Origin of the sequence: Streptomyces sp. NPDC006602 (assembly GCF_042870385.1) — a bacterium.
Lineage (GTDB): Bacteria > Actinomycetota > Actinomycetes > Streptomycetales > Streptomycetaceae > Streptomyces.
Genome location: NZ_JBIAHG010000035.1, coordinates 1 through 56,804, shown reverse-complemented (window position 1 = coordinate 56,804; position 56,804 = coordinate 1). Strand labels below are relative to the sequence as shown.

The following is a 56,804-nucleotide window of genomic DNA, read 5'->3' as shown; positions in this document are numbered from 1 at the left end:
GATCTCGACACCCCGGCTTTCCAGCTTGCTGGCGTCGGTGGTCGGCCGGACCAGGGCGCGGACGTTCTTGCCGCGCTTGAGCAGTTCGTCGACGACCTGGCCCCCGAGGGAGCCGGTCGCGCCGACGACGAGGACGGGCAGGGTGGTGGTCATGGGGGGTCTCACTTTCCATCAGGTCAGTAGTGGGGGGATTGGCTGGGCGGGGCAGGGGCGACCGCGGACGTGGGTGCCGTCGGCCCGGTCGCTCAAGGGGTGGGCTTGTGGTGGGCGGATCCGTCTGCGCGGGTCACCGTCGGGCCTGCAGGACCTTGCCGAAATCGAAGGTGGCCCGGACGCGTGCGATGCGGCCGTCCTCCAGCTGCCTGCACGGGACAGCTCGCGCTTGCATGACGCTGAGGCCCCGCAACCGAACGATCTCCCTGACGTGCAGAAGCCAGCAGTGCCTCCGCCATATCCAAACGACTTGCACCCCATGTCCGCATGCCCATCCATCTGTCATGCAAGGCCCGCCAATATGGGGTGCGGACGGGGAAGTTACTTGGACTCTTCTTGTGGAAGATCGCGGCCGTTGATCGCGTCGGCGATGGCGTAGGCCATGCGGACGAAGGACTCTGTCTGCTGTGCCGACAGGTTCCGCGCGGAGGTCTCCTCCAGGGCCCGCCACATGGCTGCCAGGGGCTCGCGCATGGCACGGCCTTTGTCGGTGAGGTGGACGACCATGACGCGCCGGTCGTGTTCGGCCGGCTCGCGGATGAGCAGGCCGGCGTCCTGCATGCGGCGTAGGGACTTGGAAACGGTGGAGTGGTCCAGGCCGACGCTTTCGAGCAGCTCGGACTGGGTCTGGCCGTCCCGGTCAAGAAGGTGCATCAGCAGCAGTTCCTGTCCGGGATGCAGGTCCATCTCGCGGAGCATGGCGGCGGCGCGGGCGCGGTGGGCGCGGGCGAGCTGGAAGATCGCGTAGCTCATCTGTCCCTCGCTGGCGGTAGAGGGGGCTCGGGGTATGGGCGCGTTCATGGTTCGGTTCCTCGGACGGGGTAAGTGGGGTAGTCGGTGTAGCCGACCGCTCCGCCCGCCGTAGGAGGTCGCCGGGTCGGGGGTGTCCAGCGGCGCGTCAGAGCGTAGCGGCTCGACCAGGTCCGGGTCGGCGAGCGCGAGGGCGCCGACGGAGACGAGGTCGGCCGTGCCGTGGTCGATGTCCTTGGCGCGGGTGGGCAGGTCGGTGCCGACCCGGTTGAGGGCCGGCGTGGTCGGCCACTCGCGTACAGGTGCCCAGAAGGGCGCCGTTGCCCGCGTAGAGGATGCGGAGGCGGTGCGGGACGGAAGTGTCACCGACGGTGGTCGATGTCCAAGGGGAGTTCAGCATGAGGGGGCCTTCGATGCTGTGACGGACCAAGCGGTGATCGGGAAAGCGGGAGAGCGTGGCGGCAGGAGTGGCGGGCGTGATCAGTCGAGGGTGAGGGCGAGCTTGCCCCGGCCATGCCCGGCGTCGCTGACCTGCTGGGCCGTGGCGGCCTGGGCGAGTGGGTAGGCGGTGACGGTGGTGACGAGCTTGCCGGTCGCGGCGTCCTGGGCCAGCTCGGCCAGACGGGCGGCCGAGCGCTCTTGGCCACCGCTGGAGAAGGTGACGCCGAGCTGGTGCGCGCGGAAGTCGGCGATGGTGACGATGCGCTCGGTGCCGCCACGCAGGGCGATGGAGTCCTCCAGGGCCCCCTTTCCGGCCAGGTCGAACACCGCGTCCACGCCGTCGGGGGCGAGCGCCCGGACCCGCTCGACCAGGCCCTCGCCGTAGAGGGTCGCGGTGGCGCCGAGCGCGGTGAGGTAATCCTGGTTGGCGGGGCCGGCGGTGGCGATGACACGCGCTCCGCGGGCCGTGGCGAGCTGGACCGCCAGGGTGCCAACCGCTCCGGCCGCGCCGTGCATCAGTATGGTCTCTCCGGCCACGACGCCGAGCAGGTTCAGGACCCGCTCGGCCGTCTCGCCCGCCACCGGCAACGCGACCGCGTGCTGCCAGTCGAGGCCGGCGGGCTTGGGGGCCACGGTGGTGGCCAGCGCGTACTCGGCGTACGAGCCGGTGTCCGACCAGCCCAGCACCTCATCGCCCACCTTCACGTCCTGCACGCCCTCACCCAGGGCGTCCACCACGCCGGCGAGCTCGGCACCGGGGACGGCGGGGAACGGTGTGGGGAACGCGGCCTGCATCGCCCCGGAGCGGATCTTGCCGTCCAGCGCGTTCAGCCCGGCCGCCCTGACGCGGACGCGGACCTGCCCGGGACCGGGCTGCGGAACCTCGACGTCCGCCTCGTGCAGCACGTCCGTGCCTCCGAAACGGTCGAACCGGATGGCTTTCATGACGACTCCTCTCGTGTCCCCACCCACTTAGGTGGCCGGACACATAATCAACGTAGCAGCAAACATGTGGCTAGCCAAACATCTGCTGCCGCTCGGGCTGCGCCGAGGTCGGTCGCGGTCGCATCGGTCGCCCTTCGAGATGGCGGTTTCGTTTCGCAGGGCCGTCGCGCGAGACGCGGTTGGCCCTGGGGGAGGGGTGCTCGCTGCTCCAGCGAGCGGCGCGGCACTGCACGGCGCGAGCCGGGCAATGCCGCGCAGAGCATGCACGTGACGCTCTCCGCGATTGCCGCGGTTACTGTTCGATCTTCAGGCCGCGCTGGATGACAGTGACCGACTCGGCGTTCATCCGCTCGTTGATCTTCGGTCCGGGGATGGCGTGGGAACCGTGGAAGGTGCCGGGGACGAGGTGGAGTTCGGTGGGTACGCCGGCATCGAGGAGGCGCTGGGCGTAGGCGATGGCTTCGTCGCGCAGCGGGTCGAACTCGCTGACGCAGATGTAGGCGGGCGGGAGGCCGGTCAGGTCCTTGGCGCGGGCCGGTGCGGCGTAGGGGGAGACATCGGGGCCACCCCGACGCCCCGGGCCGCCCAGGTAGAAGTCCCACACGCTCGGCAGGTCGGTCCCCCTGAGGATCGGCGTGTCGGTGAGTTCGGCCATGGACGGGGTGTCGAGGCGGTCGTCGAAGGCCGGGACGCGCAGGAACTGGAAGCACGGCGTCGGCCCGTCCCGGTCGCGGGCCATCAGGCTCACGGCGGCCGAGAGGTTGGCGCCGGCGCTGTCGCCGCCGACCCCGATCCGCTCGGGGTCGATGCCCAGCTCCGCGGCGTTCTCGACCGTCCAGAGGAAGGCCGCGTAGCAGTCCTCGGGCGCGGCCGGGAAGGGGTTCTCGGGGGCCAGGCGGTACTCCACGGACAGCACGACGGCCCCCGACTCGGCGGCCAGAGCGTGCGTGAAGCCGTCATTGCCGGAGACGTCGCCGCCGATCCAGCCGCCGCCATGGATATAGATGAGCGCGCCGGACGCTCCCTGGCCGCTCTTGGGGGTGTAGATCCTTACGGGTACCTCCGGCGCGCCGGCCGGGCCCGGCACCGTCACATCCCGTACCTCCACGGGACCGGCCGTCTCAGGGCGCTGCGGCATGAGCGCGTGGAACTCGGCGACCTGCTGGCGGAAGGTTGCGGGGTCCTGGTATGCGAGGACGGGGAGCATCTCCGCGATCGGGGCGAGCTCTGGATCGAAGGCATGGCGCGTGGGGTCTCCTTGGATGAGGGGTCGTGTGTCGCGACCGGGAACTGCATCAGGCGGCTGGGCAGGTGATCTGTGGCTAGCCAAGTATTTTGGTGGCGAAGGCACGGTCCTGTAGTTCGGCGCGACGGTTCATCCCGACATGCGCACCAGGTTCACAAGCTGCTCGACCACTGGGCGGCGAGTCCATGACATGCACCGGCCGGCCGCAGCACTTCGCCGACTACACCCGCACCGTCGCCGAGGGCAGCTGGAACACTCGACCCGGTAAGGCGGCCTGCCCGAAGCCCCGTGCGGGCAGACCTGTTCTTGTAGCGGGGTGAACGTCGGCGTCCAGCTTCGTCTCGTATGGTCCGGGCTGGATGCCAAGCTCGTGCGTGGAGAACTCGCCGAAGCGGTTGATGTGTGTGGGTCGCCGCGGTAGCGGCGTCACATGTCCGCCGTACACGTGCTCGGCACGACCGGCTCCAACTGGGTGAAGTGGTCGATCGCGCCAGTGGGCCGAAGTCCTGGCCGGAGGAGGACCGGACAGCGCCGACGCCCGCCGTGGCGAGGAAGGCGACGACGGCGTACGCGCGTGGCTGGTAGTCGGCGATCCCGCCGCCGGGCTTGACGCCGAGCTCCGAAGCGCGCCGCGAGCGCCGTCGTTCGCTGTCGCGGTTGGGTCCAGGACCAGTCGGTCCAGCGGCCGTTCTCGTCGATGGCGATGAGGGCGGGACACTCGGGGTCGGCTGCCCGGAAGGCGTGTCCGACATAGTTGAGCTGGGCCGGGGAACCAGGTGGCACCGGGCGGGAGCTGGTCGGTGAGTACGGCGCTGGGCGGAGTTCGCGCACCTGCCGTCACGCTCCTGGTGTTTCTCTAGGGGCCGTGCTCTCGTCGGGAGCGGTTGCACCGGGGGATGCCAGTAGCGCGTCCGTCGTGCGCTGGATGTGTGCGGTGAGTTCCGCCACGGCACGGTCGGCGTCGCCGGCGAGTGCGGCGTCAAGAAGCCGGCGGTGTTCGCCCATGACGTCCCGGCCCGTACCGTCGGTTGCGACGGACGACCAGCAGCGGTAGACCTCGGAGACGGCCCGCAGGGAGTCGGCGAGCCCACGGAGCCGGCCGTTCGGGCACGCCTCGTTGAGCGCCGCGTGGAACCGGGCGTGGGCTTGCAGCCAGCCCTCGTTGATGGCGCCCGACAGGTCGGCCGTCGGTGTGGCGGCCAGGGTGTGATGGACCGCCACGAGACGTGACTGCCACGCGAGGTCGCCCTGCTCGACGGACTGTCGCAGGGCCTGGGTCTCGATGGTGACTCTGAGTTCGGTGAGATGGCGTAGGTCCTCCTCGGACACCGGCATGACACGGAACCCGAACTGTCGTTCCGAAGTCACCAGGCCCTGCTCCACGAGCCTCGGAAGGACCTCCCGGAGCACGCCGGTGCTCACCTGGTACCGCTCGCAGAGCTGGGCGAAGGGGAGCCGTTCCCCGGGACCGAGGCGGCCGTTGAGGATGTCGCTGCGGAGCTCGGCGTAGACCTTCTCCGCCCTCGTCGGCGCTCCGGACCGGCCGGCCTTCGACGGTGCGTCACTGAGCATGTCCTGAAGTAAAGCAGAGCCGGGACCATGTCGGAACCCCGACATAATTTCGAAAACGTATTGACATGCCGAAATGCTCTGGCGGATGTTGATGGCAGACAGTACCGGTCGATGTGGCTCCAGGAGCGAACATGCGCGTGGCATCCGTGGCACAACGTCTCACCGTCCTCACCGCGGACGGCGACGCGGGCGACGTCGCCCGACTCAGTGAGCATCGGTTCTCGTCCGATCCTCAGGCTGTCTACGAACGATGGGACGAGTTCCGCGAGTGGGCCGCGGACGCGGTTCCCGCGGGGGAATCGGCCGACGTCGTCATCGCTCCCGACACCCTCGGTGCTCCCGTTCCGGCACCCCGGCAGGTCTTCGCCATCGGGCTGAACTACAACGATCACGCCAAGGAGTCGGGAGTGGCGCTCCCCGAGGCGCCGCCGACGTTCACCAAGTTTCCCACTTGCATCACCGGCCCGCACGGGGATCTCCTGTTGCCGAGCGGCTCGGTGGACTGGGAGGTGGAGCTCGTCGTGGTCATCGGTCGGCCGGCGCATCACGTCAGGGAGGAGGACGCCTGGGAGTACGTCGCCGGATTGACCGTCGGGCAGGACTTCTCCGAGCGGAAGGTGCAACTCACGGGTCCGGTCCCGCAGTTCTCGCTGGGCAAATCCTTCCCCGGGTTCGGCCCCATCGGTCCGTGGCTGGTCACGCCGGACGAATTCGACAACCCGGACGATCTGGAGCTCAGTTGCACGATCAACGGCGAAGAGGTCCAGAAGGCCCGCACCTCTTCGATGATCTTCCCGGTTCGCGAGCTGATCGCCCGACTGTCCGCAGTAGCTCCGCTGCTCCCCGGCGACCTGATCTTCACCGGTACTCCCAGCGGCGTAGGCATGGCCCGGACCCCTCCCAGGTTCCTCTCGCCCGGCGACGTGGTCGTCAGCCGCATCGAGGGCATCGGGGAGATCCGCCAGCGCTGCTCCGCCTGACCCGGCCGCTCACGCTTCCTCCGCGCCACCTTTCCACTCCATCGCGCCACCTCTCTGCTCAACGACGAGTCCACGAGGAACAGAACATGGCCCTTCACCGTATGGCGTCGGTCACCATCGGGGTGCCCAACGTCGCCGAAACCACCGCCTACTACGCGGAGTTCGGTCTCACCGAGACCGCACCCGGCCGGTTCGCCACCCAGGACGGCGGTGAACAGCTCATCCTGCGACACACACCCACCCGTCAACTCCTCGCCCTCGAAGTGGGCATTGACGACGAGGACGACCTCGGCCGCACGGCGGAGTCCCTGACCAAGCTCGACCTGACCGTTTCCCAGGGCGCGGACACACTCTCGGTCCGGGAGCCCATCGGCGGCTTCGACGTCACCTTGCGGGTCATGCCGCGGCTCGCCCAGCCGGAACAGCCTCCGGTTCCGTACAACGGGCCCGGTCGCGTGGAACGCCCCAACACCCGGGCCCCCGGCATCCTGCGAGAGGGACCGGTCCGGCCCCGCAAGCTCGGGCACATCGTGGTCGGTTCCGTGGACAAGGAGGCCACCCAGCGGTTCTTCACCGAGGGACTCGGCTTCAAGGTCACCGACGAGGCGAAGGGCCTCGCCGCCTTCATGCGCTGCTCGACCGATCACCACAACTTCCTCGTCCAGCAGTCTCCGCTGAACTTCCTGCACCACACCGCGTGGCAGGTCGACGACATCGACGAGGTGGGCCGCGGGGCCACGGCCATGCTGGAGGGCAATCCCGAACGGCACATCTGGGGCTTGGGCCGTCATCACGTCGGGTCGAATTTCTTCTGGTACCTCAAGGACCCGGCGGGCAACTTCTCCGAGTACTACAGCGACCTCGACTGCGTCCTCGATGACCAGCTCTGGAAGCCGGAGGTCTTCGAAGGAGTCGCGGGCCTCTACAACTGGGGGCCGCCTCCTCCGCCGTCGTTCCTCCAGCCGGAGGACCTCGCCGCCCTGATGACGGGCGCCCACAGCGCGCCGTGAGGAAACCGAGACGACCGTTGCCGGGTCCGTCGGCTGAAGCCCCCCGCGGGCCCGTATTCCCATGGATCTTTCGGACTCTGAACACCGTACATACGAGTCACCGTGCGACATGAGGGCCGGACCGCGGTCGGCACGGGCTGCGGCCGGGATTGGCCGTGTCTTTGCCCTCCGGCTGGCTGCCGAGGGTGCCGCCGTGGCGGTGCTGGACCGGGCCGATGGCATCCCGGTAGTGAAGGAGATCCTCGACGCGGGCGGGTGGCCGGGCCATCGCCGTACGGGCCGATCTCACCGATCCCGCCAGTGTGGTGGCCGTTCAGGAGGTGGTGACGGAGCAGTTCGGTAATGTGCCCCTACGGGTTTCGCCAACCCGTAGGCGACCTCGCAACCCATGTCCCTCGCGACCGCTACCGGCAGGGCGCCGATCGAGGCGGGCTGGTCGACGACCACGAGGACGGTGCCGTCCTTGGCGCAGCCCCGCACCGGGGTCGTAGGACTGCCCCGTAGGACGTAGCCACGGCAGAGGACGCCCAGAGTGCCGATAATGGGACAGGCTCGGGTGGAGCACAGCGAGGTGCCGAAAGCAGCGGTGAGTGCCATGAGCGAATCCAGCGACCATGTCGGCAGTGGTTCCTTCGCGCTCGACGCTTTCGATGCCCTCGCCATCGCCGTGCTCGACGAAGACGGCACGGTACGTAGGTGGCCCCCGGAGGCCGCGGAGCTTGTGGGCTACGACGCCGCGGACGTCCGGGGCCGGCCGGTGCGGGACCTGCTCGCCGATGCCTCCGGCGCGTCACCGGTCGCACCCTTGGAGGGCACCCGGTTCCCTGCCAGGGGCCGGACCCTGCTGCGGCACCGCCAGGGCGGCACAGTCGATGTCACCTTCTGTGTGCACCGACTGGAGGGTTCCACCGAGCTGCTGGTTCTGGCCGCTCCCACACAACGAGTGAGCGAACAGGTTCGCGGCGCGTCGCTCCTGCGCGCGCTGTTCTCCCAGGACCGGATCGGCATCAGCATCCATGGCCCGGACCTGGGTCTCCTGCGCACCAATGTGCTCCCCGAGACGTCCGGCGGGCCGCCCGCACCGCCGGGTGTCCGGCTGCGGGACATTCTCCTCGGGGAGGACGGCGACAGCATCGAGGCCTCGCTGCGACAGGTGCTGGAGTCGGGCGTACCGCTCGTCGGCGAGGAGAAGCGCACGCGGTCGCCGCAGGCTCCAGGGTGGGAGCGGAGCCTGGGGATGTCCGCCGTCCGGCTGGAGGACGGGGAGCGACACCCGACCGGCGTCGCCGCCCTGTTCACCGACACGACCGAGGCGCAGCGGGCCCGTCGACATCTGGACCTCCTCCGGGAGGCCGCGATCAGCGTCGGCGGCTCGCTGGACGTCGTGCGCACCGCACAACAACTGACGGGAGGCGGTGGTACCCGGGCTGGGTGAGATGGGGATCGCCGACCTCGCCGAGGCCGTGCTGGAGGGGGACGAGCCCCCGAAGATGTCCGGTGGCGGAGACCTCCACCTGCGCGCGGTGGCCTCTGCGACGGGTGAGTGGCCGGGGCACGTCGGCCCAGGGGAGTCCCTGCCTCCGTTCCGGGACCACCCAGCCCTGCGCAGCATGCAACACGGCGAGACGCTCGTGATGACCCGCGACGAACTCGTCCCGCTACTGAGTGACGCCCGGCTGGTCGAGCTCTTGCCCGAGGACTGGCACTCGGTGGTGATCGCACCGTTGTACGCGCGCGGCCTCGTCCTCGGTGACCTTCAGGTGTGGCGGTTGACGGATCCGGCACCGTTCACCGAGGAGGACGTCGACCTGATCACGGAGATCTCCTCCAGAGGGGCCTTGGCCATCGACAACGCCCGCCGCTACACCCGGGAACAGCGGGTGGCGGCCGCTCTGCAACAGCGTCTGCTGCCACGGGCGACAACCGACACGCCGGCGGCCGAGACGGTCGGAATCTACCGGCCCGCGGCCGGCGGAGCCGAGATCGGTGGCGACTGGTTCGACGCCATACCCCTGCCCTCGCTCCGCCTCGCCCTGGTCGTCGGGGACGTCGCCGGGCACGGACTGCACGCTACGGCCACGATGGGACGCCTGCGCGCAGCCATCCACACCCTCGCCGACCTGGAGCTCGATCCCGGCGAGTTGCTCACCCGCCTCGACGGGCTGGTGCAGCGCCTGGCCGGCGAGATGCCCGCGGAGCACCAGGACACACTGAGTGCCACCTGCCTGTACGCCGTCTACGACCCGGTCAGCCGTCAGTGTGCCATCGTCAGTGCCGGTCACCCACCGCCGGTGGCCGTCCGCCCCGACGGCACCGCACAGGACATCCCGATCTCTCCCGGTCCACCGCTCGGCGTCGGCGGTATGCCGTTCGAGGTCACCACGGTCACCCTGGAGTCCGGCAGCACCCTGGCCCTGTACACCAAGGGGCTGGTGCGCGGCCAGGACCCCGACCTCGACGCCGGTCTACGCCGTCTGACGGACGCGCTCGCCGCGCACTGCCGCTCCGGTGTTCCGCTGGACGAGCTGGGCCGCTCTGTCCTCGCAGGCATCGGTGAACCGCCGGCCCGCGAGGACATCGCGCTGTTGCTGGCTCGTACGCGCGCCGTACAGGGCGAGAACACCGCGAGCTGGACCTTCCCGGCCGCCCCGACCGTCGTGGCTCAAGCGCGGGAGGAGATCACCCGCCAGCTGACCGCGTGGGGCCTCGACGACCTCGCGTTCACCACCGAACTCGTCGTCAGCGAACTGGTCACCAACGCCGTCCGCTACGCCGGTGGCCCGGTCGGGCTGCGTCTTATCCGGGACGGTGTGCTGATCTGTGAGGTCACCGACCCCAGCAACACCCAGCCTCGGCTACGGAGGGCCGACACCACCGACGAGGGTGGCAGGGGCCTGTTTTTGGTGGCACAGCTGACCACGCGCTGGGGCTGTCGCTACGGTCGGACCGGCAAGACCATCTGGGCCGAACAGCCCCTTACCGCGCGGACAGACCTGGCGATGTGGAACACGCAAGTCCTGTTGCCCTGAAACATGCTTTGCCGAGGAAGGACCGGAAGCGCGGCACGGACAGTCAGGGCAGGACAGGTCGCGCCGCGCTTCCGGAGCCGGGGCCGCTCCTCAGGGCGGTAAGTCGCTGCTTAGGTGATTGATCAACCACGCGTTGTTCCCTCTGACCGACTCGCCCGAGGGGCGGCGGGGGTTTCCCCCCGAGGACGGGCGTGGCGCGTTCGTGGTGATCACACCAGCGGGTCGGGAGGCGATCGAAGCGGCCGCTGCGCTTCAGGTCGAGGCGGTACGTTCATTGTTCCTCGACCGTCGAACGGCTGGACCAAGAGCCGTTCTGACCGGGGCGGTGCGCCAGGGGGCAGGCTCACATGGCCAGACCGAGTGTGACGGCGGTCGCCGCGGAGAGCAGTGTGAGGATGAGGGGAGCCATGGCATTTCCGCGCGTGGCGGGATCGGCGTAGTCGCCGGCCTTGGCGTGGAAGCCCACGGCGCCGATCATCGTGATCCCGAAGCCCACGGCGGCCGCGATACCCAGAGGCTGCCAGAAGAGCCCCACGACCAGGCCCACGAACGCGGCGACCTCGGCCAGTCCTATGAAGCGGACCAGTCCGGCGCTCAGGCCCATGTGGGACTGGAGCCCTGCGGACACATCGCCCTTCAGCATTGTCTTCGGCGCGCCGGCGGCCACTGCCACAAGGGCGAGCAGCACGCTGAGGATGGCAGCGGTGATGTACATGCGGGTGGTTCCTTCCAATGTGGCCCGCGCCTCGGCCGGGGTTCGTGGACCATTGGTTGTTTCGTCAATGACGATCGTCACCAAGGAACATAAGGAACCTCCGGTGATGCGTCAACTATGTGTCGGGTAAATGACGTGATCGGGACACGGTTGAGCGCGCTCATGGGGGCCCATGGCGCACTCGCAGGGCGGACGCCTGACGGTCGGTCTCCTGCGGGCCGGTCGACGCCTCGGTCGGTGCGACAGCGGCGCGCGCCGCCCGGATGAAGACCTCGGCGGTCCGCCAGGCGGGTAGAACGGGCGTTCAGCCGGGAACGGCGCAGGCGTTCAGCCGGGAACGCGGATGTCGACCAGCTCTGCGGCGAGGCCGTCGAGCCCGGCCTCGGCGGCGATTATGACCGTGCCTCCTTCGGGGATGCGCACGTCTCCCTGTGTGAGAGGTGCTCTCGGCGACCCGCGCACCCACGTACCCACGTACTCCAGCGCTAGACGGGTCGCTGGGCGGGTCGCGGGGGCAAGCCCCTGTTCGGCCGCTCGTCGAAAGTCACAGTCCGAACAGTAGATGATAATTCAACTATCGCGTACAGTCGTTCTGGTGAACGAACAATCACGATGGCTCTCTCCTGTGGAGCAGCATGCCTGGCGAAGCGTTATGCGGATGTACGAGAGGCTCGAGGGGCGTCTGTCCCGCGGTCTGCAGTCGGAGTCCTGTCTGTCGGGCTCCGACTACGCCGTACTCGTCAACCTGACGGAGGCGCCCGGTGGTCGCATGCGGCATGTGGATCTGGCGAGGTGTCTGGAGTGGGAGAAGAGCAGGATGTCGCATCAAGCCTCCCGCATGGCGAAGCGCGGGCTGGTGGCCCGGCAGGGATGTCCCGAAGGTGGTCGCGGCGCGTTCGTGGTCATCACCCCGGAGGGGCGAGAAATGATCGCCAAAGCCGCGCCCCGTCATGTCGATGAGGTTCGGCGTCTGTTCATCGAGCCCCTGACTCCCGACGAACTCCAGACGTTCGCCCGTGTGGCGGACCGCGTCGTCGAGCGCCTGGAGAAGGAGCAGTGCTGATGATCGGTCCGTGCTCGTGACCTAGGACGGCTGACGGGTGCAGCCGGAATGCGGATGTGCGCGGGCGTCTTGGGAGGTTTCAGTTGATGTATCAACATAAATGAAAGGCTGATCACGATGCAGTTCGGCATCTTCACCGTCGGTGATGTCGTCACGGACCCGGCCACGGGCCGCACGCCCACGGAGCACGAGCGGATCAAGGCGATGGTCGCCATCGCGCAGAAGGCCGAAGAGGTCGGGCTGGACGTCTTCGCGACCGGCGAGCATCACAACCGGCCGTTCGTGCCGTCGTCCCCCACCACGATGCTGGGCTGGATCGCCGCGCGCACGGAGCGGATCATTCTCTCCACGTCCACCACGCTGATCACCACGAACGACCCGGTGAAGATCGCCGAGGACTACGCGATGCTCCAGCACCTGGCCGACGGCCGCGTCGACCTGATGATGGGCCGCGGCAACACCGGCCCCGTCTATCCGTGGTTCGGCAAGGACATCCGCGACGGGATCAGCCTCGCCGTCGAGAACTACGCCCTGCTGCGGCGGCTGTGGCGCGAGGACGTCGTCGACTGGGAGGGGAAGTTCCGCACGCCGCTCCAGGGGTTCACCTCCACACCGCGGCCGTTGGACGGCGTACCGCCGTTCGTCTGGCACGGCTCCATCCGCTCCCCGGAGATCGCCGAGCAGGCCGCGTACTACGGCGACGGCTTCTTCCACAACAACATCTTCTGGCCGAAGGAGCACACAGGGAAGATGATCGATCTGTACCGGGAGCGGTACGCGCACTACGGTCACGGCAGCGCCGAGCAGGCCGTCGTCGGTCTCGGCGGCCACGTCTACATGCGCCGCAACTCCCAGGACGCCATACGCGAGTTCCGCCCGCTCTTCGACCAGTCACAGGTGATGGGCGGCGGGATGCCCATGGAGGAGTACATGGAGCAGACTCCGCTGACGGTCGGTACCCCGGAGCAGGTCATCGAGAAGACGCTCAGTTTCCGCGAGTACGCCGGTGACTACCAGCGTCAGTTGTTCATGGTGGACGGCGGCGGAGTCCCGCTCAAGGCGGCGCTGGAACAGATCGACATGCTCGGTGCGGAGGTGGTTCCGGTGCTGCGCAAGGAGTTCGCCATCGGTCGGCCGGCCGATGCGCCCGACGCCCCCACTCATGTCTCGCTGCTGTCCGCCCGCGGTTCCGGCCTCGGACAGGAGCCGGCAGGACGGGAAGACTGATGACCGGCGACTTCGAGAGCTTCGGCAACCTCAACGACTACCCGGCGCGGGACGGACTCGCGCCCGACCGCTCAGCCAGCGCCCTGCACTTGTGCGACAACGGCGTCGGCGTGCCGCGCGAGGGCAGCGTCCTCGAACGCTGAGAGAGGCCCAACTGGACTACATCAGCGCCGCCCGACTCCTCGCCATCGTCGTCGAGGAGGTCCCGGAGCAGACCGGCTCCCGGACGCTGAACTGCAATTCCTATTTCCCGTAATTGAAATAGCCCGCATGGCCCAGCCACTGCCACTTGATGCACGGGAAAGGCAGGGAAGGGCCCGCTGGCTGCGCCATGCGTCTGCCCGTTACCGCCGTCCTAGCGGTCGAGCCAGCGCCGGATCGCTTCGAGCATGTTCTTAGGACCTGTGGCGAAGCCCAGCCGGATGTCCGGCTGGAGGTCGACGAGCACGTTGACGATCCGTTCGAACAGGACGGTATTCTCCGGAAGCAACCGGACGCCGCTGCCGACGGTCGCCAGCCCGAAGGAGCGCTGGGCGAACCGCTTTCGAATCTCGGCCTCGGCTTCGTCGGGGTCCTTGCTGACGCTGCACAGCTCGCCGACGACGCCCGCGGCCTGGATTGCCGCCCACCCGCGCTCGACCTGGGCGGCCAGCTTCTCCACGGTCAAGTTGAATGGCGCCAGCTCCTCCGCCGTGAACGCCTCGGGGGAGATGCCGATGGCCAGGACGTCGTCGTTGAGCAGAGCCTTCACCTGAGAGCTCTTGTGGGACATGGGGGCACTCCTCCACGGTGGTATCGCCGCCAGGCGTCGAAATGAGCATGGAGCGTTGTGGGGTCCACGCTCATCAGGGAAAAGTCTCGGCAAGGCCCGCCCTGATCGTAGCCGGTCACGGTGAGGCGGTTCACGAGTTGGCTTGTGCCGGTGTTGCATGTGGAATCTCCCTTGAGCGCACAGCCGGGGTGATCGGTTGCCGCTTTTGTCCTGTCCATGGGCTAGCGGCTGCGGTCGCACCGTCTTGGCAGGTGTGATGACCCGCGGACTGTCGGTGGTGGTCCGGCGTCGGCAGGGAGCAGGACGTGTCCGGGAACAACGGACAGGCCTCTCCCCGGGGTCGTATCACGATCGCCGTGCGCATGGATCTCCTCGCGGACGGGTGGGGGCTGCCGTCGGGGAACAGTGTCGTCCCGCCGGCTGGCGCTCGTATCAGCCGGTGCACAGTGCGGACGGCCAGTCATGATCGTTCGGACCGCCGCCGAGCACCTCCGGTCGGCCAACCCGTCCGGACCGTCAGGGGAATGGGCCCATCCCACACACTGCTTCGCATGCCCGCACGCACCGGGTCACAACTCCAGATGGTCATCGATGAGTGGCCGTCGGCACCTTGGCCGTGACCGTCACCGAGGACCGCTGGGCACTGGTCGAGCACCACCCAGCGGCCGGCCGGTCGCATGAGTGCGGTCGGCGCCGGAGAGCGCCCGGCGCCTCCAAACCCACGGCATTGATCCTGGCACTGCCCTCGCCCGAACCTGCACCAGCGGAGAGCGCCGGATCGCCGGAGCCGCCCGACAGGGGCATCGTCATGCTGTTGATTCTCGCGTGAGCCCGGAACCACGGCCGCCAACAGCAAGCGCACGGGGGCCGCTGCCTGGCACCAGAAACGATCACGACTCGATCTCAGACTCAGAGGTTGATGGGTCAACCGATTCGCGGTAGTGTCGTTGACGTATCAACCAGAACCTTTCTTCTGACAAGGACACTGTCATGAGCAACGAGAAGGTCATCGCGGTCGCTGGAGCAACGGGTGCGCAGGGAGGTGGTGCCGCGCGAGCGATCCTGGCCAATCCGGAGTCGGGCTTCACGGTCCGCGCGCTCACCAGGAACCCCGACTCGCCCGCGGCCAGGGAGCTCGCGGCGCTCGGCGCCGAGGTCGTGCGGGCGGACTTCCACGATGAACCGACGGTGCACAAGGCGTTCGAGGGTGCCTATGGTGCTTTCCTCGTCACCAACTTCTGGGCGCACGGTTCGGCGGCCAAGGAGACCGAGGAGATCAACGTCCTGGTCCGCGCCGCCAAGGCCACAGGCCTGCGCCACGTGGTCTGGTCCACCCTGGAGGACACCCGCGAACTGCTGCCGGTGGACGACGACCGCATGCCCGTCCTGCAGGACAAGTACAACGTGCCGCACTTCGATGCCAAGGGTGAGGCCAACGAACTGTTCACGCAGGCCGGAGTGCCGACGACCTTCCTGAACACCACCTTCTTCTTCCAAGGCTTCCTCCAGGGCCTGGGCCCCCAGCGCGCGGAGGACGGTGTGCTGACGCTGAACCTGCCGCTGGAGGAGGGCAAGCTCCTCGCCGGGGTCGACGTGGCGGACATCGGCCGGACGGCGCTCGCCGTCTTCAAGCGCGGGGAGGAATTCATCGGCGCCGCCGTCCACCTGGCCGGCGACCATCTGACGGGTGCGCAGTACGCGGAGAAGCTGGCGGCGGCGCTGGGCGAGCCGGTGCGCTTCCAGTCCGTGCCCTACGACGTCTACCGCGCCCTGGACTTCCCGGGGGCCGAGGAGTTCGGCAACATGTTCCAGTACTACGGCGACTTCGATCAGGAGTTCACCGGCGTCCGTGATCTGAACCGGCTGCGCGAGCTCAATCCGGCTCTGAAGAGCTTCGACGACTGGCTCGCCGAGAATGCCTCGAGGTTCGAGTTGAACTGACGGGCGCGCCCGCTCCCTGGAGCGGACAGCTCGACGGCTCGGAGACCCCGCAGCTCATCGGGTACCGGACGTTCGACCATCATCACGAACCTCAGGTTACGGACCCGGTTTCTGCAGGGACTTGAGCGGTGTGAAGCGGCTTGCCGGCCGACCTGGTGAGCTTGACGCCGAGGCGCGGCCGATTGATGTTGCATCAACTCACTTTTCCGCTGGGGCAGGCAGCACGCTCCGTGCGCCCGCGATGTTGAAGATGGAAGGCGTATGCATCTCATGAAGAAGAGTCTCATCAGCATGATCGCCGCAGGCGGCGCGGCCGCCGCGGCGCTGGCCGTGACCACCGGCCCGGCCCAGGCGGCGAGCCAGCCGCCCCAGTGCCAGGCCGGCGCAGGTGCCGCCTGCGTGGCCGTCACCGACGGAACCAAAGGCCAGGTCCACAGCATCAGCGTGAACGGCCAGTGCGCGTCATTCACCACGGACAGCACGACTATCACGAACCGCTACTTCCCCCAAGTGACCGTCGACCCGTCCCAGGCGTCTCCCACCACACTGACCTACTCGGGCTACCACTGCGAGAGCAGCACTCAGAACGCGCAGCCCGTGGGCTGGTTCACGAGCACGGGTACCGGCAATTACCGCTGGGTGACCATCGGCCGTGTCTGGATGTGACATGTGCGGTGCGGCGGCCACGGCACCGGCTACTCGGCTTGTTGCACGCCGCTACCGGTGAGCGAGACCTGCGGGCCGGCCGGGGTCGCCTTTGAGTTGCGGGGAGCGCGTCCGTAGATCTCCTGGTCCTTCCGATCCTGCAGATTGGTGGGCGAACCCCGAACGCTGGCGGTCGTGTGCCGTTTGGCCGGACTGGGACGACTGTCCCAGTCCGATGATGGCCTGCGTCTGACAGCGGGTCCCGCTCCTCCTTGCACCACGCCGCGCTGGCCGCGGCGAGGAGGACATCGCCGGACTGATCGCACCCGGCTTCCGGACCGATCTCACTGCCTTCACGCACCGGGCGCGTCTGGGCTATGTCCCACCGGGTGCCGACGCGTCATGCGGCGGAACTTCATCGGCCGCACCCACGAGGACATCGTCAAGGCCCGCGAGGAATGGGAGACCTCCTCCGACCGCTTCGGCACCATCGAGGGCTTCCCCGCGGGCCGGCTTCCCGCACCCATCCTCCCCAACGCCACCAGCAGACCGCGCCGCGAAGTTCCTGAAGAGACATGACGAGTTCGCCGACATCACTGATCAGGTGACCCCCGAAGTCTTGCGGTGGCTGGAGGTGCACCTGGGCTGATTTGTCGTCTCCTGGCCCCTACTGGCGTAGCCGCATCCGAGTGCAGTAGAGGCTCGGTGGCCAGTTGCCCCGCCCTTGCAGCCGGAATTCCGCCCTCCGCGACCGACTGGTCAGTGCCCGTCCGCCTCGCCTACGCGCCCGATGGCCACATGCACATCGCGGTCCTGGTCCACGGCCACAAGGATGGCTGCTCCGGATCCGCGAACACGGCGTCACCGGCTACATCCTGGCCGGCGACGACCCCACCGCCATCCAGCAGTTCGGCGAAGAGGTCGCACCCGGCGTACAAGAGCTGGTCGCGAATTCCCGAAGCTGACCGGGCAGTGACGTGACCTTTCAGGCGGCCCCCGAGTTCGGCTGCGGCAGGCATGTCGAGAAGTTCTGCCATCACTACTGGTCACGCCCCCCCCACGCCCGAGAGCTGTGCATGTCATCGGTGGGCAAATTCCGGACAAAGTCATCTCGAAAAGCAGATCATGACCAGCCATATCGATCGACATTGGGCTGTGACGTCCTGCGGACAGCCACTTCGATGGTCGGCCGTCCTTGGCGTCGTCGACTTCGAGCGCCGAACCCCCCTCCCCAACCGAGACGGTTCCCATGACTGCATCAGCCACCTCGCCTCGGGCAGGGACGGAAGCGGACCAGCCTGCACCCCCGCTTCTGAGCCCCCGCGAGCGCACCGTCATCTTCATCACCATCGCCGCGGGCATGCTGCTGGCCTCACTCGACCAGACGATCGTCGGCACGGCCCTGCCGACGATCGTCGCGGACCTGGGCGGTGGTTCGCACATGTCCTGGGTGGTGACCTCCTATCTGCTGGCGCAGACCGTCTCGACCGTGCTCGTCGGCAAGTTCGGTGACATGTACGGCCGCAAGACCGTCTTCGCCGTGTCGACGATCGTCTTCATCACGGGCTCGTTCCTCTGCGGCCTCTCAGGCGGCATGACGATGCTCATCGCCTCCCGGGCGGTGCAGGGAATCGGCGCGGGTGGACTGATGGTCACCGCCACGGCCCTCATCGCGGACGTCATCCCACTGCGCGAGCGCGGCAAGTACCAGGGTGCGATGGGCGCCGTGTTCGGTGTCTCCACCGTGCTCGGCCCGCTGCTCGGCGGCTTCTTCACCGACAACCTCTCCTGGCGCTGGTGCTTCTACGTCAACGTGCCGGTCGCCTTCGTCGTCGTCATCATGACGATGAAGAACATTCCGCAGGTCAAGGCGGTCGTGAAACCGATAGTCGACTACCTGGGGATCGCGTTCGTCGCGCTCGGCGCGAGCGCCCTGATTCTGGCGACCAGTTGGGGCGGCAGCGAGTACGCGTGGTCGTCCCCGCTCATCGTCGGCCTGTTCGCGGGCGGACTGCTGTCGCTGGTGCTGTTCTGCCTGGTGGAGATCAAGGCCGCGGAACCCATGCTTCCCATGCGCCTGTTCAAGAACCCCGTCTTCACGGTCTGCGCCGTCCTGTCCTTCATCGTGGGTTTCGCGATGCTGGGTGCGATGACGTATCTGCCGTCGTTCCTGCAGTACGTGAACGGCGCCGACGCGACGTTTTCCGGGATACGCACGCTGCCCATGGTGATCGGTCTGATGGCTACGTCGCTGTACAGCGGCAATGTCGTGGGCAAGACCGGCCGGTATCGTGTGTTTCCCATCGTGGGCACGCTGGTGACCGCGGTCGGACTGTACTTGCTGTCGCTGATGGACCGGTCGACCTCCACCTGGCTGGAGTCGGTGTTCATGCTGGTCCTCGGTGCCGGTCTCGGCCTGAGCATGCAGATTCTGACGATCGTCGTTCAGAACACCGTCGACTACAAGGACCTCGGCACCGCGACCTCCGGCGTGACCTTCCTGCGCACGCTCGGCAGCGCCTTCGGTACCGCCGTCTTCGGCACCATCTACGCCAACTCCCTCGAGTCGGATCTCGCGCACGGCATCCGGCAGGCGGTCGCGACGGGCGCGGCTCCTGCGGAACAGATCGCCCGAGCGGCCCAGTCCCCGCAGGCCCTGCACCAACTCCCGGACGCCGCCGCCCTTCCCGTCATCGACGCCTACGCCCACTCCATGGGCAGGATCTTCCTGTGGACGGTGCCCGTGGCCCTGCTCGGGTTCGTCGTGGCGCTCTTCCTTCGCCAGGTCACCCTGCGCGACAGTGCCCGGATGGCCTCCACCGACCTCGACGGCGCGTTCGGAGCCCCGGTCGACGGCGTCCGCGTTCCTCTGGAGCGGCAGATCTCCGCCCTGCTACGAAAGGCGGGCCGCATGCCGTACGCGGACGCACTCGCCCTGACCGGCTCCCGGCTGGACCCGGGGCGTGCGTGGACCGTCATGCAGGTCGCCCTCTGGACGAGGTTGGTGGGCTACTCCAAGCTCAGCCTGATCGCTTCCCGCCATCACATGCCCGAACAGGTCCTGCAGCCGGCCTTCGACGCGGCGATCCGCAGTGGGGACGTCAGCCGGGAAGGGAACTTCTACTCGCTCACCGCGCAGGGGGACGAGCAGGCTCATGCCATCGCGCAGGGCTGGGAGAACTGGCTGGCGGACCACCTCGAACGCGACCAGGGCCGCCCTGCCACTCCGGAATTGCGCGCGGCCCTCGACTCGATCGCCAAGCGGTTGCTCGCCGAAGACCTTGCCGAGGGCCCTGCACCGGCACGGATCGGCGGCGACACGACCCGGGAGGCCACGGCGCCAGCCTGATACATGCTCCATTCACCTTGCGGTCCCCCGGCCGGAAGCAACTCGAAGCCACCCGAACACGGAGGTGATCGGGCATCCGGTGGAACAGCCGGCCCGGCATCGGAACAGGCTGCAGTCGGGTTTGCTCAGGCGGTTCGGAGGGGTGCCAGGGCGTTGCTCCAGGCGGCGACCTGGTCGAGCATGGTGGCGACGGCCTGGACGTTGTATTCGCCGGGCTTGAGGACGGTGAAGTTCTCGAACTCGAACGTTCAGGTCGTGTGGGGGAGGCGGGCAGCGGGGATCACACCCAAGCGCCCCGCTTGGTAGTCCTCGAAGGCCTGCTGCACCTCTTCGCGGGTGTTCATCACAAAAGGGCCGTACTGGAAGACGGGTTCGCGGATCGGGAGGCCGCCCAGCACGAAGAGCTCCAGCTTGGGGGAGCGGGACTCCTGGGCGCGGTCGGCGGTCAGGCGCAGCGCGTCACCCGAGCCGAGGACGGCGAGCCGACCCTCCTGGATGGGGCGGGCTTCGGCGCCGACCGTGCCGTGCCCTGCCAGCGCGTAGACCAGTGCGCTGTAAGTCGGGTCCCACGGGAGGTCGACCTGGGCGCCGGGTTCGATGGTGAGGTGGGCGACGGTGACCGGGGTGTGGGTGATGCCGGGGCCGGTGTGTCCGGCGATGTCGCCGGCGATCACGCGGATGAGCGCGCCGCCGTCGGGGGTGGTGATCAGCCCGGTGTGCTTGCCGCGGATGTCCTGGTAGCGCGGGGGGCTCATCTTCTTGGCGCGGGGCAGGTTGACCCACAGCTGCACACCGTGGACCACCCCACCGTTTTGGACCAGCCGCTCCGGAGGCTGCTCGATGTGCAGGATTCCGGAGCCTGCGGTCATCCACTGGGTGTCACCGTCGGTGATGAGGCCGCCGCCTCCGTTGGAGTCCTGGTGCTCCAGGGCTCCGTCGATGAGGTAGGTGACGGTCTCGAAGCCGCGGTGCGGATGCCAGGGGGTGCCCATGGGCTCGCCCGGGGCCTGCTCGACCTTGCCGACGTGGTCCATGTGGATGAACGGGTCGAGCTCGGCCGCCGGCACTCCGGCGAAGGCGCGGCGGACGGGGAAGCCCTCGCCCTCGAAGCCCTGCTCGGCGGTCGTCAGGCGGCGGACGGGCCGGAAGGCGGTGCCGGCCGGGTCAAGTTCTGGCAGGCGCGGCAGGACCAGCACGTCGTCAACGGTGATAGCAGGCATGAGAGTTTCCCTTCTCGGCAGGTCAGAAGGCGTGCGGACCGAAGCGGCCCCAGGCCACGAAGACGGTCAGGGCCAGCAGGACGACGTTGACGACGACCGACTGGGCCTCCCCGCGCCGGCTGTGCGTGATGCCGGCGCCGAACATGGTCAGTGCCAGGCCGGAGGCGGCCAGCGGAACGAGGTCCGGAGCGATGTCCACCGCCGCGGGCAGAATCAGCCCGAGTGCTGCGAGTACCTCCAGGCCGCCTATCGTCTTGATCATCGCCGGGGAGAAGTCCTCGGCCCAGCCCATGGAGGAGGATGCGACGAGCTTCTCCTTGGGCTGGGCGAGCTTGGCAGCACCGGCCCCCAGGAACACCAGGGCGAGCAGGGCCGCGACAGCCCACAGAGCGACGTTCACAGGTACCTCTTGTGATCAGGTGGCGGTTCCGACATTGCGGTTCCGTGCGAGTTGATTGATGTGTCATCTAAGCTAAACGAATCTAGATGACATATCAAGCAGACGGCCGGCGTGACCCCGGAGTGAGTACGGACGACACTGGGCCTGCAGTCCTCTTCCACCGCCTGCTCACCCGGCACCCGCAGGGCGACTGTGCACGCCCGTCCTGTTCTCGGCCGCAAGCAAGTGCCGGTGGCGCAGGCCAACAACGTCTATGTTTTTCCGGCGGTCGGGCTGGCGGTGGCTGCTTGTCGGGCGTCGCGGGTGACTGACCGGATGATGGTGGCGGCGGCGCGGGCTGTGGGGGAGTGCGCGGTGCGGGCGGGTGTGGAGGGGGCGACTCCATTGCTGCCGCCGCTGGTGGGTATGCGGGACGCGGCCCGCGAGATCGCGTTGGCTGTGGCCAGGGCTGCGGTGGAGGATGGTGTGGCGCCCGGGCTACGGAGGCCGAGCTGCGCGAAGCGATCGGTATCTGGGTGATCCGTCAACTCCTTTACACTCGCTTGTATGGATGAAGAGGTGCGGTGGTTGACGGCGGAGGAGCAGCACGCCTGGCGGAGTTTTGTTCGGTTGCATGAGCGGCTGGGGGGTCGTCTGTCGCGTTTGCTGCAGAGTGAGTCGAAGTTGTCGGCTGCGGATTTCGGGGTGCTGGTGAGTCTGACGGATGTGCCGGAGGGGCGGCAGCGTTATCAGGATCTGGCGCGGGCGCTGGAGTGGGAGAAGAGCCGTATGTCTCACCACATCGCGCGGATGGCGGGGCGGGGGCTGGTGATCCGTGAGGAGTGTCCCGAGGATGCGCGGGGAGCGTTCGTGGTGATCACGGATGCCGGGCGGGTGGCGATCGAGGCGGCGGCTCCGTTGCATGTGCAGGCGGTGCGAGAGCTGTTCCTGGATCATGTCACCCCGGCGGAGTTGCGGGCGCTGGCCGACATCTCCGACCGAGTGGTGGCGAAGCTGGACGAGGACCCGGCCTGACCTGCCGATCGCGCAGCACGCGTCGGTCTCGCAGGTGACCTGGCGGCCGGTGCCGGCCGCGACCCGTGCGGCGGCACCGGCCACCTCCGGCCGGAATCCCTTCGTGAAGGAGCCGACGAACAGGACGACATCGGTACCTCCCGCGTCGCCGCCGAAGTCCGCCAGCTCCTTGCCCAGCCTGTGCAAGTAGTGGGAGAAGAACTCGGATTTGTACGTCGCCATGTCGACGCCCGCGGGGAAGTCGAGCGAGCACGCCTTGCACGCCAGGCAAAGGTCGAGAGCCGCGCGGACGTCGTCCATGGGGCCAGTCCCCGTCCGAACGCTACCGAGTGACCTGTATCCCTGCTTTCGGTAGACGCACCAGCCATCAGCCCAGCCCTCGGTCTTCCACCAGTGTCTGCCGCCTTGCACGGATGCCTAGGCTGGAGAGCCAGAGGCCGTGACAACGGAGCGTGATCATGCCGACGCATCTGACCCACTGGGGAGCTTTCGAAGCGGAGACGGACGGACGGTCACTGAGCTCCGTCCGGCCGTGGTCAGGCGATCCTGATCCGCGCGACCTCATCCACAACGTGCCGTCCGCCCAGCACCACCCGACGCGGGTGCTCCGGCCGGCCGTCCGCCTCGGCTGGCTGGAGAACGGCCCCGGCAGCGGCGCGGGCCGCGGCACCGAACCCTTCGTCGAGGTGTCGTGGGAGCGGGCCATCGACCTGGTGAGCGGCGAACTCGGGCGCGTCTATGCCGAGCACGGCCCGTCCGCGGTGTACGGGGGATCGTACGGCTGGGCCAGTGCGGGCCGGTTCCATCACGCCCAGAGTCAGATCCACCGGTTCCTCAACACCCTCGGCGGATACGTCGCCGGATGGAGCGACTACAGCTACGGCGCCTCCGGGATCCTGCTCCCGCACGTGGTGGGCAACGCCGGCGCCATCATGGCGGGTGCCACCTCCTGGGACGTGATCAGCCGGACCACCGACCTGTTCCTCTCCTTCGGCGGCCTGTCCGAGAAGAACAGCGGTATCAGCTCCGGCGGGATCGGCCGGCATCCCGCCAGGGATGCGATCCAGCGGGCGGTGGCCCGAGGATGCCGCTTCGTCGACATCACGCCGATCGCGGACGACACGTATGCCGAGGCCAAGGCCGAGTGGATCGCGCCCCTGCCCGGCAGCGACGCCGCCCTGATGCTGGCCCTCGCGTTCGTGCTGGACGCCGAGGACCTCGCCGACCGTGCCTTCCTCTCCACACACTGCGTCGGGTTCGATCAGTTCCTGCCATACGTACGCGGCACGGTCGACGGCGTCCCGAAGGCCCCTGCCTGGGCGGAGCGCCTGACCGGCGTCCCCGCCGATCGGATCGTGCGCCTCGCCCGCGAAATGGCCGCATCGCGAACGATGATCAACCTCAGCTGGTCCCTTCAGCGCCAGCAGCACGGAGAGCAGCCCATCTGGCTCGGGGTGACCCTGGCGGCGATGCTCGGACAGATCGGGCTGCCGGGCGGTGGTTTCCAGCACGGCTACGGAGCGACGGCCGACGTGGGGCTCCCCAAGCGGGTGGCCAGTGCTCCCTCGCTCCCGCAGGGACGCAATGCCGAGACGTCGGGCATCCCTGTGGCGAGGATCTCGGACATGTTGCTCACGCCGGGCCGCGAGATCGATTTCGACGGGCGGCGCATCACTCTTCCGAAGATCGAGTTGGTCTACTGGGCGGGAGGGAACCCCTTCCACCATCACCAGGACCTGGCCCGCCTGCGCCGGGCGTTCATGAAGCCCGCCACTGTCGTCGTCCACGAGCAGTTCTGGACCAGCACGGCACGGCACGCCGACATCGTGCTCCCGGCGACGATGACGATCGAGCGCGACGACTACGGCGCCGGCCGCAACGACCCGGCCTTCTTCCCGATGCCCGCCCTCACGGAGCCGGCCGGTGAGGCCCGGGACGACTACGCGATCTTCTCCGCCCTCGCGGAGAGGCTCGGCCGGGGGGCGAGCTTCAGCGAAGGCCGAGATGTCATGGGATGGCTTCGCCATCTGTACGACGCGTGGCGGAGCAGGCTCGTGGAGCTTGACATCGAGGTTGTCGACTTCGACACGTTCTGGAGCAGCGAGAACATCTCGATCCCCGTCATCGACAAGGATCAGGTGTTGTTCTCGGAGTTCCGGCGTGACCCCGGCGCGAGTCCGCTGCCCACGGCCAGCGGAAAGATCGAGATCTATTCGTCGACTATCGCCGGGTTCGGCTACGCCGACTGCCCCGGCCACCCCGTCTGGATCGCTCCTGCCGAATGGCTCGGCAGTTCCGGCGCCCACCAGCTGCACCTGATCGCGAACCAGCCCAAGACCCGGTTGCACAGTCAGCTCGACATCGGTGACACGAGTCAGAAGGCGAAGGTCGCGGGGCGGGAGCCGCTCCGGATGCATCCCGAGGACGCGGCAGCTCGCGGCCTGTCGGACGGCGATGTCGTGCTGCTCCACAACGAGCGCGGGAGTTGCCTGGCCGGCCTGGTGGTGTCGGACGCGGTCCGGCGCGGCGTGGTCCAGCTCTCAGCGGGCGCGTGGTACGACCCCGATCCTGACGCCCCGTCCTTCTGCCGCCACGGCAACCCGAACGTACTGACCGCGGACCGGCCGGCGTCGAGCCTGTCCCAGGCCACGACGGCGCAGCACGCGCTCGTGGAAGTCGAGAAGTGGCGGGGTGAGGCCCCGGAGGTGAGCGTGACAACCCGGCCGCCCCGGCTTCTGGACGATCTGTCCCGGTGAACCAACGAGGCTCCCGAGCCGATGAGTTGAGACGTCAACGCCTCAACTCATCGGCTCGGGAGCCTCGTTTGTGTCGTGCCCGTCGGTCCCGTCAGACGACAGGAAGCGTGACGAACGACTGAGCGTCCCCGCCGACTTGGAGAACCTGGGACGCCACGCGCATCTCACCCGTGCGCACACCGTCGGCGGTGTTCAGGTTGCGGTCCCACCGCGGGAAACAACTCGACGTCACCTGAACCCGGATGCGGTGTCCCCTCTTGAACAGCATGCTCGTGGACCACAGGTCGACCTCGACGGTGGACGCTTCGCCGGGGACGGTCGCGACGCGGGTGATGCCGTCGACGACGTTGTAGGAGCGGCCGTCGGGGTGGACGTCGCACAGGCGCACGACCCAGTCGGTCGTGGGGCCGTCGGTCGCCGCCGTCAGGGACGCGGTGATCCGCCCCGTCACCTCGACGTCATCGGTGAGTACGTCGGTGGTGAAGACGAGGACGTCGTCGCGCTCCTCCACGACGCGCTGGTCGAAGGAACCCGACGGCGGATACGGCATGACGGTGGCGCCGCCGACGGTCGGCACGGGGTTCTGCGGGTCGTACGTGAAGGTGAGCGTTCCCGGGGCCGCCTCGCCGTCGGCGGTCAGCCTGCCGTCGGTGCCGAGCTGGAAGAGCGTGTCGACCGCGCGGCTCAGCGGCCACTCGGGCTCGGAACGCCACTCGCCCGCGCCCATGACGTAGATCTTTACGGGCAGGTCGTCGTTCGGGGCCTCGCCCGTGGTCAGACACGCGTGCAGCCAGTCGAAGGTCAGGCCGAGGATGGACGTGGAGAAATCGATGGCGGCACCGTGTCCCGCCACACCGAAGTTGATGTCGCCCTGCATCCCGGTCTGGGCGATGTGGTTCCAGGGCCCGACCACCAGCTTGGCCCCTGTCCGCTGCGCCGCAGCCGTGTAGTTGTCGATCGTGCCCTGGACGAACAGGTCGTACCAGCCGGCCACATGCAGACTGGGCACCGTGACGTTCTCCTGGTGCGGAGGCACATCACCGGCGGCCATGGACGCGCGGTCCGCGAGGTTCGGCAGATCCCATCGGGCGACGACGGGATCCGTGCCGGTGGGAAGTTCGTGATACGTCGGCCCGGGGATGCCGTCGAAGGCGGCGGCGAGCGCGGCCACCTGCTTCATCAGCTCCTCCTCGTTGTCGGCACAGCGACGAACGAGCACGTCGAAGCCCGTCCCCAGCGCCCAGCTGCGCACAAGGCCGAGCTCATACGCGCCACCGCGGAACGCCAGGCCGTTGTCGGTCTCGCGGAAGGTCAGCGAGGGCGCGATCGCTTTGAGCGCCGCGGGCCGCAGACCCGCCGCCTGCCACTGCACGTTGCCCAGATAGCTGATGCCCCACATGCCCACCGCGCCGCTGGAGCCGGGCAGTTGCGCGGCCCACTCGATGGTGTCGGCGCCGTCGGTCGCCTCGTTGACGAGCGGCACGAACTCGCCCTCGGAGGCGAACCGCCCGCGTACGTCCTGGACCACGGCGATGAGTCCGCGCCGCGCGGCCAGTACAGGGTCCAGGAATTGCAGCTCGTAGTTGTCCGTCTTGTCGTACGGCGTCCGGGAGACGATGACAGGCCACGGTCCCGGTCCTTCCGGACGGTAGACGTCCGCCCGCAGAACGACACCGTCGCGCATCGGGACCGGCACGTCGTACTCGATCGTCACGCCTGCCATTGCTCTCCTCCTACTGCTGTGTCTATACGTGGCGATCGGCCGAGGTTGACGCGACGGCGTCGGACTAGTCGACGTCCGTGACCTTCTGGAGATGGTCGAGGGCGTCGACGTACTCGTTGAGCAGCCGCGTGATCTCGGACTTGACGGTGGTGTGGCCCTTCATGTCACCGACCACCTGGCCCACGGCGTATGTCCAGTAGTCGAGATCGCGTGCGTGCTCAGCCCGCTTGTAGGAGTAGCCGTTCAGGATCGACTGCATCGGCCAGGACAGCGGCGCGGGAGCGGTGGGAGCCTGCCAGGCGTCGATGTACTTCGTACGCAGCATCCGCCCCGGCTTGCCGGTCATGACCCGCGCCAGGAGGGCGTCCTCCGACTCGGCGGCGAAGAGCTTCTCCCGCATTTCCAGGCTGAGTTCGCTCTCCGCGGTCCCGAGCCACAGCGACCCGGTCCACACGCCCTGACAGCCCAGGGACAGCGCGGCGAGGATGTGCGAGCCGCGGGACACACCGCCGGCGGCCAGCACCGGCACGCCGGCCGCCGCCTCCACGACCTGCGGCCACAGCACCATCGACGCCACGGTACCGACGCTGCCGCCCGCCTCCGTGCCCTGCGCGACGATGAGGTCGACCCCCGCCTCGCGCTGCTTGACCGCGTGCCGTGCGGTGCCGACGAGCGCACCGACCTGGACGCTTCGGGCGTGCGCCGCCTTCACCACCCAGTCCGGCGTGACACCAAGGGCGCCGACGACCAGGCTCACCGAGCTCCGGGCCAGTGTCACCTCGAGCTGGTCACGGCTCTTCTTGTTGGTCATCGCCATCTTCCTGGCGTTCTCGACCATGTAGGCGTCGCGGTCCTCGGGAGTGAGGTCGTTCAGCCCGCCGTCGTCCAGCATGTCCTTCACGAACGCCAGGTAGCGGTCCGGGATCGAGGCCAGGTACTCCTCGGGAGTCTTCTCGTCGTCCATCGCCGTGCCGGGGAAGACCAGGTCCACGCCGAAGGGCTTGCCGTCGACCTCCCGCTCGAGCCACTCGATCGACATGTCGAGTTCTTCGGGAGTCATCCATGCGGCGCCGAGCACGCCCATGCCTCCGGCCTTCGTGACGGCCGCGACGACGTCACGGCAGTGGGAGAAGGCGAAGAGGGGGAGCTCGATGCCGAGGCTGTCGGTCACATCGGTTTTCATCGGGAGACCTTCTCGTGGCGGTAGAAGTCGACGTGTTCGGGAGCCAGCGGCTCCTTGCCCAGGATCAGGTCCGCGGCCTTCTCGGCGATCATCATGACCGGGGCGTAGAGATTCGCGTTGGGAATGACGGGCATCACCGAGGCGTCCACGACGCGAATCCCGTCCAGACCGTGAACCCGCATGGTCTGCGGATCGACCACGGCCTCGTCATCGGTGCCCATCTTGGCCGTGCCGCAGGGGTGGTACGTCGTCTCGGCGTCGCGGGCCACCCACGCGAGGATCTCCTCGTCGGTCCTGACGTCGGGTCCTGGTGAGAGCTCGCCGCCGTTGAACGGCGCGAACGCGGGCTGGTTCAGCAGATCCCGCGTGACGCGGACACCGTCGATCCAGTCCCGGCGGTCCTGCTCGGTCGACAGATAGTTGAAGGTGAGGACCGGTGCCTGGAGGGGATCGTTCGCGCGCAGCTTCACATGCCCCTTCGACTGGGGCGTCTGCGGACCGAGGTTGATCTGGTAGGCGTGCTCCGTCGGCGCGGGCGTACCGTCGTTGCGCACTCCCAGGGCGAGCATCGTCAGCATCTGGTTCGGCATCGGCACGTCGTCGTTCGAGCGGACGAACCCGCCGGCCTCGAAGTGATTGGTGGCGGCCGGACCCTCACGCTTCAGCAGCCACTTGGCCCCGATGCCCGGCCATGACTTCATCTTGAGGATGCCGGCCATCGAGACCGGCTGCGTACAGGCGTACATGACGAACGCTTCGAGGTGGTCCTGCATGTTCTCGCCGACCCCGGGCAGGTCCTCGATCACCTCGATGCCGAGTCGGCTCAGCTCCTTGCCGTTGCCCACACCGGAAAGTTGAAGGAGCTGGGGCGAGTTGAACGCTCCGCCGCAGAGGATGATCTCCTTGCCGTGGACGACCGTCCTGCCGTCCCGCCGCGAGGCGAGTTCGACGCCGACCGCGCGCTTGCCTTTGAACACGACACGGCTCACGAGCGCGCCGGTCATCACATCCAGGTTCTTCCGGTCGCGGATGGGCGCGAAGTACGTGCGGGCCGCGTCGTAACGCTCGCCGTTCTCGATGTTGCAGTCGAAGGGTGCGAACCCCTCCTGGCGGTAGCCGTTGACGTCGTCGACCACTTCGTGGCCGGCCTGGCGCGCGGCTTCGAAGAGTGCGCCGAACAGCGGGTTCTGGGCCTTGTGCCGGTGGACCGGGATGGGTCCGGAATGGCCGCGGTAGACACCGCGCGGATCACTGCCGACGAGGCGTTCGAGTCGCTTGAAGTAGGGCAGGGTGTGGGCGTAGCTCCAGGTCTCCATGCCCGCAGCCGCGGCCCAGTCCTCGTAGACGAGGGGGTTGGCACGCTGGAAGAACATGCCGTTCATGGAGCTGGAGCCGCCCATGAGCTTGCCCCGGTAGTGCGCGATCCTCCGGTTGCCCAGCATGGGCTCGGGCTCGGACTTGTACTGCCAGTCGTAGAGCTTGTGGCCCATGACGAAGAGGAATGCGGCCGGCACCCGCACGGGGTAGTCGAATCTGGAGTGTCGCCGACCGGCCTCCAGGACCAGGACCCGACTACGGCCGTCGGCCGTCAGACGGTTGGCGAGCACACAGCCGGCCGAACCGCCGCCGACGATGATGTAGTCGTAGCCGTCGTGTTTCATGAGACGTCCTCCTTCTCAGGTTCCTGTGTCTTGCCGGTCAAGCCAGGTCAGCGAGCAGCGCCGCGACGTCTTTCCGGTTGAGCTTTCCGGTGGTCGCGTTGACGGGGAGGGCGTCGACCACGACGAAGGCGCTCGGCACCTTGTAGGAGGAGAGCCTCGCCTTGCAGTACGCCCGCAGTTCGGCCTCGTCCACACCCGACGCGGCACTGGGGACGACGGCGGCGACCACCCGCTGGCCGTAGATCTCGTCGGGCAGGCCCACGACGGCGGCTTGGCCGACCGCCTCGTGCTCGTTGAGGACACGTTCGATCTCCGAAGGGGAGATGTTGGTGCCCCCGCGGATGATGAGGTCCGACAGCCGCCCGACGACGTACACATAACCGTCCTCGTCGACTCTGACCAGGTCTTTCGTCCGGTACCAGCCGTCGTCCGTGAGCGCTTCGCGTGTCAGCTGCTCGTCCCGCCAGTACCCCAGCATCAGGCCGGGGCCGCTCGAATACGCCTCGCCGACTTCGCCGGGCGGGGCTTCGGCTCCCTCGGGGCCGAGGATCCTGAGCCGGGAGCGGGGAACGAGCTTCCCGGCCGAGCCCGGCCTGGGAACAGGGTCCGTGTAGGGGTCGTAGGTGACGAGGGGAAGACACTCCGACGCGCAGTACGCGTCGAGCACCGAGACACCGGTCAGGGCCGTCCAGCGGTCGAACACCGCCTCGTTGCGCGGCTCACCCCCCGAGATGCACAGACGGAGCGACTCGAACGCGCGCGTACCCGGGGCCGGGTCTCCCACGTGCTGGACGAGCTTGGCGAACGTGGCCGTGACGCCGGCCACGAACGTCGCCCGGTACCGCTCGATCGCCGGAGCGATGAACTCAGGACGCGCCCGCCGTACGACGATGACGGTGCCGCCGCGCAGGAGCACCGCGAGCGAGGTGCTCGCGAGGCCGTACAGCCACGCCATCGGCAGGCAGATGATCGCCCTGTCGTCGGGGGAGAGGTGCCAGACCTCGCCGTAGGTGTCCGCGCAGTTGAAGATCGCGGTGGCGGACACCATGATCGCCTTCGGTCGGCTCGTCGTGCCAGAAGAGAAGCAGATCAGGGACAGCGGCTCCCGCAGGTTCCCGGGGTTGGGGGAGTGGTCCTCACGGACTCCGGCAACGCCGAAGGACGTGATGTCCACGACGGGGGTTCCGGGCGCGCCGGCCTCGACGGCCTCGCGATCGACTCCTTCGGAGACGACGATCAGCGAGGGGTCGCTCGTCTCGATGGCGTAACGCATGTCGCCCGAGCCCGATGAGGGGTAGACGGTGACGAGGACGCCACCCGCGCGCCACACGGCGAGAGCGGTCATCAGATACTCAGCCGAGCTCTCGGCGACCAGGGCCACCCGGTAACCGGGGTCGAGGCCGGCTTCGAGCAACGTCGTCGTCCGGAGCTCGACCGCCGCTTGCAGATCGCGGTAGGTGATCGTCGCGTCGTTGTCGATCACAGCGGCGCGGTCGGGGTGCTCGCGAGCGATGCGCTCGAAGGCCGACACGCAGTCGCCACGCACGGTGGCCGGCGAGAACGCCATCCATAGCTCCAGTTCCTTGATCGGCGAGGCTGCGCAAGAGCCTCCCGAGTGAGTGGTCGGGCGCCAGGTGATGGGCCACAACGTAGGCGGCGGGGCCACCGGAGGTAATTGGAAATCCTCACTGGCTCCGGCGCTCCGGCCCGTAGAAACTCCGGTGGGATCACGCCTGCAGTCCCGCGGTGGCCACCCATTGTGGAGCTTCTGATGGACTGCTCCGATCCTCTGGGAAGTTCCAATGCGGTCCGGAGGTCGGCGGAGAGATAGTTCCGAAGGATGATCAGACAACCGGTTACATGCCGAACCGACGGACCGATGGCAGGGAGATCGCAACGTGAAACTGGACCAGGCGGATGTGGTCGTGGTCGGCGGCGGCATCGTCGGCGTGTCGACAGCGTACTTCCTCGCGACCAAGGGGCATGACGTCGTCCTCTTGGAGCAGCGGGAAATCGCGTATGGCGCTTCGGGCCGGAACATGGGATTTCTCCACATGCACAACCGGAACGGAGATTTCTCTCTGGCGCTCTCCCGGGCCGGCCGCGCTCTCTACGACGACTTCTCGCAATTGCTCGGCCCCTCGTTCGAGTACCGCGCGAACGGCGCGATGACGTATTTCTTCACCGACGACCAGCGCCGGGTCTACAAGGAATTCGTGGAGGACCGCAACAAGCACGGCTTCACCATGGAGCTGCTGGACGGACCGACGGCACGTGAGGCGGCGCCGATCCTGCCGCCCACCGTCATCGGCGCCACGTTCTGTCCTGAGGACGGCCAGATCCGCACCCCGAAGTTCGTCCGTGCCCTGGCCCAGGAATGCCGTCGCCTCGGCGTGCGCATCCACGAGCACACACCCGTGCTCGGACTGACGCGCGAGGGAGCGAAGGTCACGGGCGTCCGGACTGTCGGCGGAGACGTGTACGCGGACCGAGTGGTCTGGGGTACGGGGGTCTGGTCACGGATGCTCGAAGCGGAGGGCATCCACGTGCCGATCAAGCCCGAACGGCTCGGCGCGGTGCTGTTCGCTCCGGTCGAGGAGCACCTCGACAAGATCCTCAACGGTCCCCTGGCCGCCAAGCAGTACGGGCACATTCGGAGTCTCCCGAGCTATCGCGACGAGTACTTCACAGCGCCCTACGAGGATTCGAGCCATGGGATCGAGCACCTGGAGTGTGTCGCCAAGACGGAGGACGGCAACCTGTTCGTCGGGTGTCCGATGGACTACCCCGAGCAGCTGGACGACCGTATGCCGCTCGGTGGACTGAAGATGACCATCGACGCCGTTCTGGAGACCTTCCCGCACTACCGGGGACTCGGCGTCGAGGGTGTCTGGACGGGTCTCCTGCCGGCCACCGCCGATTCACTGCCGATCGTGGACGAGGTCGACGAAGCACCGGGCCTGGTTCTCGCCACCGGACACGTGTACGGGAACCTGGCAGGGCCGATCACCGGACAGCTCGTGGCCGAGCTGATTTCCGGAGAGGAACTCAGCCTGCCGATCGATGAAATGGCGTTGGACCGCCCGGCACTTCGCGAGAACTCCGACGGCGTGATCCGCTGGTGACCTCGCCGAGAGCAGAGAACGTCCCTACGAGGCAGAAAACGTCCCGTTGTCCCCATCAGCTTCTGAGGAGCATGAATTGACCACCAACACTCTCGGCGCGGCGCACACCTCGGAGTCCGTTCGATACCTCGACGAGATCGAGCTCGGGCAGACCTGGGTGACGCCCGGCCGGACCATCACCGAGACCGATGTCGTCATGTTCGGCACCTGGTCGGGCGACATGCATCCGCTCCACATGAATGAGGAGTTCGCGAAGCAGACCCAGTTCGGTGGCCGGCTCTTTCACGGCCCCGGAGTCCTGGCGATGGCGTTCGGCCTGGAGATGGGCCTGGGGTGGAAGAACCCGTCGGCGATCGCCTTCCTCGGAATCCGGGACTGGAATCTGCTCGCGCCGGTGCGCATCGGGGACACCATCAAGGTGAGCGAGGAGATCGTCGAGATCCGGCCCTCCGCGAGCAAGCCCGATCGCGGCATCGTGACCACGCACGTGCAGGTCCTGAACCAGAACGGGGAGGTGTGCCAGGAGGGCAGGTGGGTCGTGCTGCTGTCGCGCCGCCCCGACCGGTCGGAATGATCTGCCGTGACGCTGCGACTGCCCGAGGGGAAGCGGCTCGCCGTATGCCTCAGCCCGGATTTCGACGCACACAGCGTCTGGATGGGCACGTTCCGGTCCACGTCCCAGACGGCCCTGTCACGAGGCGAGTTCGGTGCCGTGGTGGGGACTCCGCGTCTGCTGGACGTGTTCCGCCGCTACGGGATCACCACCACGTGGTGCGTGCCGACGCACACGATCCAGACGTTCCGCTCGGCCGTGGACGCGATCATCGAGGACGGCCACGAGATCGGAGCACACGGGGTGTATCACGAATACGTCCCCGCACTGGACCGGGACGAGGAACGGCGGCTGCTCGAACTTCAGCTGCGTCAGCACGAGAAGCTGCTGGGCGCCCGGCCGCGGGGCTACCGTTCGCCGGCCCTGGACGTCACGGACGACACGCTCGAACTGCTGGCCGAGTTCGGCTTCGACTGGGACTCCTCCCTGATGGGACGTGACTTCACGCCCTACCGGCCGCGGATGGTCGTGGAACTCGACCAGGAGAACGGCAACACCTTCGGGCCCGAGAGCCGGGTCCTGGAGTTCCCCGTCTCCTGGTTCCTCGACGACTTCCCGGAGCTGGAGTCCTTCAAGGGCAACGCCCTGATGCAGGCCAACGAGGTCGTCCTCGCCCGCTGGAAGGACAGCTTCGACTTCGCCCACGCGCGCTGCCCGGGCGGAGTCGCGACCTGGACGCTGCATCCGCAGACCATCGGCCGGGGCCACAACCTGCTGATGCTCGAGAAGTTCCTCGACCACGTGACGTCCTTCGACGACGTCTGGTTCCCCACGCTCTCGGAGCTCTTCGACTGCTGGGAAGACGGCTGAACAACCGACGCCGACGACAAAGCGCTCGGTCCGGACCGCGGACCGAGCGCTTCTCGCTGTACTGAGAGCTCAACGGCCTCCTGCGCGAGCTGGCACGACAGCGGGAGGGCCGGAATGCCGAGCCGTCCGCCTGCGTGATCGACGCGCCGCCAGGTCGAGCAGGGCGGTGCCGGCGGGCGTTGTCGGGGTCGGAGGTGGTCAGGTGACGACGCGGATGACCAGTCCCCATACATCGACGGCCCGTCCGCGCTTGCGGCCCGGCGTCTTCTTGTTCGCGTCCAGTCCTCCAGACAGCCGCCCGCCGTCAGGCTGCCACCGATCCTGGCCGGCATGCCGACTACCGCCGCTGGCGGCCAGGATCTTCATCTACCTTCTAGCGGTCAAGCCAGCGCTGCAGCGCCTCGAGCGCGTTGTTCGGATGTGTGTTGAAGCTCAACCGGATGCCCGGCTGGAGGTCGATGAGCACATTGACGATCCGCTCGAACAGGACGGTGTTCTCCGGGACATTCCGAATGCCGCCGCCGATGAGCGCCACCCCGAACGAGCGCCCGTCGAACTTCCGGCGCAGCTCGGCCTCAGCCTCGTCGACGTCCATGCCGATTTCGCACATCTCGCCGTCGATGCCTGCGGCCTGCAGATCCGCCCAGCCGCGCTCGATCTGGGCGGCCAGCTCCTCGACCGTCGAAAACTGCGGCGGCAAATCGTCCAGAGTAAACGCATCCGCGCGGATGCCGATGGCCAGCACCCGCTCATTGGGCGGGGGCTTCACTTGAGAGTTCTTGTGGGACATGGGGTCTCTCCTCCACGGCAATACGGCCCCCTCTGATGGCGCACCCATGGCTCCTCAGTTCGGTGGGGGGAAGCTCCAGAAAGATGACACATCAACCATTGATGTGTCAAGTGCTTCGGGCTCCCTCGCCGTTCGCCGGGTGTGAGAACAGCGTGACGCCGCAAGGGGCGGAACCGTCCCGGGGTTTGGCTTCGAAGGGGCCGGTGAGCTGATCCCACTTCGAAGTGCGAACATCCCCGGGATCGTGGGTGCCGCCTGGGTTCCGCGCCGGCGTTCGAAGAGTGCGCCGGTCCAGGCCGTACTGCCGCGCCACATGGGCCGATGTGTCGCCGTCCTAGAGGAAGGCCTGTGGAGGCCCATGTCATCAATGATCAGCGCGGTTGGTCTGATCGCCGCGGTCGTCTTCCATGCGAGCCGGGCCCGCACGCGCGCCGGATCCCGCGGGATGGTGGTGATGAAGTGGGCCAGGGCGTGGCGATTGCCGCCCTCGCGCAAGCGGCGAGGATTGGACGCATCAACAATTGATGTATCATCTTTATCTCGGACAGCGCCATCCCGCATGCGCCGCCCCGCGCAGCGGAAGCTCCCGCCGCATCCTTCTCCCCGTCCACGAGAGCGACAACATCAGCATGAAGGCCTTCCGTAAGAGCACCGCGGCAGCGGCCGGGCTGCGAGCGGCCTCCCGCGGCGTCCTGGTCACGCCGGGACAGGCCCAAGCCGCGTATCCCTCGGCCCGGATCCTGGCGTGCAGCTTCGCCAATTCCGGACAGGCTCACAGGCCACTGCGAACTACTGGATCGAGTCCGACGTGCAGGACGGCAGACTGCTGCCGTGTGTCTGCGCTCCCTGACACCTGCGCCATCCTGACTCCGGCACTGACCACGCGACGCCGGAGTCAGGGGAGCGTGCCAGACGTCAGGCGTCCTTGAACTCCTGCCGCTGTCGTTCCGTCGATGGCGCCGCACCCGGACGCCGGCCTCGGCACCGACCTGGCCGCGACGAACAGCCGCTGACTGCCCCCATCGCGGCGGGCGAGGCGCCCATGCGAGAGGTGGGTTGGACACCACCCCGCCCCTGGTCGCCGTCGATCCCGACGACGCAGAAACAGCAACGATCAACAGGCCCTCGCCGTGCGGGGACCACGTCAACAGAGAGAGCACCCATGTCCAGCCAGCAGACCCACCCCCGCGAAGACCCCGTGGCGAACACCGTCGACACCGTGCCGCACCTGCCCCCAGGCTTCACCGACACCTTCACCAGCCGCTTCGTCGACGTCAACGGCGTCGCGGTGCACGCCGTCGTCGGCGGAGACGGCCCGCCGCTGCTCCTGCTCCCCGGCTGGCCGCAGTTCTGGTATTGCTGGCAACTGGTGATGCCGGCGCTCGCCGAGCACTTCACTGTGATCGCCGCCGACCACCGCGGGCAGGGCGCCAGCGACAAGCCCGCCACCGGCTACGACATGGCCACCCTGGCCGACGACCTGGCGGGACTGATGGCCGGCCTGGGCCACAGCCGCTACGCCGTCGCCGGCATCGACGTGGGCATGATATCCGGCTACGCACTCGCCGCCAGTCACCGTGAGCACGTCACCCGACTCGCGGTCGTCGAGGCGATCCTGCCGGGCCTCTCACCGTTGCCGAACCTGCTCTCGGACCCGGCCATCAACAAGTTCTTGTGGCACTTCTCCTTCAACCGCCTGCAGGACATCAACGAACGCATGGTCGCCGGTCGCGAGGAGATCTACTTCGGCCACCAGTTCGCCACGAAGACCGCCTCACCCGACGCCATCCCGCCCCACGCCGTAGACCTGTACGTCGAGGCTCTCCGCGACCCGGCCGCGCTGCACGCGAGTTTCGAGTACTTCCGCGCCGACAACGCACCCCTGATCTTGGGCTGGCAGAAGGAGGGCCCACTGAACATCCCGGTGCTGGCCATCGGCGCAGAGTTCTCGACCGGCGCCAGCGTCGAACAGGTCATGCGGCAGGTCGCCGGCGACGTGACCGGACTGGTCGTTCCCGGCTCAGGACACTTCGTGACCGAAGAAGCGCCGGACGCCATCGCGAAGGCGCTGCTCGACTTCTTCCGCTGAACAGCTCAGTCGGCGGGGCGCTTGGGTGTGATCCCCGCTGCCCGCTTCCCCCACATGTCCTGAACGTTGGTTCGCGAGAGCTCAACCCTCCACATTCTCAAGGGAATTACCTGACCAGGATCGGGCATCGTCCTCGGCGGCACCCGCCCCAACCGCAACGGCGAGCAGGTGGCCGCGTGGGTCCACGACATCGCCTCCGGCCGCAGTGACGCCGAGTTAGAGCTCGTCGACCTGCGTGACTACCCGCTGCCGCACCTGGACGAGCCCCTGCCCCCGACGATGGGCCAGTACCAGAACGACCACACCAATTGGGCGGAGAAAATAGCCTCCTTCGACGGGTTCGTCTTCGTCACCCCGGAGTACAACCACAGCACCTCCGGCGTCCTCAAGAACGGGCGCTCGACGTGCAGCGCGATGACGCCCTGCTGCGGCAACTGCCCAGGGCAGCCTCCGTCCTGGACGTGAACATCAACCTGCTCATCCACTCGTTCCGCCTCCGCGACGCTTCCGGTACCAGCGACTGGACCGGCTCCGGCGCCGGGCTCATTCCCGAGCGGATACGGCATCTCACCGGCGACCGGCCCCCGCCGAACCACTCCTCCCGCCCACCGCCGAGGACACCCCACTCCTCGGCGCGCCGGCCGAGGACGGCCGCACGACCCACTCACGGCTCGCCGGATGGAGGGCCTGGAGTCCTCCGGCGCGCTCTCTTACGACGTGGACCTGCTGACCCAACGCCTCAACGCCACGGTGTGGCTGCGCGTCCCACCCGCTCCCCTCGAACGCGTCGGAAAGGAACTCGCCGACCATTCCGAGGTCGCCTTCGTCGGTGCTATCCGCGGCGCGGCACAACCTGATGGTCGCCGTCATCAGCCGCGACACCGAGGACTTCTACGGCTACGTCGCCACCCGCTTCGCCGCCGTCGACGGCATCGACGCCTACGAGGTCAGCATCCGCGTCCGCCGCCTCAAGCGCGCGGCCTCCGTCATCTTCCACGGCCGCCTGGTCCACCCGCAGCCCGCATAGGTCCGCCGCTATGACCGAAACACGCCGCCCGGCTCTCGAACGCGCGGCCTCGCATGTCCCCCTACGCGCGCGGAGGGCACGGCGATGGTCGGGGTGCCCTGCCGTCCGGCTGTTCCGCGCGGAAGGGGAGGGGTACGGGGGTATGCGCCGAGGCAGCCCGCGTGCCGCATCGGGAGGCCGAGGTCCTCGACACCCCGCACCTCACGCCCGGCCGGGCCGCCCTGCAGATCGCGGAGCCCGTCGAGTGTCGAGTGGTGACACGCATCGCGCGGCACCGACAGGGATCTGGAGACGTACAGGTAGCCCAGCAGCAGCCTTCCGCCGCCGGGTCGTGAGTGGTAGTTAACCGTTTGACAGTTAGTTGATGTATCACGTATAAAGATGATGCATCAACCAAAGGATTGTGGATCATGGAGATAGCGCAGAGTCGGCAAAAGGCGGCACCCGGAGCCTTCATCGCCTTCGCCCGCTTCGTGCTCTTCGGCGGTGGGGTGGGGCTCGCCTCCAGCTTCGCCGTGGCTCCCCTCGCCTCCTCGATTCCCTGGGCCCTGGCCAACGCCCTGATCACCGTGGTTTCCACGCTCCTCGCCACCGAGCTGCACGCACGCTTCACCTTCGGCGCGGGCAGGCGCGCGACCCGGCGCCAGCATGTGCAGTCGGCCGGGTCCGCGGCGGCCGGGTATGCGGTGACCTCCGTGGCGATGCTCGTCCTGCAACTCCTGGCGGCGACGCCCGGTGCGGTACTCCAACAGATTGTCTATCTGTCGGCCTCCGCACTCGCCGGTGTCGCGCGGTTCGCAGTGCTGCGCCTGGTCGTCTTTGCGCGGAACCGCTCGCAGGCCGCGGTCCCCGTCCGCACCGCCCGTACTGTGCACGCGACCGTGGCCCGGGCCTCGGCCCCGGCCGCCCTCGCGATGCTCCTCCGCGCCGCCTGACCGTTACGCCGGGCGGCCAAGCCGCGAAGCTCGGGGACCGGCGCGGTACCTGACACTCCGTTCCCAGTCTTCACGGAACCTGCTCAAGAGCCGCCGGAATTCGGGTGGGGTGGTCGATACCGTCTCCTCGACCGTGACCTCGCCGCGCGACGCGATCGCCTGTGCGCCGCCCTCGATCCACGAGTACCAGCGCATGCTGGACTGAGCTCGTCAGTGGCCCAGGCGGCGATGAGCCGTCGAAAACGCCAGGGGTCTGGGACACCTGAGATGACTTCAAAGGCCGGCTTCCGAGATCGCCGCGGATGTCCAGGGCGTGTTCCTCGGCGTCCCGGTCATCGCCGCGTACACCGTCGCCATCCGCCCAGACCGCCGGACAGCTTGCTCGCCCGGTTCGAGGTGCTCGGCCTCGGACCGCTCGAGATCCGGCCCGGCCTGGACGCCCACTGAACTCGCAGCACCGCAGATCGGCCCCACGCTACGAGCCCGGCCATGCTCGCATCGTCAGCAAGCATCGGGCGGACAGGGTTGGTGGCCAACGGGGGGCGCTGAACTTGACGCACTGTCATGCATCGGCTGAGCCGGCCGAGCGGCTGTCAGCTCACGTCGTGACCACGAGCTTGCCGATGTGCGTGCGCTTCAGCAGCCGTGCCTGGCCCTGAGCCAAGTCCTCCAGCGGGAAAGCCTCCTCCAGCAGCGGCTGGAGCCTGCCGGCCCGGATCAGGTCCACCAGACGGGCGAAGGTCGCCGCGGTCGGATTGGTGATGCCGTGCATCTCGAGGTCCTTGTAGATCAGGTCGCGCAGGTCGATCCTCGTGACCGGACCCGCGATCGCCCCGGCGCTGGTGTACCGGCCGCCGCGGCGGAGCGCCTTCAGCAGCACGTCGAACACCGGCCCGCCGACGACATCCGCGGCGACATGGGCGCCTCGTTCACCGATGACGCGCTCGATCTCCTGCTGTACGTCCTCGCTCTCGCGGGCGACGAACTCGTCCGCCCCGAGTGCGCGAAGCCGCTTCTCCTTGGCGGCGCCGGCGATGGCCACGACGCGTGCGCCGCGCAGGCTCGCGAGCTGGATGAGCGCCGTTCCGACACCGCCGGCGGCACCGGTGACGACGATGGTCTCGCCGTCCGTCAGCCGGGCGCGCTGCAGCATCTCCTCGGCCGTGTCGTACGAGCACGGAAACGTGGCCAACTCGGCGTCGGACAGAGGCGAGTCGATGCGGTGGGCATTACCCTCGGGCACCGCCACATAGTCCGCGTAGCCGCCGTCGCGCTCGCTGCCCAGGTACTGCACCAACTGTGCGTGGAGCGGCAGTTCGGCGTCGCGGACCGAGGGGTCCACGATCACCCGCTCACCGATGCGGCCAGGGTCTCCCCCCGGCCCCACTCCGGCGATGCGACCCACCACCGCGGCGCCCTGGATCCGGGGGAAGGCGACCGTGGAACTGTTCCAAGAGGATGCCGCCCCGTCCGACCGCCCCTGTAGGCCCAGTTCCTCGGAGACTCCGGACTCGACGACCGCGTCGTACCAGCCCGTCCGCGTGTTGATGTCCGTGTTGTTCATGCCGCAGGCGCCCACCCGGACCAGTACCTCTCCCTCCGCCGGTGCCGGGGTGGGGTAGTCGTCGTGGAAGACGAGCTTGTCGATACCGCCGTGGCCGGTCAGCACAGTGGCCCGCATAGTGGCCGGAACAGGGACGGCCGGTGCGGAAGGGGCGTTCACTCGGGTACTGGAATTCATGGAATCACTGACGTCCATTTCTCGGCTAGCTCGCCAGCTCGGGGTTGACCATCACGTGCTTGAACTTGGAGTACTCGTCGATCCCGTGCGGGGACAGCTCCTTGCCGTATCCCGAGTTCCGGAAGCCGCCGAACGGCATTTCCGAGGCGACGAAGATCTGCTGGTTCACCCACACGGTCCCGAAATCGAGCTCCCGCGTGAAGCGCATGGTCCTGGCGAGGTTGGTGGTCCAGACACTCGCCGACAGGCCGTATTCGACGCCGTTGGCCATGTCGAGCATCTCGTCGTCACTGTGCCCGCGCTGGATCGTGATCACCGGCCCGAAGACCTCGCGCTGGATGATCTCGTCCGACTGGTCGGCGTCGGTGATGACCGTGGGGGCGTAGAACCAGCCCGGGCGGTCGAGCCGCTGTCCGCCGATCCGCACGGTCGCGCCGTTGTCGCGTGCGCGGTCCACGAAACCGGCGACCCGGTTCAGCTGACGCTCGGAGATCAGCGGACCGAACTCCGTCTCCGGGTCGGAGGGGTCTCCGACGCGCAGCTTCCCCGCCGCTTCGCAGTAGGCCTCGACGAACTCGTCGTACGCCGAGTCCTCGACGATGATGCGGCAGGCGGCCGTGCAGTCCTGGCCGCTGTTGGAGTATCCGAACTCCACGAGGTCCCGCGCGGTCTCACGGATCGGGCTGTCGGCGAAGACCAGAACCGGAGCCTTGCCCCCGAGTTCGAGGCCGATCCGCTTCAGCGTCCGTGCGCCCGACTCCGCGACGGCCTTTCCGGTCGAGACGTCTCCCGTGAGCGAGATCATCCGGATGGCGGGATGGGCGACCAGGGCCTTGCCGGTGGTCGAGTCGCCCAGCACGAGGTTGAGCACGCCCTCGGGCAGGAACTGATTCGCGATGTCGACGAAGAGGATGGTGCTGGTCGGAGTCAGCTCCGACGGCTTGATGACCGCCGCGTTGCCGGCAGCGACGGCAGCGGAGATCTTCCACGCCGCCATCAGGAGGGGATAGTTCCACGGGGTGATCAGGCCGACGACACCGATGGGCTCGCGGCGTACCCACGAGGTGCTGTTGTTCGCGTACTCGCCGGCGGCGGGAACGGAAGACGTGCGCGCCGCGCCGGCGTTGAAACGGATGATGTCCCACACCCAGGGCATTGCCCCCTGGGCGACCGTGATCGGCTGGCCGACGTTCTCGCTCTCGAGAGAAGCGAACTCCTCCGCTCGTTCCTGGATCACGTCGGCGATCTTGAGGAGGATCTCAGCGCGCTCGACAGGCGGGGTGTTCCCCCACGCCTTCGCCGCTGCCGCTGCCCGTTGTACGGCCTCGTCGACATCGGCCTCCGTCGCGATCCGATAGGCGGCGGTCGACTTCTCGGTGGCCGGGTTGACGACGACCACGGCTTCGGTATCGGTGATGTCCGCTGCGAACCCCGCTGCGGAGCTCCGGCGTTCGACCATCGGCTTGCTCATCGTTGCCGCTCCTTGTGAATCGGTTATGCCTGGTTTCGCCAGTTGACCGGTGTGATCGACAGGAGGAGACGTGTGCCCGGAACCGCTCCGTAGCGGACGGTGGTGCCTCGGGGCAGGACGATCAGCTCTCCTGCCTCCCCGGTCAGCGGGACGTCGACGCCGTCCTCGACGACGAGGAACTGCGCTCGCCCGTCGAGGACATAGACCGTCTCCTCGTACTGGAGCGTCCATGGGTCGCTGTGCCCCGGCTCGTCGAACGTCATGAAGTAGGTGCCGAGTTGGTCGAGGCCGGAGCCCGCGGTGCGATGCTCGATCTCGGCGGGGCCGAAACGCTTGACCTCGGCCGGCGCGAAGGCCGGCTTGGAAGCGTTGGGGCGGGTCATTTCTGTCTGTCTCCTCGACTGTGAAGGCTCTGCGGCGAGGGAGTCACGGAGGCCCTGAGCGATGTCCTCGGGCAGCGGGCGGGACCGCGCGGCCTCGGCGTCGACGTTGACGTAGACCAGCTCGATTTCCGCGATCTTCGTTCCGTCACGCGTGACGGCCATGTCGAGCTGGAAGCTGGAGGTCCCCACACGCCGGCACGCGACGTCCACGTCGAGGACGTCGTCGAAGCGGGCCGGTGACTGAAAGGTCTGTCGCGCGCTCACCACCGACGGGTCGGTTCCGCCCTCGACCAACTTCGCGTAGGGCCAGCCGAGTTCGCGGAAGAACTCGGTCATGGCGACGTCGGCCAGCTCCAGATAGCGGCTGTTGAAGAGGAAGCCCTGCGTGTCGACCTCGTGGTTGCGCACCCGGTGCGTGTGGGTGAACACGTCAGGCTCCAGCCTCTGCCCGGAGCTTCGCGTACAGGTCGGGCCGCTGGAGCGCGAGCCCGGGCGCTTCGGGGTTCGCTCGCGAGGCCTGCAGGAGGTCGTGGTCCAGGGACACCACCACCAAGTCCTCCCCGGACGACTCGGACTTGGCCAGCACCCCGTCGTTGATCCCGACGGTCCTGTCGACGGGCCCGGTGACCAGGGCGTTGCCGGTCGCGTACATGGGCGCGTCCGCCGGTAGGCCGTTGTGGCCGATCAGGGGCGACATCGCGACGTAGAGCTGGTTCTCGATGGCGCGCGCCTGGCATCCGGTGCGGACCCGATGCACGCCTCGTCGGTTCCAGGTGAGCGAGGGGCACAGGATCAGGTCGACCCCCTTGCGCACGAGGTACCGGGACAGCTCCGGGAACTGGATGTCGGCACAGATGAGCACCCCCGCGGTGAACGGCCCGATCCTGGTGACCAGCAGTTCGTCGCCGCCGCGGGTGCCGAGCGCGTGTTCTTGGGGCGTCAGGTGGGTCTTGTCCTGCGACTCGACGCGGCCGTCGGGGTGGGCGACGAAGGCGGTGTTGCGCAGTGAGCCGTCGCTGTGCACGCGGTTGTGGCTGCCGCCCGCCACCACGATGTTGTGGTTCCTGGCCATGCTTCGGAGGCCGTCGACGATTCCGTCGGTGAAGGTGGGCAGGACGTCCCAGTAGGCGGACCTGATCGTCGCGGTGGTCACCTCGTGGTCGGTGATGGATCCGAGGAGCCCGGTACTGGAGAGTTCGGGAAAGAGCACGACCTCAGCGTTCTGGTGGGCGGCGCGGCGCACGAGATCCTCGGTGTGGGCGAGGAATTGATCGAGGTCCCGCTCGGGGCGCAGCTCGAATTGGGTGACAGCGACGTTCAGCGACACCATGATTTCTGGGACTCCTTTTCCGGAGATGACCGGAGGCTGGGGCGATGGTTTCTGCCGTAAAACGCTCCGTCGCCGCCCGTGTAGGCGACCGTATCGGCTCTGTCGCGGCTGCTCACTCGTCACTTATGACAAGGGCCGAGTGCGTTCCCTGGAATCCTTCCAAGCCGCCTTCGGCCGGTTCCGGCGGTTGCGGATGAGGAGACGCGGTCAGCGTTCCGGCCCGAGCGCCGCACCAAAGCGTGCTGAGAACGCCAGCCCCCGTTCCGGGTCGGCGAGCACGCTGCCCGTCGCCCCGGCGCCGCGGATCTCTCCGGACTGTTCCTCCCGGTCGCCCGGTGTGATCCGGCGCTGATCCCAGGCCTCCGCCTCCACCATGGAAAGCGCGGTCAGCGCGAGGAACAGGGACGAGACCGCTGATGGATCCCGCAGGCTCAGGTCGAGCGCGGACTCGATCTTCGACAGGCGGTAGCGCAGCGAGTTGTGGTGCACGGCCAAGGCATCGGCCGCAGTCATGATGTTCTGGCGGTGCTCGAAGTAGGTGGAGAGGGTGGCCAGCATGGTCTGCTTGTCCTCCAGCGGGCGGAGGAGTTCCCTCGCCCACTCGCCCATCCGGTCGAGACCGACGTCCGAGAACAGACGGGTGGCGAAGTCGAATTCCTCGTAGGCCATCAGACGCCGCCCCGTGCCGTCGCGGCGCAGCACGCGGAGGGCGAGTTGGGCGTCGTGGTAGGAGTCGACCACGTGCCCGACGCCGGCCGCGTCCCGTCCGATACCCAGCACCAAGCCCTCCGTCGGTGTGCCCGCCTTGACGAATGCACGTCTGACGGCGGACGACGAAGCCTGCACGAGGCCGACCAGGGCGGAATCCCGCAGGACAAGAAGATGGGGGAGACCTTCGCCGACCAGCGTGCGTTGCAGACCGGCATGCAGCGACTCCAGGGCCGCCACGTCCCGGGCGGTGGTCACGCCGAGGGCAGGCTCCGCGACGACCACCCGAGTCTCCTGTTCGAAGGACAGCCCCAGAGAGGCGATGCGGCCCGCCAACTCGGCGTCGTGGCGCTCCAGACGCAGCGCCAGGGCCTCTTCGAGTACGGCGCTGCGCACCGCCCGTTCCTGGCGCTGGGCGGCGAGTTCGATCTGGAGGCTGGTCTCGGCGAGCGAGGCGGCGATGTACAACGCGGCCTCGGAATACTGGTCCGGGAAGGCCGGGCGGCGGCCGGCCGCGACGAGCCAGCCGGTCCGCTCACCGGCAGAGGCGCTGGTGGCGACCCTGACCGCCATGCCGTACCAGCCCTCGACGGTGAACCTCTGCGCCTCGCTCTGGGTGCGCGCGATCTCCGGGAAGAGCAGGGACAGCGGCAAGGGCCCCGAGGCGTGTTCAACGCCGCCGTGGCTGTCGATGAGTGTGACGACCGCGTTGCAGATCTTGGCGACCCGCGCGGTCAGCGCCCGCAGCGGATCGGGTTCGGTCAGCGACTGGGTCAGCGAGCGCTGCAGCGACGTCAGGCGCCTGGTCGGTGCCTCGTCGGCTCGCGCGGTCGAGCGGGCGATCTCGGCGATGAGCTCCACGGGATCGACGTCATCAGGGAGGCCCAGCAGGATATGGCGGCCCACCGCACGCTCCAGGCCTTTGGGCGGGGCGCCCGGCGGCAGCCATACGGCGATGACCCTGGAACCGGGCAGCGCGAGGGCGTCGGCGACACCGCCGAGCAGATCACCACCGGTGGCGGGACGGGTCGCGGCCACGAGGACGACGTCTTCACCGACCTCGGCGAGATCGGCGCCTCCCGAGGCCAGCCGTGCTCCGTGCACCGGCCGGGATTCCGCTCCCGCCCGGTTCACGAGCAGAGTCAGCCGCAGCCGCTCGTTGCCGAGGAGTTCGCTGAGCGTGCAACCAGTCCGGTCATGCGTCATTTGGAAGGTTCCCTACGTCAGTGTGGAACGTTCAGCCACCTACCAGCGGACCGTTGTGTTCCGGACAGGCTAGGCAATAACCGGTCAGGTGGTATCAGGATATATCTCAAGAAGCCGCTGTGCGGTGATGAGAATTCCAATGGGGCTCAGGCACGATCCCGGCTACCGTCGGGCGTGAAATACGCAGACGCCCGAAAGGGGTGGAGACGTAAATGGAGCCGCAGCACCCCGGAGAGGTCGAGCCTTATCGGCGGTCGGCCGTGAGCCAGGTGACGCCGGAGAAGGTCTTCGTCCGGGGCTACGAGCTGGAACCTGGTCGTCGGCCTGGCCGCGGCGCCCATGGCGGTAGCCAAGCACACCCTGGCGACCGAGGACACGACCCGGTACATCACCTCCACCCACGCCCGCTTCGAGGAGTCGGGCAAGGACATGGACGCCTTCCCGGCCGACGAGGCTGCATCGATGGCCGAGCGCCGGCAGCGCGTTCCAGGCCTCGGGCACCCGGTCTTCAAGAACGTCGACCCGCGTGCGGCGATCCTGCGTTCCCTCGCTCTGGAGGAGGGGTTGTGGATCGAGCCGGTGCGGCTGTACGAGGCGACCATCGCGCGGTCACCGCTTGGCCCGGCAAGAGCGACATCCCCGTCAACGACGTGGGCGTCATGGCAGCCGTGCTCGTCGGCCTCGGCCTCACCCCGGAGGAGACGACCGGCCTCGCGGTGATCTCGACCCTGCCCGGTGTGGTGGCGCACATCTCCGAGGAGTTGGCCGCGGCCAGGCGCCCCCGGATCGTCCCCGACCACGACGTGGCTTATGAGATCCCGGGAAACAAGGACTCCGCCACCGACCTGAAGGAAGCAGGGTGGCCCGCCGCGCAGTGACCACTGCCGACGGCACTTCGTATGATCCACCGGACCACAGGTGTGCAGGGAGACAGCATGGACCAGCTTCGAGCCCTCGACACCGCCGACATCGTCGTCGTCGGTGGCGGCATCGTGGGCCTGTGCACCGCGTTCGAGCTCAGCAAGCGCGGATACGACGTCATCATCGCCGAGCAGCGGTTCTTCGCGTTCGGCGCCTCCGGCCGCAACTCGGGGGCCTTGTGGCTCCAGACGCGCCGCTCCGGCACGGAACTCCAGCTGGCCCGAAGCGGCCTGGAACGCTACGCCGAGTACGAGCGGGAACTCGGCCCCACCTTCGAGTTCCGCCGCCATGGCGGGCTGTTCTTCTACGAGACGGAAGAGCAGAAGACCGTGCTGAAGGAGTACGTCGAGGACCGTGCCGCCGCCGGTCTCGACATCTCGCTGCTCGGTGCGCGCGAGGCTCGTAAACACTCCCCGGTGCTCCCGGAGTCCGCCATGGGCGCCGTCCACTGCGCCGACGACGCGCAGATCGACGCCCAGGCGTTCGCCCGTGGGCTGGGGGCCGCCTGCCTGCGCCGAGGGGTGCGGGTCTACGAGAACACCGCCGTGCTGGGCACGCTGCGGCGCGGCGACTCGGTCATCGGCGTCCGCACGGTGCGCGGCGACATCCACGCGGGCGGGGTGGTGTGGGCGTCCGGCGCCTGGTCGGTGAACCTGCGCTCGGAAGGCATCGACCTGCCGATCGAGACCTCGCGGGTGGGCCAGCTGGTCACCCAGCCGATCGCCTACACCCCGGGCCCCATCCTGCGCGGCCCGCGTGGCGTGGCCTGGTGCGGGGCGCTGACCGACCTGACCGGCTACGACCCCCGGTTCTTCGCCGCGCCACAACCGCCCGGCGCGGACAGCGACTTCGGCTACGACGACACGCTCGTGCAGAACACCGAAGGCGCCCTGGTGGTCGGCAACAGCATCGACGGCACGGGCTCCCTCAACCCGCACATCAGCATGTCCGCCACTCACGCCCTGATCAACACGACGCTGGACCGCGGCACCAGGCGCGGTGAGCTGGGCGTCACCGGACTGTGGGCGGGACTGGTCGGCCGCACGCGCGACCACCTGCCCATCGTGGACCGCGTCGAGGGCATCTACGTCAACACCGGTCACTCCTACGGGGTGGCGAGCGGCCCGGCCTGCGGCGAGATCCTCGCCCAGCTGATCGTCGACGAGCCGAGTCCCCTGCGTGCCGCGCTCGCCGTCGACCGTCCCGGACTCCAGGTCGCGACGTCCGGAGCCCCGTCCTGGTAGCCGACCGGGCCCGCTCGTGACGGTCCCGGCGACAGGGAGGTACTGATGCAGGCCGTGCTCCTCACCGCGTTCGAGGGCCCCGACGCCTTGGCCGTACGAGAGGTTCCGGAACCGGAGGCCCGGGAGGGCCAGGTACTCATCGACGTCGAATGGGCGGGAGTGACCTTCCCGGACCTCCTGCAGACGCGTGGGGAGTACCAGACGCGTCCCGAACTGCCCTTCATCCCCGGCTGGGAGGTGTCGGGGACGGTCCGCACCGGCTCCGGCGGATTCCGGGCCCGTGACCGCGTGGCAGCCCTGCCGGTCACCGGTGGCTTCGCCCGGGCGGTCGCGGTCGACGTGCCGATGGTCTTCCCCCTCCCGGACAACGTCGACACCCGCCGCGGGGCTGCCCTGCCCCTGAACTACCTGACGGCACATTTCGCACTCCTCCGCCGCGGTGCTCTCCGGCCCGGTGAGGTCGTCCTCGTCCACGGAGCCGCCGGCGGGGTGGGGAGCGCTGCCTGTCAGGTGGCCGCCTCGTACGGCGCGCGCGTCATCGCGGTCGTGTCCACCGAGGAGAAGGCCGAACTGGCCAGGTCCCTGGGAGCACACGAGGTTGTGGCTGCCGACGGCTTCCTCGACGAGGTGCGGGCCCTCACCGACGGCGGAGGGGTCGACATCGTGGTCGATCCGGTCGGCGGGGACCGCTTCCTGGACTCGCTGCGCGCGCTGCGGCACGGCGTGGGGCGCCTGCTCGTCCTGGGATTCGCGGGCGGGGGCATCCCGACGCTCAGAGTGAATCGTCTGCTGCTGACCAACACGTCGGTGCTCGGCGTCGGTGTCGCGGAGTACTGGCGGCACGACCCGGAGGCCGCTCACTCCCAGTGGAACGAGCTCCTGCCGTTGCTGAAGTCCGGCCGGCTGGCCCCGCCCGTCTCGTCGGTCTTCCCCCTGGAACAGGCGGCGGCTGCCCTGAGGCATGTGGGCGAGCGCCAAGCCCTCGGCCGGACTCTCCTGAAGGTGCGTGCCTGACGGCACCTCCGAGGTGTCGTCGAGCACGCGCGCGTACCAAGTCCCCATGGCTCAGCGGATGGAGGAGCCGATGCCGATGCCGCCGTCGACATCGAGGACGACACCGGTGACGTAACGGGCCGCCGGCGAGCACAGGAACGCGGCCGCCTCGGCGATGTCGGTGGGGTCACCCGTGTGCCGCATGGGAACCTTGCCGATGAGCTTCTCCCGGGCCTTGTCGTTCATCGAGGCCGGCATGGGGGTCTCGATCAGGCCCGGCGCGATGGCGTTGAGGTGATCCCCTGCCGCGCGGTCTCCAGGGCGATGGCCCGGGTCAGGCCCACCACACCGGCCTTCGCGGCGACGTAGCTGGCCTGACCTCTCCACCACGTGGTGGGGGCATCTGGCATCCGTAGGAGCCGCAGCTCGGCCACCGGTCCGCGTCGGACCGCCGGGCGCGGGCCTGTGCCGCCGACGCGTCCGGGACTCCCCTGAATTTTCAAGTGCACGCCAGGGCATGGCTGACATGCCATCAACTCTGTAAAAGGTAAAGGAAGTTACTCGTGGGGCGCGGGATGCCGCACAGGGTGTCGAAGGTGCCGCTGAGAATTTCGGCATGGGCGGAGTCGGCACCCTTCTCGTGCGCCACCTGCGCAAGAGCATCCACCAAACGCATTCCCGGGCTCAGTGAGACGCCGACCGGAGTCGACCGTGTCTCAACGCGCGCGATGCGCTCGGGGGAGGGCGGCCGGGGTGAAGCAGGGGTTCGACCATGGCCGGCGAGCTCACGAGCCCCTCCCGGATTCGCCGTCACTGCATGGCGTCATCGTCGACCTGCAGGCTGGGGCTCCTCGGCCCTTCGAAGTGGTGCCCCCATGCTCGAAGGCGGGAATCCGAGCGGATTCCGCGAAATGTAGCGAACTTTCCTTCACTGTTGCTCGATCTGTCGAAAAGCGCAGATGACGGTGGGGCTCCATGGGCCGGATGCTTCCGCCACTGTCTCTCTGCCTTTGCACGCGGAATTCGGCGGCCTTGCCACCGGGTCCGACGACCAAGAATCACGCCGGATTTCGTAACACTTCCAATGGTTCGTGGTCGCCGTCGGCTCTTAACTGTGCGCAACTCACTGAGTGACCTCGATCTCATTTACGTCACCACGCCCGCGATGAATTCCCCGGCCGACCAAACGGTCGGCTCAACGACGGATGTCGTCGCCGCCCGGGACATCGCCGGACCATGGCAGGAGCAGACCATGCAGCGCAGAGCAAGGGTTGTCGGACTCGAGAAGCGAACTGGGGCCGTCGGCAACAGGTATCAGAACGTTCCCGGCACGACCAAGGACACGATGGCCCGTCAGGGCAGACGCTGGCTCGTCGGGGCGGCCGCCGGCCTCTGTACCGTGCTGCTCGCCACCGCGTGCGCGCCGCAGGAAGCGACCTCCTCCGGCTCGAAGTCGGACATCGATCCCGAGGTCACCGCGGCCCTCAAGAAGGAAGGCCTGGTGAGGTTCCACGACGGTCAGTACATGGAGAACTCTCTCCAGGCCTACGTGATGAAAGACATCGTCACCGAGCTCGGCGGGAAGGCCGAAACCATTCAGAGCGGCCCGGCCGAGGCCGCGGCGGCGATGTGCAAGTCGGACGATCTCGTGTCGATGGACTGGTGGCGGTGGCAGTTCGAGGACGGGTGGCAGAAGTACGTCGTGAAGCAGAAGTGCATCGTCGCGGCCGGCACGACGGACTACAAGGGCGAAGAGGGCTGGTACGTGCCCACCTACGTCATCAAGGGAGACGCCAAGCGGGGCATCAAGCCCGCTTGCCCCGACCTCCCGGACTGGAAGGCCCTCAACAAGTGCCTGGACGTCTTCAAGACATCCCGGACGACTCCCAAGGGCCAGTACATGACCGGGGCGGAGTCCTGGGCACCCGCCTACGGCGACCAGGACCGCATCGACAACCTGAAGCTCGACTACAAGATGGTGTTCGCCGGCTCCGAGGCGGCGCTCTTCGCCGAGCTTTCCAAGGCCTATGAGCGTGGCGAGCCCTGGCTCGGACTGATGTGGCGTCCCAACTACCTGACGCACAAGTACGACCTGACGCGTGTGGAGTTCCCGCCCCACACCGACGAGTGCTGGAAGACCACGCACGCGTGCCAGTGGCCGGAGACCGTGATCTACCGGACCGCCTCGGCCGGCCTGAAGTCCAAGCACCCGACGGTCTGGAAGGTCCTGCAGAACTACAAGATGGGCGACAAGGAGCTGCAGTCGATGCAGTCGCTGGTCTCGGACGACGGCATGTCCATCGAGGACGCCGCCAAGACCTGGGTCAAGGAAAACCGCGAGGTGTGGACTGCATGGATCTGACCAGCGGATCCTCGGCCGAGACCGTGCCTCGTACGAGCCCGGCCGCAGGCTCGGTCACAGCGCCGAAGAGCAGGCGTCCGGACGAGCGCGGCAGGCCGGGACCGGCACCGGGTGAGCCTCGTCGCCGGCTCGGCCGCGGTTTCGCCTGGCGTCCCTGGCACATGGTGCCGGTTCTCGTCGCTGTCGTGATCGTCTCCGGGGCCGTCTCGGCCCCGGTGGCCTTCCCGGCGGCGCTCAGGGTCCCGGTCGGGCGGACGGTGGAGGACGCGTTCAACGCCTTCGCAGAGAGCGGGACCTGGCTGTACGAGCCGATCGCGACCGCGTTGGACGCGTCGTTCGACTGGCTCGTCGCCTGGCTGCAGGTGATCTCCCCGCCCGTGTTCGTGGTGGCCGTCGTCCTCCTCGTCGGCTACTTCAAGGGCGTCCGGCTGGGGCTGCTCGCCGCGGTGACGTTCGCATGGGTGGTTCTCACCGGGCTGTGGGAGCCGACGGTCGAGACGGTCGCGTTCATGGGCGTGGCGGTCGTCGTCAGCGCCGTCATAGGCGTCGGACTGGGACTTGTCGCCGCAGCCAACCCGAGGGCCCATGCCGCCGTGCGGATGCTGTTGGACGCCGTCCAGGCGTTTCCCGCCTTCGCCTACCTCGTGCCGGTGGTGTTCCTGTTCGGCATGGGGAACACGCCGGCGCTGATCGTCACGGTGATCTGGGCCATGCCGCCGATCGCCCGCATGACCAGCGTCGGGCTCCGGGATGTCTCTCCTGACGTGCTCGAAGCCGCGGCGGCTTCCGGCGCGAGTCGCCGGCAGCTCCTCTTCGGGGTGCGGATCCCCATGGCGGCGCCGAGCATCCGTTCGGGTCTGAACCAGACCATCATGTACGCGATCGCGATGGCCACGATGGCGGCGATGATCGGCGCCGCCGGTCTGGGTGCGCCGGTGTGGAGCGGCCTGAGGCGTCTGGAGTTCGGCGACGCTCTGCAGGGCGGGATCGCCCTGGTGCTCGTCGCGATCCTGATCGACCGAGCCTCCTCGCCGCGCAGCGGTCCCGGCCCGACGAGGCGTGCGGAGGCGTCGGACGTACCGCATGAACGCCAAGTGAGTCGCTTCGTCCGGAAGCCGTCGCTCGCGGGGACGATCACCTTCTCGGTGTTCCTGGCCGTCGTGGTCGCCACGCAGATCTTCCGCGGTTCGTGGCAGAACTTCGCGGAGCCCTCGTGGGGCACACCGGTGCGGCTGCGGGAGCCCGTGGGCGATGCCGTGATCTGGGTGACCACGACGTGGGGCCCTGGCCTGGACGCGGTCGGTTCGGCGATCCAGCAGTTCGGCCTCAACCGGCTCGGCGACTTCTTCGCCTCGATTCCGTGGCCCGTCGTCGCGCTCTGCTCGACCGTCCTCGGTGTGGTCGTCGCCGGAAAGGTCAAGGGCGTCGTCATCGGTCTCGGTGTCGTCGCCATCGGTTGCCTGGGAATGTGGGGGCCCACGGCCGAGACGTTGGCGGTGGTGAGTACCGCCATCGCGCTGTCCGTGCTGATCGGATTCCCGGTGGGCGTCCTGATGAGCGCGAGCAATGCGGTCGCGTCCGTGATGCGCCCGATTCTGGACGTGATGCAGACGCTGCCGGGGTACCTGCTCATCATCCCCGCTGTCATGATCTTCGGAAGCGGCGAGGTCGCCGCCGTCCTGGCGACCGTCCTGGCCGCGGTCCCGCCGATGATCCGGTTCACCAACACGGCTCTGCGGGGAGCGGACGCCGAGGTCGTGGAGGCCGCGGTCACCTTCGGCGCCACGCCTGGTCAGGTCCTGCGGCAGGTGCGTATTCCCCTGGGACTGCAAACCATCATGGTGGGCCTGAACCAGGCGGTTCTCCTGGCCCTGGCCATGGCCGTCGTCAGCGCGATGATCGGTGCGCCCGGTCTCGGACAGGAGATCCTCGCCTCGGTCGAAAGGGTCAACCTGGCCCGGGGTATCGAGGCCGGCCTGGCGATGTTCCTGCTCGGCGTGATCATCGACCGGCTCTTCGACGGGTCCGCCCGCATGCTCACCACCCTCACCCACACCTCGGCCAGCCCTGGAAAGGCCTGATCATGACTGCCGTATCCGCACTCGCGACGGAAGCCCCGGTCGGCGGCGCCGCCCTCAGCGTCCGGAATCTCTGGAAGATCTACGGCCCTCACCCCCGGCGCCACTTCGAGGAGGCCGAGTCGGGCAAGGCCGTGTCGGACAGCGCGCACACCGCGGCGGTCCGGGACGTCTCCTTCGAGGTGCGGCCCGGCGAGACCTTCGTGGTGATGGGCCTGTCCGGCAGCGGCAAGTCGACGCTCGTCCGTTGTCTCAACAGGCTCCTGGAACCCACCGCGGGAGTAGTGGAGGTGGACGGCGTCGACGTGGTGTCGATGTCCCAGTCGCAGCTCAGCGAGATGCGGCGCAAGCACTGGGCGATGGTCTTCCAGCACTTCGGACTCCTGCCGCACCGCCGCGTCCTGCACAACGTCGCCTACGGTCTCGAAGTCAGCGGTGTCCCCAGGAGCGAACGCGATGCCAGGGCTCAGGAGATGATCGAGCTGGTCGGACTCAAGGGCGTCGAGAACAAGTACCCGCACGAGCTCAGCGGTGGCATGCGACAGCGGGTCGGCCTCGCGCGCGCCCTGGCGGTACGCCCCCGTCTGATGCTCCTCGACGAACCCTTCAGCGCCCTCGACCCCCTCATCCGCGGCGACCTCCAGGACGAGCTGCTGAGGCTCGCCGACGTCGTGCGCCAGAGTTCGATCTTCATCACTCATGACCTGGCCGAGGCGCTCAAGGTCGGCGACCGGATCGCGATCATGCGTGACGGGAAGTTCGTCCAGGTCGGGACTCCGGAGGACATCGTGCTGCGTCCGGCCGACGACTACGTTCGCCGCTTCGCGGTCGAGGCACCGCGAGCCAAGGTGGTGCGCGCCGGAACGATCGTGCGGGAAACCGTCACTCTCGCCGGGGCCGATACCCCGGAGACCGGCCTCGCGAGGCTGGCCGAGGCCGGGGGCGGGGCCGCGATCGTGCGAGGGGAGGACGGCACAACGCCGGGCGTCGTCACGGAGCTCCAGTTGCTCAGGGCCCGGCAGGAAGGGCTGAGGACGCAGGACCTCCTTACCGGCGAGTTCGCGACGGCGGGCGAGGACGAGAAGCTGGGTGCCGTGATGGAGAAGCTCGTGGCAACGGGAAACCCGGTGATCGTCCACTCGGCCTCCGGCCGACTGCTCGGACTTGTGGACCACTCGACCGCGGTCCGTGCCCTCGCCACGACACCGCCTCCTGTTGGTTGACGCATCAACTCGGGTGGGAGTAGCTTTGTCGCCGCGTCGACGATGACAGACAAAGCGCCACGTCCAACCCGATCCGGCTCCCAGGAGGAGCGCTCCCGCGCGGACCATGAAGGAACACCGGCCGACGACCAACGGAGACGGGCTCGCGGGGTTCCTGCGATCGCGTCGGGAGCAACTGCGCCCCGAACAGGTGGGTTTGCGCTCCGCCGGCCGACGCCGGACCCCCGGGCTGCGGCGGGAGGAGCTCGCCACGCTTGCCGGCCTGAGCGTCGAGTACCTGGAACGACTGGAGCAAGGCCGGGACACCAACCCCTCCGTCGCGGTGCTCGCCGCGCTCGCGGAGGTCCTGCGGCTCTCCGACGACGAGAAGCGGCACCTCGCGATGCTGGCCATGAAACGGCACGGTGCCGCTCTCGCCCCAGCACCCCACCCGGTCAGCGAGGAGCCGCGCTCCACGGTGCGTGCGCTGCTGGACCATCTCGATCCCACGCCGGCGTGCCTGCTCGGCCCGATCTACAACCTCATGGCGTGGAATCACGCATGGGAAACGGTGGTCAGGCCGTTGGGAGTACTGGACGGGGACCGGCCGAACTTCGGCCGCTTCCACTTCCTCAATCCCATGGCGCGCCGGATCTTCACCGACAGCGACTGGGCGGCCATCGCGGACGAGCTGGTCGGCTGGCTTCGGTCCGCCCAGCCGGACTGGGGTACGGACGACGAGTTCCGTGACCTGGTCGAAGATCTGGACGCCGTGCCCGAGTTCGCGCGGAGATGGGCCGCCCACCCGATCGCGTTCCGGCAACCGGGCAGCCGGCGTCTCCTTCACCCCGTCGCCGGGACCCTGCGCTTCACGATCGAGGTTCTCCTCGTCGGAGAGGCCAACCACTGGCTTCAGCTGTGGGTGCCGTACGACGAGCAGAGCACATCCGCCATCAACGACCTGCTCGCCGCCCCAGGGAATGAGCGAAGCCGCTGACGCTGCGGACGTTCGCGGCGTAGACGTCGGGCATGGCCGCGCGGAAGAGGATCTCGCCCTCGTGGGACAGGCCCGGATTCATCCAGGCGCTCGCCGGGACGCCCGCCGCGAGCAGCTTGCGGTAGTAGTCGAGCCCCTCGTCCCGCAGCGGGTCGACCTCGTTGACCGAGATCACGTGCGGCGGCAGTCCCTCCAGGTCGGCGGTCGTGGCCCGGGAGGGCCAGCACGTCGCCTCGTCGATGTGCGCCGCACCCGGGTCGTAGATCTCGGCGAGTACCTGCATCATGACGCGATGGTTGAAGTACCCGTCGTTCTCGGCCACGGAGGGCGGCGTCTCGCTGTCGTCGGTCCACCGGCCGTGGACGAACGGGCACTGCGCGTACACCCCGGAGATCGCGGCGAGGAATCCCTCCCGTTTGGCCAGTGCCAGGGCGAGGTTGGCGCCGCCCGAGTCGCCCGACACCACGATGTCCGACACACCCAGCTCCCCGGCCTGTTCCGCGACCCACTTCAGCCCGGTCGCACAGTCCTCCAGCCCCGCCGGGTAGGGATGGGGGCCGAGCCTGCCCGCGCCGTTGCGGAACTCGACGCCGACGACGACCAGGCCGGTGGCGGCCAGTTCCCGCCGCCAGCGGTCGTAGATCGCACCCGTCGCCCCCATCAAGACCATGCCGCCGCCGTGCAGGTGGTAAATGCACGGCAGGGGACCCTCCGCACCCTCCGGGCGGAAGACGTAGAGCCTGATCTCCTGGCCGTCCGTTGCCACGGCGGTGTGCGTCTCGGACACGACCGTTCCTAATCAGTGAGCAGGAGTGAGTCTTGTACCCACACCTGGTCACTGCGGGCATCCCGAACGGTTTTGGATGTCCTGGTCGCCCGCGTTCTCGCCGCGTCCGGCGACACGCATATGGTGCGTGGTCCGGG

The 56,804-nt window shown here is 68.3% G+C and carries 49 protein-coding genes and 4 pseudogenes (1 of these 53 running past the window's edge); 30 read left to right on the top strand and 23 right to left on the bottom strand.

Annotated elements, in window-relative coordinates; translation table 11 throughout:
- From ACFYO2_RS41785 to ACFYO2_RS41765, 5 genes are all read right to left on the bottom strand, one after another.
- A protein-coding gene (locus ACFYO2_RS41785) for an SDR family oxidoreductase (RefSeq protein ID WP_388360545.1) crosses the window boundary here: on the bottom strand, positions 1-153 show its start. 756 nt of this gene lie to the left of the window's left edge; the window shows 153 of its 909 coding nt (coding positions 1-153); it begins with the start codon at positions 151-153; its stop codon lies beyond the left edge, outside the window.
- Positions 154-534: 381 nt separating this feature from the next.
- Positions 535-1,014: a MarR family winged helix-turn-helix transcriptional regulator gene (locus tag ACFYO2_RS41780; protein ID WP_388360589.1), complete on the bottom strand. Its 480-nt coding sequence runs from the start codon at positions 1,012-1,014 to the stop codon at positions 535-537.
- A gap of 429 nt (positions 1,015-1,443) precedes the next feature.
- The gene (locus ACFYO2_RS41775; protein WP_388360542.1) at positions 1,444-2,349 is read right to left on the bottom strand and encodes an NADP-dependent oxidoreductase; all 906 of its coding nucleotides are present in this window, start codon (positions 2,347-2,349) and stop codon (positions 1,444-1,446) included.
- Positions 2,350-2,641: 292 nt separating this feature from the next.
- On the bottom strand, positions 2,642-3,556 hold the full coding sequence (locus tag ACFYO2_RS41770) for an alpha/beta hydrolase (protein ID WP_388360539.1): 915 nt from the start codon (positions 3,554-3,556) through the stop codon (positions 2,642-2,644).
- 876 nt (positions 3,557-4,432) lie between these two features.
- Positions 4,433-5,167 carry a GntR family transcriptional regulator gene (locus tag ACFYO2_RS41765; protein ID WP_388360537.1) on the bottom strand — a complete coding sequence of 245 codons (735 nt, stop codon included), beginning with the start codon at positions 5,165-5,167 and terminating at the stop codon, positions 4,433-4,435.
- Positions 5,168-5,298: 131 nt separating this feature from the next.
- Between ACFYO2_RS41765 and ACFYO2_RS41760 the strand changes: the two genes are divergently transcribed.
- The 5 genes and pseudogenes from ACFYO2_RS41760 to ACFYO2_RS41740 all read left to right on the top strand — a co-directional run.
- Positions 5,299-6,147, top strand: coding sequence for a fumarylacetoacetate hydrolase family protein (locus tag ACFYO2_RS41760; RefSeq protein WP_388360534.1), 849 nt, complete (start codon positions 5,299-5,301; stop codon positions 6,145-6,147).
- A gap of 86 nt (positions 6,148-6,233) precedes the next feature.
- Positions 6,234-7,157: a VOC family protein gene (locus ACFYO2_RS41755; protein WP_388360531.1), complete on the top strand. Its 924-nt coding sequence runs from the start codon at positions 6,234-6,236 to the stop codon at positions 7,155-7,157.
- Between the two features lie 595 nt (positions 7,158-7,752).
- Complete coding sequence (locus ACFYO2_RS41750; protein WP_388360529.1) at positions 7,753-8,592, top strand: PAS domain-containing protein; 840 nt, start codon at positions 7,753-7,755, stop codon at positions 8,590-8,592.
- A gap of 1 nt (position 8,593) precedes the next feature.
- A complete protein-coding gene (locus ACFYO2_RS41745) occupies positions 8,594-10,186 on the top strand; it encodes a SpoIIE family protein phosphatase (RefSeq protein ID WP_388360527.1) in 1,593 nt (530 codons plus the stop codon).
- A gap of 178 nt (positions 10,187-10,364) precedes the next feature.
- Positions 10,365-10,481, top strand: a pseudogene (locus ACFYO2_RS41740) (MarR family transcriptional regulator); the annotation flags it as partial.
- A 48-nt stretch (positions 10,482-10,529) separates the two neighbouring features.
- Here ACFYO2_RS41740 and ACFYO2_RS41735 read toward each other — a convergent pair.
- Complete coding sequence (locus ACFYO2_RS41735) at positions 10,530-10,901, bottom strand: DoxX family protein (RefSeq protein WP_388360525.1); 372 nt, start codon at positions 10,899-10,901, stop codon at positions 10,530-10,532.
- A 595-nt stretch (positions 10,902-11,496) separates the two neighbouring features.
- On the opposite strand from ACFYO2_RS41735, the gene ACFYO2_RS41730 reads away from it, so the two are divergent.
- The 3 genes from ACFYO2_RS41730 (at position 11,497) to ACFYO2_RS41720 (ending at position 13,334) form a co-directional block, all read left to right on the top strand.
- Positions 11,497-11,964: a MarR family winged helix-turn-helix transcriptional regulator gene (locus ACFYO2_RS41730; protein ID WP_388360522.1), complete on the top strand. Its 468-nt coding sequence runs from the start codon at positions 11,497-11,499 to the stop codon at positions 11,962-11,964.
- A 117-nt stretch (positions 11,965-12,081) separates the two neighbouring features.
- Positions 12,082-13,191: an LLM class flavin-dependent oxidoreductase gene (locus ACFYO2_RS41725; RefSeq protein ID WP_388360520.1), complete on the top strand. Its 1,110-nt coding sequence runs from the start codon at positions 12,082-12,084 to the stop codon at positions 13,189-13,191.
- Positions 13,191-13,334, top strand: a complete 144-nt coding sequence (locus ACFYO2_RS41720) for a hypothetical protein (RefSeq protein WP_388360517.1) — start codon at positions 13,191-13,193, stop codon at positions 13,332-13,334. The genes ACFYO2_RS41725 and ACFYO2_RS41720 overlap by 1 nt, the downstream gene beginning before the upstream one ends.
- Before the next feature lie 212 nt (positions 13,335-13,546).
- On the opposite strand, the gene ACFYO2_RS41715 is transcribed toward ACFYO2_RS41720, so the two are convergent.
- Positions 13,547-13,963: a hypothetical protein gene (locus tag ACFYO2_RS41715; protein WP_388360514.1), complete on the bottom strand. Its 417-nt coding sequence runs from the start codon at positions 13,961-13,963 to the stop codon at positions 13,547-13,549.
- Between the two features lie 990 nt (positions 13,964-14,953).
- On the opposite strand from ACFYO2_RS41715, the gene ACFYO2_RS41710 reads away from it, so the two are divergent.
- The 4 genes and pseudogenes from ACFYO2_RS41710 (at position 14,954) to ACFYO2_RS41695 (ending at position 19,898) form a co-directional block, all read left to right on the top strand.
- Positions 14,954-15,904 (top strand): NmrA/HSCARG family protein, encoded by a 951-nt coding sequence (locus ACFYO2_RS41710; RefSeq protein ID WP_388360513.1) that lies wholly within the window; start codon positions 14,954-14,956, stop codon positions 15,902-15,904.
- Positions 15,905-16,174: 270 nt separating this feature from the next.
- A complete protein-coding gene (locus ACFYO2_RS41705) occupies positions 16,175-16,570 on the top strand; it encodes a hypothetical protein (RefSeq protein WP_388360510.1) in 396 nt (131 codons plus the stop codon).
- 378 nt (positions 16,571-16,948) lie between these two features.
- Positions 16,949-17,128: pseudogene (locus ACFYO2_RS41700) on the top strand (pirin family protein); the annotation flags it as partial.
- A gap of 670 nt (positions 17,129-17,798) precedes the next feature.
- Positions 17,799-19,898 (top strand): MDR family MFS transporter, encoded by a 2,100-nt coding sequence (locus ACFYO2_RS41695; RefSeq protein WP_388360507.1) that lies wholly within the window; start codon positions 17,799-17,801, stop codon positions 19,896-19,898.
- Positions 19,899-20,146: 248 nt separating this feature from the next.
- Here ACFYO2_RS41695 and ACFYO2_RS41690 read toward each other — a convergent pair whose 3' ends face one another.
- Together ACFYO2_RS41690 and ACFYO2_RS41685 are read right to left on the bottom strand one after the other, a co-directional pair.
- Complete coding sequence (locus ACFYO2_RS41690; RefSeq protein WP_388360504.1) at positions 20,147-21,118, bottom strand: pirin family protein; 972 nt, start codon at positions 21,116-21,118, stop codon at positions 20,147-20,149.
- A gap of 22 nt (positions 21,119-21,140) precedes the next feature.
- Positions 21,141-21,518 carry a DoxX family protein gene (locus tag ACFYO2_RS41685; protein ID WP_388360501.1) on the bottom strand — a complete coding sequence of 126 codons (378 nt, stop codon included), beginning with the start codon at positions 21,516-21,518 and terminating at the stop codon, positions 21,141-21,143.
- A gap of 192 nt (positions 21,519-21,710) precedes the next feature.
- Here ACFYO2_RS41685 and ACFYO2_RS41680 point away from each other — a divergent pair, with 192 nt between their 5' ends.
- From ACFYO2_RS41680 to ACFYO2_RS41670, 3 genes are all read left to right on the top strand, one after another.
- Positions 21,711-22,037: a malic enzyme-like NAD(P)-binding protein gene (locus tag ACFYO2_RS41680; RefSeq protein WP_388360498.1), complete on the top strand. Its 327-nt coding sequence runs from the start codon at positions 21,711-21,713 to the stop codon at positions 22,035-22,037.
- A 27-nt stretch (positions 22,038-22,064) separates the two neighbouring features.
- Positions 22,065-22,532: a MarR family winged helix-turn-helix transcriptional regulator gene (locus tag ACFYO2_RS41675; RefSeq protein WP_388360496.1), complete on the top strand. Its 468-nt coding sequence runs from the start codon at positions 22,065-22,067 to the stop codon at positions 22,530-22,532.
- A gap of 458 nt (positions 22,533-22,990) precedes the next feature.
- Complete coding sequence (locus ACFYO2_RS41670; protein ID WP_388360492.1) at positions 22,991-25,288, top strand: molybdopterin-dependent oxidoreductase; 2,298 nt, start codon at positions 22,991-22,993, stop codon at positions 25,286-25,288.
- A gap of 91 nt (positions 25,289-25,379) precedes the next feature.
- Here ACFYO2_RS41670 and ACFYO2_RS41665 read toward each other — a convergent pair whose 3' ends face one another.
- The 4 genes from ACFYO2_RS41665 to ACFYO2_RS41650 form a co-directional block, all read right to left on the bottom strand.
- On the bottom strand, positions 25,380-27,011 hold the full coding sequence (locus ACFYO2_RS41665) for a CocE/NonD family hydrolase (protein ID WP_388360490.1): 1,632 nt from the start codon (positions 27,009-27,011) through the stop codon (positions 25,380-25,382).
- A gap of 64 nt (positions 27,012-27,075) precedes the next feature.
- A complete protein-coding gene (locus tag ACFYO2_RS41660; protein WP_388360487.1) occupies positions 27,076-28,194 on the bottom strand; it encodes a nitronate monooxygenase in 1,119 nt (372 codons plus the stop codon).
- Positions 28,191-29,855, bottom strand: a complete 1,665-nt coding sequence (locus ACFYO2_RS41655; protein WP_388360484.1) for a choline dehydrogenase — start codon at positions 29,853-29,855, stop codon at positions 28,191-28,193. The genes ACFYO2_RS41660 and ACFYO2_RS41655 overlap by 4 nt, the downstream gene beginning before the upstream one ends.
- A gap of 37 nt (positions 29,856-29,892) precedes the next feature.
- A complete protein-coding gene (locus ACFYO2_RS41650) occupies positions 29,893-31,422 on the bottom strand; it encodes a class I adenylate-forming enzyme family protein (RefSeq protein WP_388360482.1) in 1,530 nt (509 codons plus the stop codon).
- Between the two features lie 331 nt (positions 31,423-31,753).
- On the opposite strand from ACFYO2_RS41650, the gene ACFYO2_RS41645 reads away from it, so the two are divergent.
- The 3 genes from ACFYO2_RS41645 to ACFYO2_RS41635 all read left to right on the top strand — a co-directional run bounded on the left by ACFYO2_RS41645 (position 31,754) and on the right by ACFYO2_RS41635 (position 34,403).
- Positions 31,754-32,980 carry an NAD(P)/FAD-dependent oxidoreductase gene (locus ACFYO2_RS41645; protein WP_388360479.1) on the top strand — a complete coding sequence of 409 codons (1,227 nt, stop codon included), beginning with the start codon at positions 31,754-31,756 and terminating at the stop codon, positions 32,978-32,980.
- Between the two features lie 76 nt (positions 32,981-33,056).
- Complete coding sequence (locus ACFYO2_RS41640; RefSeq protein WP_388360476.1) at positions 33,057-33,554, top strand: MaoC/PaaZ C-terminal domain-containing protein; 498 nt, start codon at positions 33,057-33,059, stop codon at positions 33,552-33,554.
- A 6-nt stretch (positions 33,555-33,560) separates the two neighbouring features.
- Positions 33,561-34,403: a polysaccharide deacetylase gene (locus ACFYO2_RS41635; protein ID WP_388360474.1), complete on the top strand. Its 843-nt coding sequence runs from the start codon at positions 33,561-33,563 to the stop codon at positions 34,401-34,403.
- 198 nt (positions 34,404-34,601) lie between these two features.
- On the opposite strand, the gene ACFYO2_RS41630 is transcribed toward ACFYO2_RS41635, so the two are convergent.
- From ACFYO2_RS41630 to ACFYO2_RS41620, 3 genes are read right to left on the bottom strand one after another with little or no spacing between them, the layout of a single operon-like run.
- Entirely contained in the window at positions 34,602-34,769 is a 168-nt protein-coding gene (locus ACFYO2_RS41630) for a hypothetical protein (protein WP_388360472.1), read from the bottom strand.
- Positions 34,770-34,776: 7 nt separating this feature from the next.
- Positions 34,777-35,193 carry a hypothetical protein gene (locus ACFYO2_RS41625; protein ID WP_388360469.1) on the bottom strand — a complete coding sequence of 139 codons (417 nt, stop codon included), beginning with the start codon at positions 35,191-35,193 and terminating at the stop codon, positions 34,777-34,779.
- Positions 35,194-35,247: 54 nt separating this feature from the next.
- The gene (locus ACFYO2_RS41620; protein ID WP_388360466.1) at positions 35,248-35,754 is read right to left on the bottom strand and encodes a transposase; all 507 of its coding nucleotides are present in this window, start codon (positions 35,752-35,754) and stop codon (positions 35,248-35,250) included.
- A 601-nt stretch (positions 35,755-36,355) separates the two neighbouring features.
- Between ACFYO2_RS41620 and ACFYO2_RS41615 the strand changes: the two genes are divergently transcribed.
- The 4 genes and pseudogenes from ACFYO2_RS41615 (at position 36,356) to ACFYO2_RS41600 (ending at position 39,244) form a co-directional block, all read left to right on the top strand.
- Complete coding sequence (locus tag ACFYO2_RS41615; RefSeq protein ID WP_388360464.1) at positions 36,356-37,282, top strand: alpha/beta fold hydrolase; 927 nt, start codon at positions 36,356-36,358, stop codon at positions 37,280-37,282.
- 126 nt (positions 37,283-37,408) lie between these two features.
- Positions 37,409-37,675 (top strand): annotated as a pseudogene (locus ACFYO2_RS41610) (NADPH-dependent FMN reductase); the annotation flags it as partial.
- A 436-nt stretch (positions 37,676-38,111) separates the two neighbouring features.
- Entirely contained in the window at positions 38,112-38,309 is a 198-nt protein-coding gene (locus ACFYO2_RS41605) for a hypothetical protein (RefSeq protein ID WP_388360461.1), read from the top strand.
- A gap of 410 nt (positions 38,310-38,719) precedes the next feature.
- Positions 38,720-39,244 (top strand): hypothetical protein, encoded by a 525-nt coding sequence (locus tag ACFYO2_RS41600; protein WP_388360458.1) that lies wholly within the window; start codon positions 38,720-38,722, stop codon positions 39,242-39,244.
- A 598-nt stretch (positions 39,245-39,842) separates the two neighbouring features.
- Here the strand turns inward: ACFYO2_RS41600 and ACFYO2_RS41595 are convergent.
- The 5 genes from ACFYO2_RS41595 to ACFYO2_RS41575 form a co-directional block, all read right to left on the bottom strand.
- On the bottom strand, positions 39,843-40,925 hold the full coding sequence (locus tag ACFYO2_RS41595; protein WP_388360455.1) for an alcohol dehydrogenase family protein: 1,083 nt from the start codon (positions 40,923-40,925) through the stop codon (positions 39,843-39,845).
- Between the two features lie 85 nt (positions 40,926-41,010).
- Positions 41,011-42,456, bottom strand: coding sequence for an aldehyde dehydrogenase family protein (locus tag ACFYO2_RS41590; protein ID WP_388360453.1), 1,446 nt, complete (start codon positions 42,454-42,456; stop codon positions 41,011-41,013).
- Between the two features lie 23 nt (positions 42,457-42,479).
- Complete coding sequence (locus ACFYO2_RS41585; RefSeq protein WP_388360451.1) at positions 42,480-43,268, bottom strand: thioesterase family protein; 789 nt, start codon at positions 43,266-43,268, stop codon at positions 42,480-42,482.
- 1 nt (position 43,269) lies between these two features.
- A complete protein-coding gene (locus tag ACFYO2_RS41580; RefSeq protein ID WP_388360448.1) occupies positions 43,270-44,169 on the bottom strand; it encodes a nitrilase-related carbon-nitrogen hydrolase in 900 nt (299 codons plus the stop codon).
- Between the two features lie 207 nt (positions 44,170-44,376).
- A complete protein-coding gene (locus tag ACFYO2_RS41575) occupies positions 44,377-46,083 on the bottom strand; it encodes a PucR family transcriptional regulator (RefSeq protein ID WP_388360446.1) in 1,707 nt (568 codons plus the stop codon).
- A gap of 312 nt (positions 46,084-46,395) precedes the next feature.
- Between ACFYO2_RS41575 and ACFYO2_RS41570 the strand changes: the two are divergent.
- The 4 genes and pseudogenes from ACFYO2_RS41570 to ACFYO2_RS41555 form a co-directional block, all read left to right on the top strand.
- Positions 46,396-46,629 (top strand): annotated as a pseudogene (locus ACFYO2_RS41570) (citrate/2-methylcitrate synthase); the annotation flags it as partial.
- A 20-nt stretch (positions 46,630-46,649) separates the two neighbouring features.
- The gene (locus ACFYO2_RS41565; RefSeq protein ID WP_388360443.1) at positions 46,650-46,961 is read left to right on the top strand and encodes a hypothetical protein; all 312 of its coding nucleotides are present in this window, start codon (positions 46,650-46,652) and stop codon (positions 46,959-46,961) included.
- A 57-nt stretch (positions 46,962-47,018) separates the two neighbouring features.
- Positions 47,019-48,248, top strand: coding sequence for an NAD(P)/FAD-dependent oxidoreductase (locus ACFYO2_RS41560; protein WP_388360440.1), 1,230 nt, complete (start codon positions 47,019-47,021; stop codon positions 48,246-48,248).
- Positions 48,249-48,293: 45 nt separating this feature from the next.
- Positions 48,294-49,262 carry an NADPH:quinone oxidoreductase family protein gene (locus ACFYO2_RS41555; protein WP_388360437.1) on the top strand — a complete coding sequence of 323 codons (969 nt, stop codon included), beginning with the start codon at positions 48,294-48,296 and terminating at the stop codon, positions 49,260-49,262.
- A 51-nt stretch (positions 49,263-49,313) separates the two neighbouring features.
- Here the strand turns inward: ACFYO2_RS41555 and ACFYO2_RS41550 are convergent, their stop codons facing one another.
- Positions 49,314-49,487, bottom strand: a complete 174-nt coding sequence (locus tag ACFYO2_RS41550) for an SDR family oxidoreductase (protein ID WP_388360435.1) — start codon at positions 49,485-49,487, stop codon at positions 49,314-49,316.
- Between the two features lie 868 nt (positions 49,488-50,355).
- On the opposite strand from ACFYO2_RS41550, the gene ACFYO2_RS41545 reads away from it, so the two are divergent.
- The 4 genes from ACFYO2_RS41545 to ACFYO2_RS41530 all read left to right on the top strand — a co-directional run bounded on the left by ACFYO2_RS41545 (position 50,356) and on the right by ACFYO2_RS41530 (position 55,880).
- Positions 50,356-51,603, top strand: a complete 1,248-nt coding sequence (locus tag ACFYO2_RS41545; RefSeq protein ID WP_388360432.1) for a glycine betaine ABC transporter substrate-binding protein — start codon at positions 50,356-50,358, stop codon at positions 51,601-51,603.
- Positions 51,594-53,684, top strand: coding sequence for an ABC transporter permease (locus ACFYO2_RS41540; RefSeq protein ID WP_388360430.1), 2,091 nt, complete (start codon positions 51,594-51,596; stop codon positions 53,682-53,684). Before ACFYO2_RS41545 ends, ACFYO2_RS41540 begins: the two co-directional genes overlap by 10 nt.
- 2 nt (positions 53,685-53,686) lie before the next feature.
- Positions 53,687-54,904 carry a glycine betaine/L-proline ABC transporter ATP-binding protein gene (locus ACFYO2_RS41535; protein WP_388360427.1) on the top strand — a complete coding sequence of 406 codons (1,218 nt, stop codon included), beginning with the start codon at positions 53,687-53,689 and terminating at the stop codon, positions 54,902-54,904.
- A 106-nt stretch (positions 54,905-55,010) separates the two neighbouring features.
- Complete coding sequence (locus ACFYO2_RS41530; RefSeq protein ID WP_388360424.1) at positions 55,011-55,880, top strand: helix-turn-helix domain-containing protein; 870 nt, start codon at positions 55,011-55,013, stop codon at positions 55,878-55,880.
- Here the strand turns inward: ACFYO2_RS41530 and ACFYO2_RS41525 are convergent.
- Positions 55,837-56,667, bottom strand: a complete 831-nt coding sequence (locus ACFYO2_RS41525) for an alpha/beta hydrolase fold domain-containing protein (protein ID WP_388360421.1) — start codon at positions 56,665-56,667, stop codon at positions 55,837-55,839. The genes ACFYO2_RS41530 and ACFYO2_RS41525 overlap by 44 nt on opposite strands.
- Between the last annotated feature and the right edge of the window lie 137 nt (positions 56,668-56,804).

Bases quoted from the DNA above. Each gene is read 5' to 3' on its own strand.
- ACFYO2_RS41780 (WP_388360589.1), bottom strand. From the start codon at position 1,014: ATGAACGCGCCCATACCCCGAGCCCCCTCTACCGCCAGCGAGGGACAG.
- ACFYO2_RS41775 (WP_388360542.1), bottom strand. From the start codon at position 2,349: ATGAAAGCCATCCGGTTCGACCGTTTCGGAGGCACGGACGTGCTGCAC.
- ACFYO2_RS41770 (WP_388360539.1), bottom strand. From the start codon at position 3,556: ATGCTCCCCGTCCTCGCATACCAGGACCCCGCAACCTTCCGCCAGCAG.
- ACFYO2_RS41765 (WP_388360537.1), bottom strand. From the start codon at position 5,167: ATGCTCAGTGACGCACCGTCGAAGGCCGGCCGGTCCGGAGCGCCGACG.
- ACFYO2_RS41760 (WP_388360534.1), top strand. From the start codon at position 5,299: ATGCGCGTGGCATCCGTGGCACAACGTCTCACCGTCCTCACCGCGGAC.
- ACFYO2_RS41755 (WP_388360531.1), top strand. From the start codon at position 6,234: ATGGCCCTTCACCGTATGGCGTCGGTCACCATCGGGGTGCCCAACGTC.
- ACFYO2_RS41750 (WP_388360529.1), top strand. From the start codon at position 7,753: ATGAGCGAATCCAGCGACCATGTCGGCAGTGGTTCCTTCGCGCTCGAC.
- ACFYO2_RS41745 (WP_388360527.1), top strand. From the start codon at position 8,594: ATGGGGATCGCCGACCTCGCCGAGGCCGTGCTGGAGGGGGACGAGCCC.
- ACFYO2_RS41735 (WP_388360525.1), bottom strand. From the start codon at position 10,901: ATGTACATCACCGCTGCCATCCTCAGCGTGCTGCTCGCCCTTGTGGCA.
- ACFYO2_RS41725 (WP_388360520.1), top strand. From the start codon at position 12,082: ATGCAGTTCGGCATCTTCACCGTCGGTGATGTCGTCACGGACCCGGCC.
- ACFYO2_RS41720 (WP_388360517.1), top strand. From the start codon at position 13,191: ATGACCGGCGACTTCGAGAGCTTCGGCAACCTCAACGACTACCCGGCG.
- ACFYO2_RS41715 (WP_388360514.1), bottom strand. From the start codon at position 13,963: ATGTCCCACAAGAGCTCTCAGGTGAAGGCTCTGCTCAACGACGACGTC.
- ACFYO2_RS41710 (WP_388360513.1), top strand. From the start codon at position 14,954: ATGAGCAACGAGAAGGTCATCGCGGTCGCTGGAGCAACGGGTGCGCAG.
- ACFYO2_RS41705 (WP_388360510.1), top strand. From the start codon at position 16,175: ATGAAGAAGAGTCTCATCAGCATGATCGCCGCAGGCGGCGCGGCCGCC.
- ACFYO2_RS41695 (WP_388360507.1), top strand. From the start codon at position 17,799: ATGACTGCATCAGCCACCTCGCCTCGGGCAGGGACGGAAGCGGACCAG.
- ACFYO2_RS41690 (WP_388360504.1), bottom strand. From the start codon at position 21,118: ATGCCTGCTATCACCGTTGACGACGTGCTGGTCCTGCCGCGCCTGCCA.
- ACFYO2_RS41675 (WP_388360496.1), top strand. From the start codon at position 22,065: ATGGATGAAGAGGTGCGGTGGTTGACGGCGGAGGAGCAGCACGCCTGG.
- ACFYO2_RS41670 (WP_388360492.1), top strand. From the start codon at position 22,991: ATGCCGACGCATCTGACCCACTGGGGAGCTTTCGAAGCGGAGACGGAC.
- ACFYO2_RS41665 (WP_388360490.1), bottom strand. From the start codon at position 27,011: ATGGCAGGCGTGACGATCGAGTACGACGTGCCGGTCCCGATGCGCGAC.
- ACFYO2_RS41660 (WP_388360487.1), bottom strand. From the start codon at position 28,194: ATGAAAACCGATGTGACCGACAGCCTCGGCATCGAGCTCCCCCTCTTC.
- ACFYO2_RS41655 (WP_388360484.1), bottom strand. From the start codon at position 29,855: ATGAAACACGACGGCTACGACTACATCATCGTCGGCGGCGGTTCGGCC.
- ACFYO2_RS41650 (WP_388360482.1), bottom strand. From the start codon at position 31,422: ATGGCGTTCTCGCCGGCCACCGTGCGTGGCGACTGCGTGTCGGCCTTC.
- ACFYO2_RS41630 (WP_388360472.1), bottom strand. From the start codon at position 34,769: ATGAAGATCCTGGCCGCCAGCGGCGGTAGTCGGCATGCCGGCCAGGAT.
- ACFYO2_RS41625 (WP_388360469.1), bottom strand. From the start codon at position 35,193: ATGTCCCACAAGAACTCTCAAGTGAAGCCCCCGCCCAATGAGCGGGTG.
- ACFYO2_RS41620 (WP_388360466.1), bottom strand. From the start codon at position 35,754: ATGCGGGATGGCGCTGTCCGAGATAAAGATGATACATCAATTGTTGAT.
- ACFYO2_RS41615 (WP_388360464.1), top strand. From the start codon at position 36,356: ATGTCCAGCCAGCAGACCCACCCCCGCGAAGACCCCGTGGCGAACACC.
- ACFYO2_RS41600 (WP_388360458.1), top strand. From the start codon at position 38,720: ATGGAGATAGCGCAGAGTCGGCAAAAGGCGGCACCCGGAGCCTTCATC.
- ACFYO2_RS41595 (WP_388360455.1), bottom strand. From the start codon at position 40,925: ATGCGGGCCACTGTGCTGACCGGCCACGGCGGTATCGACAAGCTCGTC.
- ACFYO2_RS41590 (WP_388360453.1), bottom strand. From the start codon at position 42,456: ATGAGCAAGCCGATGGTCGAACGCCGGAGCTCCGCAGCGGGGTTCGCA.
- ACFYO2_RS41580 (WP_388360448.1), bottom strand. From the start codon at position 44,169: ATGGTGTCGCTGAACGTCGCTGTCACCCAATTCGAGCTGCGCCCCGAG.
- ACFYO2_RS41575 (WP_388360446.1), bottom strand. From the start codon at position 46,083: ATGACGCATGACCGGACTGGTTGCACGCTCAGCGAACTCCTCGGCAAC.
- ACFYO2_RS41560 (WP_388360440.1), top strand. From the start codon at position 47,019: ATGGACCAGCTTCGAGCCCTCGACACCGCCGACATCGTCGTCGTCGGT.
- ACFYO2_RS41555 (WP_388360437.1), top strand. From the start codon at position 48,294: ATGCAGGCCGTGCTCCTCACCGCGTTCGAGGGCCCCGACGCCTTGGCC.
- ACFYO2_RS41550 (WP_388360435.1), bottom strand. From the start codon at position 49,487: ATGAACGACAAGGCCCGGGAGAAGCTCATCGGCAAGGTTCCCATGCGG.
- ACFYO2_RS41540 (WP_388360430.1), top strand. From the start codon at position 51,594: ATGGATCTGACCAGCGGATCCTCGGCCGAGACCGTGCCTCGTACGAGC.
- ACFYO2_RS41535 (WP_388360427.1), top strand. From the start codon at position 53,687: ATGACTGCCGTATCCGCACTCGCGACGGAAGCCCCGGTCGGCGGCGCC.
- ACFYO2_RS41530 (WP_388360424.1), top strand. From the start codon at position 55,011: ATGAAGGAACACCGGCCGACGACCAACGGAGACGGGCTCGCGGGGTTC.